Origin of the sequence: Microvirga pakistanensis (genome assembly GCF_004458765.1) — a bacterium.
Lineage (GTDB): Bacteria > Pseudomonadota > Alphaproteobacteria > Rhizobiales > Beijerinckiaceae > Microvirga > Microvirga pakistanensis.
In genome coordinates, this window is sequence record NZ_SPJX01000288.1 from 54915 (window position 1) to 103064 (window position 48150).

The 48150-nt window shown below is 66.3% G+C and carries 40 protein-coding genes and 1 pseudogene (1 of these 41 cut by a window edge); 20 read left to right on the forward strand and 21 right to left on the reverse strand.

All coding sequences use genetic code 11. The annotated features are described in order from the left end of the window. The 13 genes from gcvA to E4K09_RS15815 all read left to right on the forward strand — a co-directional run. Nucleotides 1-825, forward strand: partial view of a transcriptional regulator GcvA gene (gcvA, locus tag E4K09_RS15755; RefSeq protein ID WP_134498585.1) — the 3' portion only. It extends 102 nt beyond the left edge of the window; only the last 825 of its 927 coding nucleotides appear in the window; its start codon lies off the left edge, out of view; the stop codon is at nt 823-825. Nucleotides 826-1130: 305 nt separating this feature from the next. Continuing rightward, nucleotides 1131-2828: a 30S ribosomal protein S1 gene (gene rpsA, locus E4K09_RS15760; RefSeq protein WP_134498587.1), complete on the forward strand. Its 1698-nt coding sequence runs from the start codon at nt 1131-1133 to the stop codon at nt 2826-2828. A gap of 449 nt (nt 2829-3277) precedes the next feature. Then, entirely contained in the window at nt 3278-4243 is a 966-nt protein-coding gene (sppA, locus tag E4K09_RS15765) for a signal peptide peptidase SppA (RefSeq protein WP_134498589.1), read from the forward strand. Between the two features lie 26 nt (nt 4244-4269). After that, nucleotides 4270-4584 carry an integration host factor subunit beta gene (ihfB, locus tag E4K09_RS15770; protein ID WP_134498592.1) on the forward strand — a complete coding sequence of 105 codons (315 nt, stop codon included), beginning with the start codon at nt 4270-4272 and terminating at the stop codon, nt 4582-4584. A gap of 16 nt (nt 4585-4600) precedes the next feature. Beyond that, entirely contained in the window at nt 4601-4951 is a 351-nt protein-coding gene (locus E4K09_RS15775) for a lipopolysaccharide assembly protein LapA domain-containing protein (protein ID WP_134498594.1), read from the forward strand. Between the two features lie 24 nt (nt 4952-4975). Next, the gene (gene lhpI / locus E4K09_RS15780; RefSeq protein ID WP_134498596.1) at nt 4976-5947 is read left to right on the forward strand and encodes a bifunctional Delta(1)-pyrroline-2-carboxylate/Delta(1)-piperideine-2-carboxylate reductase; all 972 of its coding nucleotides are present in this window, start codon (nt 4976-4978) and stop codon (nt 5945-5947) included. Between the two features lie 9 nt (nt 5948-5956). Beyond that, on the forward strand, nt 5957-6616 hold the full coding sequence (locus tag E4K09_RS15785; protein WP_134498598.1) for a phosphoribosylanthranilate isomerase: 660 nt from the start codon (nt 5957-5959) through the stop codon (nt 6614-6616). A gap of 73 nt (nt 6617-6689) precedes the next feature. Beyond that, nucleotides 6690-7910, forward strand: coding sequence for a tryptophan synthase subunit beta (trpB, locus tag E4K09_RS15790; RefSeq protein WP_244610520.1), 1221 nt, complete (start codon nt 6690-6692; stop codon nt 7908-7910). Nucleotides 7911-8079: 169 nt separating this feature from the next. Further along, on the forward strand, nt 8080-8919 hold the full coding sequence (trpA, locus tag E4K09_RS15795) for a tryptophan synthase subunit alpha (RefSeq protein ID WP_134498602.1): 840 nt from the start codon (nt 8080-8082) through the stop codon (nt 8917-8919). A 109-nt stretch (nt 8920-9028) separates the two neighbouring features. Beyond that, nucleotides 9029-9934 (forward strand): acetyl-CoA carboxylase, carboxyltransferase subunit beta, encoded by a 906-nt coding sequence (accD, locus tag E4K09_RS15800; protein WP_134498604.1) that lies wholly within the window; start codon nt 9029-9031, stop codon nt 9932-9934. A 14-nt stretch (nt 9935-9948) separates the two neighbouring features. After that, a complete protein-coding gene (locus E4K09_RS15805; protein WP_134498606.1) occupies nt 9949-11274 on the forward strand; it encodes a bifunctional folylpolyglutamate synthase/dihydrofolate synthase in 1326 nt (441 codons plus the stop codon). 11 nt (nt 11275-11285) lie between these two features. Continuing rightward, a complete protein-coding gene (locus tag E4K09_RS15810; protein WP_134498608.1) occupies nt 11286-11687 on the forward strand; it encodes a VOC family protein in 402 nt (133 codons plus the stop codon). A gap of 128 nt (nt 11688-11815) precedes the next feature. Next, on the forward strand, nt 11816-12088 hold the full coding sequence (locus tag E4K09_RS15815; RefSeq protein WP_134498610.1) for a DUF4242 domain-containing protein: 273 nt from the start codon (nt 11816-11818) through the stop codon (nt 12086-12088). Nucleotides 12089-12155: 67 nt separating this feature from the next. On the opposite strand, the gene trxA is transcribed toward E4K09_RS15815, so the two are convergent. The 13 genes from trxA to E4K09_RS15880 all read right to left on the reverse strand — a co-directional run bounded on the left by trxA (nt 12156) and on the right by E4K09_RS15880 (nt 30419). Further along, nucleotides 12156-12476, reverse strand: coding sequence for a thioredoxin (trxA, locus tag E4K09_RS15820; RefSeq protein ID WP_134498612.1), 321 nt, complete (start codon nt 12474-12476; stop codon nt 12156-12158). A 106-nt stretch (nt 12477-12582) separates the two neighbouring features. Further along, entirely contained in the window at nt 12583-16020 is a 3438-nt protein-coding gene (gene addA / locus E4K09_RS15825) for a double-strand break repair helicase AddA (RefSeq protein ID WP_134498614.1), read from the reverse strand. Beyond that, the gene (gene addB / locus E4K09_RS15830) at nt 16017-19169 is read right to left on the reverse strand and encodes a double-strand break repair protein AddB (protein WP_134498616.1); all 3153 of its coding nucleotides are present in this window, start codon (nt 19167-19169) and stop codon (nt 16017-16019) included. Before addB ends, addA begins: the two co-directional genes overlap by 4 nt. Before the next feature lie 18 nt (nt 19170-19187). Next, on the reverse strand, nt 19188-19922 hold the full coding sequence (locus E4K09_RS15835) for a nucleotidyltransferase family protein (RefSeq protein WP_280177469.1): 735 nt from the start codon (nt 19920-19922) through the stop codon (nt 19188-19190). Nucleotides 19923-19931: 9 nt separating this feature from the next. After that, on the reverse strand, nt 19932-21512 hold the full coding sequence (tsaE, locus tag E4K09_RS15840; protein WP_134498618.1) for a tRNA (adenosine(37)-N6)-threonylcarbamoyltransferase complex ATPase subunit type 1 TsaE: 1581 nt from the start codon (nt 21510-21512) through the stop codon (nt 19932-19934). Between the two features lie 8 nt (nt 21513-21520). Next, nucleotides 21521-24088: a PAS domain-containing sensor histidine kinase gene (locus E4K09_RS15845; protein ID WP_244610521.1), complete on the reverse strand. Its 2568-nt coding sequence runs from the start codon at nt 24086-24088 to the stop codon at nt 21521-21523. Between the two features lie 370 nt (nt 24089-24458). Then, a complete protein-coding gene (gene ahcY / locus E4K09_RS15850) occupies nt 24459-25859 on the reverse strand; it encodes an adenosylhomocysteinase (protein WP_134498620.1) in 1401 nt (466 codons plus the stop codon). Nucleotides 25860-25977: 118 nt separating this feature from the next. Beyond that, on the reverse strand, nt 25978-26298 hold the full coding sequence (locus E4K09_RS15855) for an HPr family phosphocarrier protein (protein ID WP_134498622.1): 321 nt from the start codon (nt 26296-26298) through the stop codon (nt 25978-25980). A 5-nt stretch (nt 26299-26303) separates the two neighbouring features. Continuing rightward, the gene (locus E4K09_RS15860; RefSeq protein ID WP_134498624.1) at nt 26304-26705 is read right to left on the reverse strand and encodes a PTS sugar transporter subunit IIA; all 402 of its coding nucleotides are present in this window, start codon (nt 26703-26705) and stop codon (nt 26304-26306) included. An 88-nt stretch (nt 26706-26793) separates the two neighbouring features. After that, nucleotides 26794-27243: an HPr kinase/phosphorylase gene (locus E4K09_RS15865; RefSeq protein WP_244610527.1), complete on the reverse strand. Its 450-nt coding sequence runs from the start codon at nt 27241-27243 to the stop codon at nt 26794-26796. A 2-nt stretch (nt 27244-27245) separates the two neighbouring features. Next, entirely contained in the window at nt 27246-29111 is a 1866-nt protein-coding gene (locus tag E4K09_RS15870) for a sensor histidine kinase (protein ID WP_134498628.1), read from the reverse strand. Between the two features lie 150 nt (nt 29112-29261). Further along, nucleotides 29262-29960: a response regulator transcription factor gene (locus E4K09_RS15875; RefSeq protein ID WP_134498630.1), complete on the reverse strand. Its 699-nt coding sequence runs from the start codon at nt 29958-29960 to the stop codon at nt 29262-29264. A 225-nt stretch (nt 29961-30185) separates the two neighbouring features. Beyond that, the gene (locus E4K09_RS15880) at nt 30186-30419 is read right to left on the reverse strand and encodes a hypothetical protein (RefSeq protein WP_134498632.1); all 234 of its coding nucleotides are present in this window, start codon (nt 30417-30419) and stop codon (nt 30186-30188) included. 53 nt (nt 30420-30472) lie between these two features. On the opposite strand from E4K09_RS15880, the gene E4K09_RS15885 reads away from it, so the two are divergent. Further along, the gene (locus E4K09_RS15885; RefSeq protein ID WP_134498634.1) at nt 30473-32083 is read left to right on the forward strand and encodes a phosphoenolpyruvate carboxykinase; all 1611 of its coding nucleotides are present in this window, start codon (nt 30473-30475) and stop codon (nt 32081-32083) included. Between the two features lie 65 nt (nt 32084-32148). After that, on the forward strand, nt 32149-33243 hold the full coding sequence (locus E4K09_RS15890) for an NAD(P)/FAD-dependent oxidoreductase (protein ID WP_134498636.1): 1095 nt from the start codon (nt 32149-32151) through the stop codon (nt 33241-33243). Between the two features lie 159 nt (nt 33244-33402). Here the strand turns inward: E4K09_RS15890 and E4K09_RS15895 are convergent, their stop codons facing one another. After that, entirely contained in the window at nt 33403-34809 is a 1407-nt protein-coding gene (locus E4K09_RS15895) for a sodium:proton antiporter (protein WP_134498638.1), read from the reverse strand. A 171-nt stretch (nt 34810-34980) separates the two neighbouring features. On the opposite strand from E4K09_RS15895, the gene E4K09_RS15900 reads away from it, so the two are divergent. Next, nucleotides 34981-35772 carry a class II glutamine amidotransferase gene (locus E4K09_RS15900; protein ID WP_134498640.1) on the forward strand — a complete coding sequence of 264 codons (792 nt, stop codon included), beginning with the start codon at nt 34981-34983 and terminating at the stop codon, nt 35770-35772. A gap of 71 nt (nt 35773-35843) precedes the next feature. Here E4K09_RS15900 and E4K09_RS15905 read toward each other — a convergent pair whose 3' ends face one another. The 4 genes from E4K09_RS15905 to E4K09_RS15920 form a co-directional block, all read right to left on the reverse strand. Beyond that, complete coding sequence (locus E4K09_RS15905; RefSeq protein WP_134498642.1) at nt 35844-36125, reverse strand: hypothetical protein; 282 nt, start codon at nt 36123-36125, stop codon at nt 35844-35846. A gap of 178 nt (nt 36126-36303) precedes the next feature. Next, entirely contained in the window at nt 36304-37014 is a 711-nt protein-coding gene (locus tag E4K09_RS15910; RefSeq protein ID WP_134498644.1) for a glutathione S-transferase, read from the reverse strand. 170 nt (nt 37015-37184) lie between these two features. Beyond that, nucleotides 37185-40232 (reverse strand): DNA polymerase I, encoded by a 3048-nt coding sequence (polA, locus tag E4K09_RS15915; RefSeq protein ID WP_134498646.1) that lies wholly within the window; start codon nt 40230-40232, stop codon nt 37185-37187. A 76-nt stretch (nt 40233-40308) separates the two neighbouring features. Beyond that, nucleotides 40309-41526 (reverse strand): ROK family protein, encoded by a 1218-nt coding sequence (locus E4K09_RS15920; protein WP_134498648.1) that lies wholly within the window; start codon nt 41524-41526, stop codon nt 40309-40311. Nucleotides 41527-41740: 214 nt separating this feature from the next. On the opposite strand from E4K09_RS15920, the gene xylF reads away from it, so the two are divergent. From xylF to E4K09_RS15935, 3 genes are all read left to right on the forward strand, one after another. Continuing rightward, a complete protein-coding gene (gene xylF, locus E4K09_RS15925) occupies nt 41741-42787 on the forward strand; it encodes a D-xylose ABC transporter substrate-binding protein (protein ID WP_134498651.1) in 1047 nt (348 codons plus the stop codon). An 87-nt stretch (nt 42788-42874) separates the two neighbouring features. Continuing rightward, nucleotides 42875-44173, forward strand: coding sequence for a sugar ABC transporter permease (locus E4K09_RS15930; RefSeq protein ID WP_134498653.1), 1299 nt, complete (start codon nt 42875-42877; stop codon nt 44171-44173). 12 nt (nt 44174-44185) lie between these two features. Next, on the forward strand, nt 44186-44965 hold the full coding sequence (locus E4K09_RS15935) for an ATP-binding cassette domain-containing protein (RefSeq protein ID WP_134498655.1): 780 nt from the start codon (nt 44186-44188) through the stop codon (nt 44963-44965). Between the two features lie 119 nt (nt 44966-45084). On the opposite strand, the gene E4K09_RS15940 is transcribed toward E4K09_RS15935, so the two are convergent. Further along, a complete protein-coding gene (locus tag E4K09_RS15940; protein ID WP_244610523.1) occupies nt 45085-46413 on the reverse strand; it encodes an AmpG family muropeptide MFS transporter in 1329 nt (442 codons plus the stop codon). A 69-nt stretch (nt 46414-46482) separates the two neighbouring features. Then, nucleotides 46483-47307, reverse strand: coding sequence for an SIR2 family NAD-dependent protein deacylase (locus tag E4K09_RS15945; protein ID WP_134498657.1), 825 nt, complete (start codon nt 47305-47307; stop codon nt 46483-46485). 135 nt (nt 47308-47442) lie between these two features. Between E4K09_RS15945 and E4K09_RS15950 the strand changes: the two genes are divergently transcribed. Then, nucleotides 47443-48018, forward strand: a complete 576-nt coding sequence (locus E4K09_RS15950) for an NUDIX domain-containing protein (RefSeq protein ID WP_244610524.1) — start codon at nt 47443-47445, stop codon at nt 48016-48018. Here the strand turns inward: E4K09_RS15950 and E4K09_RS30270 are convergent. Continuing rightward, nucleotides 48015-48150 (reverse strand): annotated as a pseudogene (locus tag E4K09_RS30270) (S-formylglutathione hydrolase); the annotation flags it as partial. The gene E4K09_RS15950 and the pseudogene E4K09_RS30270 sit on opposite strands and share 4 nt — an antisense overlap.

Consider the following 48150-nt stretch of genomic DNA (forward strand, 5'->3'; position numbering starts at 1 on the left):
GCGAGCGCGGTGGGGCAGCAGATCAAGGCGCTCGAAGCCTGGCTGGGACGCCCGCTGTTCACGCGCCTGCCCAGCAAGGGCGTTGCGCTGACGGCCCTGGGGGAGCGCTACGCGGCCTCCGTCACCGAGGCCCTGGACATCCTGCACGAGGCCACCGCCCGGGCCCTCAAGCCCGACGCGTCCCAGGTGCTGACGGTGAGCACCATCCCGAGCTTCGCGTCCGCCTGGCTGATCCCCCGCCTCGGCTCTCTCAGGCGACGCCACCCCGGCCTGGAGATCCGGGTGTCCGTCTCCATGACCAGCACCGACTTCGCCCGGGAGGACGTGGACGTGGCGATCCGTTTCGGAAAGGGCGTCTATCCCGGCCTTCGGACCGACCTTCTGATGGAGGAAACCTTCTTTCCGGTCTGCAGCGCGGATCTGCTCAACGATCCGGAGCACCCCCTGCGGGAGCCCGCGGATCTCCTGCACCACACCCTGCTGCACGAGATCGCCGAAATTCCCGATTACGTGACCTGGTCGCACTGGCTGGCCGCCGTCGGCATCAAGGGGGGAGACGCCACCCATGGGCCGAGCTTCTCGCACACCTTCCTGGCGCTCCAGGCCGCCGCGGCCGGGCAGGGCGTGGCCCTGGCCACCAACGTGCTGATCGGCGACTACCTGGAGGCGGGGCGGCTCGTGCGGCCCTTCCCGCAGGAGGTGAGGGGGATTAACCAATATTACGTGGTCTGCCCGGAGGCGACGGCCGACCGGCCCGAGATCGCGGCCTTCCGGGCGTGGCTGCTGGACGAGGCCGCTCAGCAGTTCGCCAAGGCCGGCCCTTGAGCGGGTCAAATCCTCGAAAGCCTTGTGATCCAAGGCTATTTGGGATAAAGGAACGCCCATCCGACAGACATGAACGGTGGGCCGAGGCCGGGGACGCGTGATGCGCGCCCCCTCGGGCGATCCGCTAAAGTCTTGACGATGAATGCGTTTCTGTTCGTCGGCGATACGCCGGCCCGCTTCTCGAAGAGAGCGGCATGCCCGGAACATGGCCCTGGAGGGGCGTTCCTGGCAGCGACGGAGGGAAGCGTTCTGTTAACACCAGCCGCCGGCGTTGCCCCTTAAACGAGGGCCATTCAGGAGAACATATGTCTGCAGCTTTCCAACAGCCGAGCCGTGAAGACTTCGCTGCTCTGCTCGAAGAATCCTTCCGCACGTCCGAGATCAGCGAAGGCTCGGTGGTGAAGGGCAAGGTGGTCGCCATCGAGAAGGACGTGGCGGTCATCGATATCGGCGCGAAGACCGAGGGTCGCGTCGCTCTGAAGGAATTCACCGGCCCGAACCGCGACCGTGAGATCAAGGTCGGCGACGAGGTCGAAGTTTATGTCGAGCGCATCGAGAATGCGCTGGGCGAGGCCGTCATCTCCCGTGACAAGGCCCGCCGCGAAGAATCGTGGGTGAAGCTCGAGAAGGCCTTCGAGGCCGGCGAGCGCGTCAACGGCACCATCTTCAACCAGGTCAAGGGCGGCTACACGGTGGACCTCGACGGAGCCGTGGCGTTCCTGCCCCGCTCCCAGGTGGACATCCGTCCCGTTCGCGACGTCACCCCGCTCATGGGCGTGGCGCAGCCGTTCCAGATCCTCAAGATGGATCGCCGCCGCGGCAACATCGTCGTGTCGCGCCGCACGGTCCTCGAGGAGAGCCGCGCCGAGCAGCGTTCCGAGCTCGTGGCCAACCTCGAAGAGGGTCAGGTCATCGACGGCGTGGTCAAGAACATCACCGAGTACGGTGCGTTCGTTGATCTGGGCGGCATCGACGGCCTCCTGCACGTCACCGACATGGCATGGCGCCGCGTGAACCACCCGTCCGAGGTCGTAACGATCGGCCAGACGGTGAAGGTGAAGATCATCAAGATCAACCACGACACGCACCGCATCTCGCTCGGCATCAAGCAGCTGCTGGCCGATCCGTGGGAGGGCATCGCCGCCCGCTATCCGGTCGGCGCCAAGCTGAAGGGCCGCGTCACGAACATCACCGATTACGGTGCGTTCGTCGAGCTCGAGCCCGGCATCGAAGGCCTGATCCACGTCTCCGAGATGTCCTGGACGAAGAAGAACGTCCACCCCGGCAAGATCATCTCCACCTCGCAGGAAGTCGAGGTCGTGATCCTCGAGGTCGACCAGGTGAAGCGCCGCATCTCGCTGGGTCTGAAGCAGACGCTGCAGAACCCGTGGGAGGCCTTCGCCGAGAAGCACCCTGTCGGCTCCGTCGTCGAGGGCGAGGTGAAGAACAAGACCGAGTTCGGTCTGTTCATCGGCCTCGAGAACGACGTCGACGGCATGGTCCACCTCTCGGACCTCGACTGGAACCGTCCGGGCGAGCAGGTCATCGACGACTTCAAGAAGGGCGACATGGTCCGCGCTCAGGTTCTCGACGTGGACGTCGAGAAGGAGCGCATCTCGCTCGGCATCAAGCAGCTGGCGGGCGATCCCTTCGCCGATGCCGGCGAGCTGAAGAAGGGCCAGATCGTCACCTGCGAGGTTCTCGAGGTGAAGGACGGCGGCCTGGAGGTGAAGATCGTCGACACCGACCTCGCCACCTTCATCAAGCGTTCGGAGCTTGCTCGCGACCGCGCCGATCAGCGTCCGGAGCGCTTCGCTGCCGGTGAGAAGATCGACGCCCGCGTCACGCAGTTCGACCGCAAGGCGCGCCGCGTCACCGTCTCCATCAAGGCCCTCGAGGTCGCTGAGGAGAAGGAGGCCATGGCTCAGTACGGCTCCGCCGATTCGGGCGCTTCGCTCGGCGACATTCTGGGCGCTGCCCTGAACAAGGCTGGCAAGAAGTAATCGGGTTTCCGATCATCGGAGCCTGATGGATCCCCGGGCCACAAGCCCGGGGATTTTTGTTTGAGGCAATGTCTACAGAGCGAATGATGAATCGAAGGCGCCGGCACCGGCGCCTGTCGTCCGGGATCAATCCGATGCTTTTAAAGCAAAGAGCATCATGCGGACCGCCGGGGACGACGAGGAAGGCAAGGAAGAGTGCGCAAAGACTTGGATGCCCGGCTTAAAGCGCCGAGCATGACGGTGGATGACCGCGATTTCTTGTTGGCTCCCACTCTTGCTGCCCTATCTGCCTTCGGCGCATCGTTAGAAAAGGGGTCCCGGCTTTGCGCTCAACACGATGCGTTTGAAGATATCGAGCATCGGATTGAACCCAAAAGTGGATTTCCCTTTCAGGTGCGAGGCTCTAGGGTGCTGCCTCCACATCCGTGAAGCGAGTGAGTGACGAACAGATGTCCATCGATTCCGAAGCTATCGCCGACCGCCGCCGACTGCGCCGCAAGCTTTCCTTCTGGCGAATCGCCGGTTTCGCAGGATTGATCGCCGCCGTTGCCGCCATCGGCTATGCCGCCGCGGACCGGATGGGCTACGGCGCCGTTCAGCAGCAGATCGCCCGCATTTCCATCGGAGGCGTGATCACCGGCAACCAGCGCCTGTCGGAACTGATGGAGCGGGTGGCGGATTCGAGCCTCGTCTCCGGCGTCGTGATCTCCATCAACAGTCCGGGCGGCACAACGACCGGATCCGAGGAGCTTTTCCGGAACATCCGGCGTCTTGCCGAGAAGAAGCCGGTGGTGACCTTCGTCGACGGCACCGCGGCTTCCGGCGGCTACATCACGGCGATCGCCTCGGATTACATCGTCGCCCGCGAGACCTCCCTCGTCGGTTCCATCGGCGTCCTGTTCCAGTATCCCGATCTGTCGGGCCTTCTCGGCAATGTCGGCGTGAAGGTGGAGACGGTCAAATCCGCACCTCTCAAGGCGGAGCCGAATCCCTTCACACCCACCTCGCCGGAGGCGCGCGCCGCCACTCAGCTGGTGGTCAACGATACCTATGACTGGTTCAAGGCCCTCGTGCGCGAGCGCCGCCGCCTGAACGAGGGCGAACTTGCCGCGGTCTCCACCGGCCAGGTCTTCAGCGGCCGCCAGGGCGTGCCTATGAAGCTCGTCGACAAGCTCGGCGGCGAGCGCGACGCGGTCGCCTGGCTCGAGACCGAGAAGGGCGTCGCCAAGAACCTTCCCGTCCGGGATTGGAAGCCACGCTCCGACCGCGACTTCTCTCTCATCGCCATGTCGGCGGCGACGGTGGATCTTCTCGGCTTCGAGAAGGCGGCGGAAGCCTTGCGCCGCGCGGATGCTCATGTCGAGACTGCACAGCTTGACGGGCTGCTGGCCGTCTGGCACCCTTTCGAAAAATAAAGCAGTGTCAAAGATATAGCCTTTCCATGATCAAGTCAGAACTGGTGCTCAAGATCGCTGAGCAGAACCCGCATTTGTACCAACGCGACGTGGAGAAGATCGTGAGCGCGATTCTCGACACCATCGCGGATGCGCTGGCCCGGGGGGATCGGGTCGAGCTGCGCGGCTTCGGGGCTTTTTCCGTCAAGAAGCGGGACGCCCGCACGGGTCGCAACCCGCGCACGGGCGAATCCGTTTCCATTTCCCAAAAGGTCGTTCCCGTCTTCAAGACGGGCAAGGAAATGCGTCAGCGGCTCAATGCTCCGGCATCCAAGGTGCTCAAGGCGGCCGCTGCCCAATAACGCTTGAGAGGTGCTCGTGATTCGCTTTCTGAAGGCGCTCATTCTCCTGCCGGTCGCGATCCTGGTGGTGCTGCTCGCGGTCGCCAATCGCGCGCCGGTGACCCTGTCGCTGGATCCTTTCTCGCAGGAAGCGCCTGAGTTCTCCGCACAAGTGCCGCTCTTCGCCGTGATCTTCGCCGCCGTCATGGTTGGCGTCGTCATCGGCGGCATGGCGAGCTGGCTCGCCCAGGGCAAGAACCGCAAGGCCCGCCGCCGCTATCGCCGCGAGGCCCACCAGCTGCGTTACGAGACCGAGCGCCTGCGCAGCCAGAACGCGCCGGAAGCCCTGCCGGCGACGCTGCCGGCCGCGCGCTCGCAAGGCATCTAGCTCCCTCCGGAACGATCCCCCTCCATGCGCGTCATCGCCTCCGCCGAGATCGACCAGGCTCTTGCCTTCCCGGCCCTGATCGATGCCCTGAGCGACGCCTTTCGCGGCGATATGGTCACGCCCGTGCGGCACCATCACGACATCGAGCGGGCGGGGTCCCACGGCACGTTGCTGCTGATGCCCGCATGGACGGGCCCCGCCGCGCGGGATGGATTGCAGGACGGATTGCAGGACGGATTCCTGGGCGTGAAGGTGGTCTCCGTGTTTCCGAACAACGGCGCGAAGGGCCTGCCCAGCGTGATGGGCTCCTATCTCCTGATGGACGGCGGGACGGGGGAGCCCGTGGCCGTTCTCGACGGGACGCGGCTGACCGTCTGGCGCACCGCCGCCGCCTCGGCGCTCGCCGCGCGCCATCTCGCGCGTCCCGATGCCAGCCGCATGGTGATGGTGGGATCGGGGGCGCTGGCGCCCTTCCTCATCCGGGCCCACCTGAGCCAGCGGCCGATCCGGGAGGTGTGCCTGTGGAATCACCGGCCCGAGAAGGCGCACGCCCTAGCGGCCGCGCTTCGCCGGGACGGATGGCCGGTCACGGCCGTCACGGATCTGGAAGCGGCCGTGCGGGAGGCCGATCTCATCTCCTGCGCGACGCTTTCCACCGCGCCCATCGTGAAGGGCGCATGGCTCAAGGACGGCGCGCATCTCGACCTGGTGGGCGCCTTCAATCTGAACATGCGCGAGGCCGACGACGAGGCCCTGCGCCGGGCCGAGGTTTATGTCGATACCGACGCCGCAAAGTCCGAAGGCGGGGATGTGGCCGTCTCGATCCGGACGGGCGCGATCCCGGAAGGGCATGTGCGCGGCACCCTGTTCGATCTCTGCCGCAACCCGCCGCAGTGGAACGAGAGGGCCGTCACCGTGTTCAAGTCCGTGGGCACGGCCCTGGAGGATCTGGCTGCGGCAATGCTGGTATGGCGTTCGCTGGCCAATCCGTCGTAAAATGAAACAATGAACACTCTGATCAAGATCTGTGGGCTATCGACCCCCGAAACCCTGGCTGTCGCGCTGGATGCCGGCGCGGACATGGTGGGGTTCGTGCGCTTTCCGAAGAGCCCCCGCCACGTGACCCTCGATCTCGGCCACCGCCTGTCCCTCCAGGCGCGGGGCCGCGCCCAGCGGGTCGTGCTGCTGGTCAATCCCGACGACGAGGAGCTCGCGCAGGCGGTCGAGGCCATCAACCCTGACCTGATCCAGCTGCATGGAAGCGAGACCCCCGAGCGCGTCGCGGAACTCCGCTCGATGGTCCGCCGCCCGGTCATGAAGGCTCTCGGCGTCGCGGAAGAACGCGATCTGGAGGCTCTCGCCTCCTACGCCAAGGCTTCCGAGCATATCCTGCTCGACGCCAAGCCGCCCCGCACGGCGGACGCTCTGCCCGGCGGCAACGGCGTCGCCTTCGACTGGAAGCTCCTGAAGGGGCTTGACCCGGCTCTGCCCGTCATGTTGTCAGGGGGCCTGAACCCCGACAACGTGGCGGAGGCCATCAGGCTCACGAAGCCGAAAGCCGTCGACGTCTCGTCCGGGGTGGAAAGCGGACCGGGCCTCAAGGACCCGGCCAGGATCGAAGCCTTCGTCAGGGCAGCCCGGACAGCATTCGCTGCTCAGCACTAGAGGAAGTACGCATGTCCGTCCGAGAAGCCGACAGCGGCTTTTCCGGGACATGCTCAAACAGGCAGGACAGGCCGTGTCAGCTCAAGCTCAACCCAATTCCTTCCGCACCGGTCCCGACGAGGGCGGGCATTTCGGTCAGTTCGGCGGCCGCTTCGTCGCCGAGACCCTGATGCCGAACATCCTGGAGCTGGAAAAAGCCTACGACGAGGCCAAGAACGACCCGTCCTTCCACGCCGACATGGAGCATTTCTCCAAGCACTATATCGGCCGTCCGAGCCCGCTCTATTTCGCGGAGCGCATGACCGAGCATCTCGGCGGCGCGAAGATCTATTTCAAGCGCGAAGAGCTGAACCATACCGGCGCGCACAAGGTGAACAACGTGCTGGGCCAGATCCTTCTCGCCCGCCGCATGGGCAAGAAGCGCATCATCGCCGAAACCGGGGCGGGCCAGCACGGTGTCGCCACGGCCACGCTCTGCGCGCGCTTCGGGCTCGAGTGCATCGTCTACATGGGTGCCGTCGACGTGGAGCGGCAGAAGCCCAACGTGTTCCGCATGAACATGCTGGGCGCGAAGGTGGTGCCCGTGCAATCCGGCACGAGGACGCTGAAGGACGCCATGAACGAGGCCCTGCGCGACTGGGTCACGAACGTCGCCGACACCTTCTACTGCATCGGCACGGTGGCGGGCCCGCATCCCTATCCCGCCATGGTGCGCGATTTCCAGTGCGTCATCGGCAACGAAACCCGCACGCAGATGCTCGAGGCGGAGGGCCGCCTGCCGGATTCGCTCGTCGCCTGCATCGGCGGCGGCTCCAACGCCATCGGGCTGTTCCATCCCTTCCTCGACGACAAGGCTGTCGAGATCTACGGCGTCGAGGCGGCGGGCCACGGCCTCGACAAGCTCCATGCCGCCTCGCTCACCGGCGGGCGCCCGGGCGTGCTCCACGGCAACCGCACCTACCTGCTCATGGACTATGACGGCCAGATCAGCGACGCCCATTCGATCTCGGCCGGTCTCGATTATCCCGGCATCGGCCCGGAGCATGCGTGGTTGCACGACATGGGCCGCGTGACCTACATCTCGGCCACCGACGACGAGGCGCTGGAGGCGTTCCAGCTCTGCTCGCAGCTCGAGGGCATCCTGCCCGCCCTGGAGCCGAGCCACGCCCTCGCCAAGGTCATCGAGCTCGCGCCGCAGAAGCCGAAGGATCACCTGATGGTGGTCAATATCAGCGGCCGCGGCGACAAGGACCTGTTCCAGATCGCCGAGCATCTGGGGAACACGATCGCCTGAAGCTCTTCCGTCATGGCCGTCCCCGGACTTGATCCGGGGATCAGTCCCGGCCATCCACGTCTTGGGAGCCGGGAGGCCGGAAGACGTGGACAACCCGCGACAAGCGCGGGCATGACGGCCGTGTTGAACGGGTTTCAACCCAACTCCCTCCCGTGCTAAAGACCCGTCCATGACCCAGCGCATCGAAGCCCGTTTTGAACAATGCCGCGCGGAAGGCCGCGCCGCCCTCGTCACCTACATCATGGCGGGGGACCCGGATCCCGAGACCTCCCTCGCCATCCTGAAGAGCCTGCCGAAGGCGGGGGCCGACATCGTCGAGTTCGGCCTGCCCTTCACCGATCCCATGGCCGACGGCCCGGCGATCCAGGCGGCGGGCCTGCGGGCCCTGAAGGTCGGGCAGGATACGGCGAAGACCCTCGACCTCATCCGCCGCTTCCGGGCCGAGGATCAGGACACGCCCGTGATCCTGATGGGCTATTTCAACCCCATTTTCGTCTATGGCGTCGACCGTTTCCTGAGCGACGCGAAGGAAGCGGGCGTCGATGGCCTGATCGTCGTCGATCTTCCGCCGGAGGAGGACGACGAGCTCTGCCTTCCGGCCCTGAAGGCAGGCCTCGCCTTCATTCGCCTGGCCACCCCGACCACGGACGACAAGCGCCTTCCGGCGGTGCTCGCCAACACGGCGGGGTTCGTCTATTACGTTTCGATCACCGGCATCACGGGCGCGGCGACCCCGGATTTCGGCAAGGTCGCCTCGGCGGTGGAGCGCATCAAGCATCACACGCCCCTGCCGGTCGTGGTGGGCTTCGGGGTGAAGAGCGGCGCCCATGCGGCGGCGGTGGCACAGGGCGCCGACGGCGTGGTGGTGGGCTCGGCGCTCATCGACGCGCTGAAGGGCACCCTCGACGAACAGGGTCGCGCCACCTCGCGCTCGGTCGAGGCCGTCACCACCTTGGTGAAGGAGTTGAGCGACGGCGTGCGCTCGGTGGTCAAGCGCGCCGCCGCTTGAAAGTCACTGCACGTCATGCCCGCACGTGTTGCGGGCATCCACGCCGTCAAACGCGTGGAAAGACGTGGATGGCCGGGACAAGCCCGGCCATGACGAGAGGATTGGTACAATGAACTGGATTTCCGAAGTCGTCCGTCCGAAGATCAAGACGCTCTTCAAGCGCGAGACGCCGGACAATCTCTGGATCAAGTGTCCGGATACGGGGCAGGTGGTCTTCCACAAGGACGTGGAGGCGAACCAATGGGTGATCCCCGGCTCCAACCACCACATGCGCCTTTCGGCCACGCAGCGCCTGCAGCTCATGTTCGACGGCGGCACCTGGCTCGACGTGGCGCTGCCGGAGGTGCCCGTCGACCCGCTGAAGTTCCGCGACGAGAAGCGCTACGTCGACCGCCTGAAGGACGCCCGCACCAAGACCGGCCAGCAGGATGCCTTCAAGGTGGGCTTCGGCCGGGTCGAAGGCCTGCCGATGACCGTCGCCGTGCAGGATTTCGGCTTCATGGGCGGCTCGCTCGGCATGGCGGCCGGCGAGGCCTTCGTGAAGGGCGCCGAGACCGCGCTCGACAAGAAGACCCCCTACGTGCTCTTCGCCGGTTCGGGGGGCGCGCGCATGCAGGAGGGCATTCTCTCGCTCATGCAGATGCCGCGCACCACGGTGGCCATCCGCCGCCTGCGGGACGCGCGCCTTCCCTATATCGTGGTGCTCACGAACCCCACGACCGGCGGCGTCACAGCGTCCTACGCGATGCTGGGCGACGTGCATCTCGCCGAGCCCGGCGCCCTCATCGGCTTCGCCGGCCCGCGCGTGATCGAGCAGACCATCCGCGAGAAGCTGCCCGACGGATTCCAGCGTTCCGAATACCTCAAGGAGCACGGCATGGTGGACATGGTGGTTCATCGCCATGACCTGAAGGCCACGATCGCCCGCCTGTCGCGCCTGTTCACCAAGGCCCCGGCGGCCGCTCCGACCGACAGCGCGGCCGCCACGACGGCCATTGCGGCTGCGGCCGAGTAAGCGAGGGCGGGGCGTTGGACTCTTCCGATGCGCTGATCGCGCGTTTTCTCGCCCTGCACCCGAAGACCATCGACCTGTCGCTCGGGCGCATTCAGCGGCTGCTGGCGCAGCTCGGGCATCCCGAGCGCCGCCTGCCGCCCGTCATCCATGTGGCCGGCACCAACGGCAAGGGCTCCACCATCGCGTTCATGCGGGCGATCCTGGAAAGCGCAGGCCTCGCCGTTCACGTCTACACCTCGCCGCATCTCGTTCGCTTCCACGAGCGCATCCGTCTCGGCCGGCTCAGCGGCGGTCAGTACGTGAGCGAGAATCGCCTCGTCGAGGCCTTCCGCCGCTGCGAGGCGGTGAACGCGGGTGAGCCGATCACCGTGTTCGAGATCACCACCGCCGCGGCGCTTCTCATCTTCGCGGAGGAGCCTGCCGACGTGCTGCTGCTGGAAGTGGGGTTGGGCGGGCGCCTCGATGCGACGAACGTCATCGACAAGCCCGCCGCCGCCGTGGTCACGCCCATCGGGCACGATCACGCGGAGTATCTCGGCACGACGCTCGAAGCGATCGCGAAGGAGAAGGCGGGCGTCTTCAAGCGCGGCTGCCCGGCGGTCATCGCGCCGCAGGATTATCTGGAGGCCGATCGGACCCTGCGCGACGAGGCGGAGCGCATCGGCGCTTCTCCGCTTCTCGTCGGCCAGCAGGATTTCTCCGTGCACGAGGAGGGAGGCCGCCTCGTCTATCAGGATGAGAGGGGCTTGCTCGACCTGCCGCGTCCGAAGCTCGTCGGGCGCCACCAGTTCATCAACGCGGGCACCGCCATCGCGGCCCTGCGCGCCGCAGGCTTCGAGCAGTTCGAGACCTCCGCCTTCGAGGCGGGCCTCACCCGGGCCGAATGGCCCGGACGGCTGCAGCGGCTCTCCAAGGGCCGCCTGCCCGAGATCGCGCCGCAAGGCTGCGAGCTGTGGCTCGACGGCGGGCACAACATGGATGGCGGACGCGTTCTGGCGGCGGCGATGGCCGACCAGAGCGAGCGCAGCGACGCGCCGCTCGTGCTGATCACCGGCATGCTCGGCACCAAGGACTCCCAGGCCTTCTTCAAGAACTTCTCCGGGCTCGCGCGGGAGGTGATCGCGGTGCCGATCGGGGGGCAGATCGCCGCGCGTCCGGCCGAGGAAGTCGCCACCATCGCGGCAAGCGTCGGGATTACCACTTCGGTCGCGCCGAGCGTCGAATCCGCGCTGGCCTCGCTGCACAACTACGTTTGGGACCGCCCGCCCCGTGTCCTGATCTGCGGCTCGCTCTATCTGGCAGGTGAGGTGCTGGCAGCCAACGGAACGCTGCCCGAATAAGGAAGGCGGCCATGGCCACCAAAATCTACGTCAACTTGCCGGTGAAGGACCTGCAGCGGGCGGTGCGCTTCTTTCAGGCCATTGGCTTCCGGTATGATCCGCAACTCAGCGACGAGAGCGCCGCCTGCCTGGCGATCTCGGAGGACATCTTCGCCATGCTGCTCACCGAGGCGAAGTTCCGGGAAGTCGCCCGCAGGCCCGTCGCCGACACCGCGCGGATGACCGAGGTGCTCACCTGCCTGTCGGTGGAGAGCAGGAGGCGGGTGAACCAGCTGGTCGACAGGGCCCTGACGCAGGGCGGCCGGGAAGTGCGGGAGCCGGAGGATCACGGCTTCATGTTCGGCCGCAGCTTCAGCGACCTCGACGGGCATATCTGGGAGATCATCTACATGGCTCCCGACGCGGTCGCCTGAGACCTTTGCCGTTTGCAACCCCTTACCCCGTTTGACCATTTGCGAACCCGGCCGGTGAGGCGGAACCTTCGTGGCGCCCGGAACGATCCGGCGATCAGGGAGGCGCCGGCCTGTCCGGCGATAAGCACATGCCTCAATTCGTAATCGAGCGAAACATGCCTGGCGTAGGCAGTTCGTCCACCGACGATCTCAAGGGAGCATCTCAGACCTCGTGCAATGTCCTGCGGGATCTGGGGCCCGAGATCCAATGGGTTCACAGCTACGTCACGGACGACAAGATCTACTGCGTCTACCGGGCGCCGAACGAGGACATCATCCGTGAGCATGCCCAGCGCGGCGGCTTCCCCGCGGATCGCATCTCGCGGGTCCGCACCATGATCGATCCCACGACGGCGGAATGAGGTCGAGCAGGCCAAACAGCAAAAGGGGCCATGAGGCCCCTTTCGTGTTCCTGCAAGTGTGCAGCGATCAGGCGGACGCCTGGATCCACTTGGTGAGGTCGCCCTTGGGGGCCGCGCCGATCTTCTGAGCCACCACCTGGCCGCCCTTGAACATCATCAGGGCCGGGATCGAGCGGATGCCGAGCTGCGAGGCGATCTGCGGGTTCTCGTCCACGTTCACCTTCGCGATCTTCACGCGGCCTTCCATCTCGTTGGAGATCTCTTCCAGAGCCGGGCCGATCATGCGGCAGGGGCCGCACCATTCCGCCCAGAAATCGACCACCACGGGCTCGGAGGATTGCAGGACGTCCTGCTGGAAGCTCGCATCGGTCACCTTAACGGTCGCCATCACATCACCTTTGAACATTTGATACAGCGACTCGAGGCGAGCCGCTCGACGATAGAGCCAAGGTAAGAACGGCGGGTCCGGGAATCAAGCAAGGGCCGTCTTTCCCTCACGCGGCTTTGATGAGGGTAAGAGCCGATTCCAGCTCCGGTTCCATCAGCTCGTGGATCACGGGCCCGGCGGTCCAGACCAGGAAGGTGCGGATCCGCTTGTCCGGATAGATCTCGGACAAGAGCGTCCGATAGAGCGCAAGCTGGGCCACATAGGATCGCGGCGGCACCTGGCCGGGCCGGGGCGGCCGGGCCGTGGTCTTGAAGTCGGCCACCAGAACCTCGCGGTCCAGCACGGCGAGGCGGTCGATCTGGCCGGAGACCATCAGTTCCCCCTGGTCCGTCAGCACCCTGCCGGCAATCGGAGCCTCGGCCCGCGAGCCGGGACCGAACAGGGCCCGCAAACCCTCATGGTCCAGAACCGCGAGAGCATTGGCGATGACCGATTCGCGAACCTCCGCGGCAAGCCGGGGAGCGCGCGCCCGCACATAGGCGCGGGCCATGGTCACACGATGCTCCGCGGCGAGCGCCGGAAGCCGTTCCAGCAGCGCATGGACCAGGGTTCCGCGAAGCCGCGCCTCGGGCGCATAGGGGCCGTCGCCCGGCCGCGTCATGCGCTCGGCCGCCCCCAGGGCGCTCGAGGGGCGAATCGGGGGCAAGGGTTCGGGCTCGGGCGTGGCGGGAAGCGTCAGCCAGTCCGGCATCTCGAACGACTCGAGCGGCGCGACATCGGATTCCGCCGCCAGCGTACGGGCGAGCGGCGAGCCTTCGCGCCAGAGGTCGATGGGGCCATAGGGCGCTTCGCTGCGCTCCAGGCCACCCGCCTTCTGCACGAGCCCGTGGCGGATCATCTCGCACCAGGCATCGTGCGGATTCTCCTTGCCGCTGGTGCGGTAGGGCGCAATCACGAGCCGGTCCTTCGCGCGGGTCATGGCGACATAGAGGAGGCGATTGTGCTCCTCGTAGCCCTTGGCATGCAGGCCCTCGCGCGCTTCTTCCATCACGCCGCAATCGGCGTTCTTGCCCGGAGCCCAGACGGGGATCGTGCGGCCCGTCTTCGTCTGCAATTGCAGCAGCGGCGGATCGCGGCCCAGCACCTCGCAGCCGTCGATGAGAACCACGATGGGCGCCTCCAGGCCCTTGGCCCCGTGCACCGTCATCACGCGCACTTCGCTGTTCACCGAGTCGAGATCGCGCTTGATGGTGTGCGAGGCGGATTCGAAGCGGTTGAGGAAGATCGTGAGCGATGGCGTTTCGGTCATCTCCGCCTGATGCGCGAAGCACAGAAACGCGTCGATGGCGTCGCCCGCTTCACTGCCCAGCCGCGCCACGAGCTGCGAGCGCCCTCCGCGCGGGCCGAGCAGGGTGGCGAAAAAGCCGAAGGGGCCGTTCTGCGCGGCAAGCTCGCGCCACGCCTGCAACGCCTCGCAGCCGCGCGCCGCCTTCGCGTCGCCGGCCTCGGCGTGGCGCCGCAGCGCGGCATGCAGCGACTCGTCGTCCCCACGACCGGCCGCGATGCGGATGAGATCGTCGTCGTCGAGGCCCACGAGGGGCGATTTCAGCGCGATGGCGAGCGTCAGGTCGTCGTCCGGCAGAAGCGCCGCGCGTCCCGCCGCCACGAGATCGAGCACGGCGATATGCTCGCCGATATTCAGCCGGTCCGCGCCCGCCACGGGCACGCCCGCTTCCTTGAGCGCGCGGATCACCGCCTCGAAGGCCGCGCCGCGCTTGCGCACGAGAACCAGCACGTCACCCGCCGTCCAGACGCGCCCGTTCTCGTCGCCCTTGGTGGTCCAGCACTTCACGGCCTGCGCGATGCGCCGCGCCACGACGACCGGCGGCGCGTGCTGCTCGGGCTCGTCGACGGGAAGCACCCAGGCTTCGGGCTCCTCCTCCTCGGCGGGCGTTTCCGTCGGCCACAATTCCACGAGGCCGGGCGCGTGCGGACGCGCGCTCTCGTGCACGGTGCCGATCGCCTTGTCCTCGAAGGACAGGCCCTTGAAGTTCTTCTCGACCGCGAAGGTGGCGTCCACGGCGGAGAGAACCGCTTTCGTGGATCGGAACGACATGGTGAGCGACACGTCCTCGAAGTGAAGCTCCGCGTCCCGCGCCTCCTTCATCCAGCTCTTGCGCGTCAGCTCGAATTCCAGGGGAACGGCGCCCTGGAAGCCGTAGATCGACTGCTTGGGGTCGCCCACCGCGAAGCGCGTGCGGATGCGGCTGCCCGCGGCGCCTTCGCCTGCGGTGAAATCCTCCGTGATCTTGCGCAGGATCTCCCATTGCTGCGGGTTCGTGTCCTGCGCCTCGTCGATCAGCACGTGGTCGATGCCGCGATCGAGCTTGTAGAGCACCCACGCCGTGTCGCCGCGCGAGAGCAGCGTCAGCGTCCTGTCGATGAGATCCTGGAAGTCGAGCGCGCCGAGCCGCATCTTCATCTGCTCGACGCGGTCGTGAATTTCGGCCGCGAGCAGAAAGAGCGCCTGCGTGCGCTCCACGGCGCGGGCGGCCTTCTGCTTGTCGATGAGAGTCCAGATGCGGCTCTGCTCGTCGAGCAGGCGCTCCTTCAGGGCAGGATCCACCGATTTGGTGACGAGGCGGGATTCCGCGCGCGGCTTGCCGTCTGATTCCTTCAGGAACACGGCGAGATAGTGCTTGAGCTTCTCGGCGAGGTCGCTCGCCTGGGCGGCGGCGATGAACGATTCCGCCCGTTCCTGATCGGTGGCCTTTCCGGTCATGAGATCCTGCGCGACGGCAGGCCAGCTCTCCGGCGCGATTCCGCCCTCCAGCATCGCCCGCTCGATGCTCGCGAGCGTCTCGTCGTCCGTCAGGCCGAGCTCCCGCCGCAGCCGCGCGATGCCGGTGGGATCGTGCAGGAAGTCCTTGCAGCGCAAAGCGGCATTCAAGGCGGATGTCAGCGCATCGCCCACCGCATCCACGCTGATGACGTCGAGCGCATCCTTCAGGTGCGGAAAGTTGCCGTTCGACGCATCCGCCAGCACGTTCTTCACGGCCTGCGCCAGCATCTCGTCGGTCTGGCTTTCGTCCAGCACGGCGAAGCGCGCGGGCACGTTGGCCTCGAAAGGCACGAGATGCAGCAGGCGCTCGCAGAACGCGTGGATGGTGTCGATCTTCAGGCCGCCCGGCGTTTCCACCGCGCGGGCAAACAGGGTGCGGGCGAGCTTCAGCTGCTGGCGCGTGGGCTTGACGCCCTCGAGCTCCGTGAGCTCGGCCACGAGGCTTTCCTCGTCCATGGTCACCCACCGTCCCAGCCGCTCGAACACGCGGATCGCCATGTTGGCCGCCGCGGCCTTGGTGAAGGTGAGGCAGAGAATGCGTCCGGGCAGGGAACCGCTCAGCAGCAGGCGCACCACGCGGTCGGTCAGAACCTTCGTCTTGCCCGCGCCCGCATTGGCGGAGACCCAGGCCGAGGCGCGCGGATTCGCGGCGCGGCGCTGCGCCTCCTTGGTGTAGTCGGGGATGACGAGATCGTGGCTCATTCGCCGCCCTCGGCCCCGCCGGCGCTCGCCAGCGACCATTCCTTCACGCGCGCCAGATGATCGTAGTCGGAGAAGCGCCGCGCATATTTCGGGAAGGGCCGCGAGACGTAGGCCGCCTCGCCCTTCACGAAGCGCGCGATCATGCCTTCGAAGCGGCGGCGATGCTCTTCCACGATCTCGGGCACGGAGCGCTCCTCGTCCCGTCCCGGCTTGATCTCGCGCGGCTTGATCGGCTCGCGCCCGCCGGTGGTGTGGATGTAGACGAGGTCGGGCGTCTCCTTTGCCATGGGCAGCCCCTTGAAGGCGCCCTTCATCAGCATCACGGCTTCCAGCGTCAGCTGCGGCGAGAACCCCGCATAGACCTCGCGCACGCCCGGCGGCTGGCCCGTCTTGAAATCGATGATGGCGAAGCCCCCGTCGCGGCGCTGCTCGATCCGGTCCGCCCGGGCGCGCAAGGAGAAGATCGAGCCGTCCGGCAGCGGGATCGAGAGCCTGCCCGACCGCTCCGCATGGACCTGCGCGAGACCGGGACGCCGCTGCTGCTCCCAGTCGAGGAACGCGACCGCGAGCCGTTCGAAGCGAGGCCACCATTCGGCGTAGAGTTCGGGATAGGCCTCCGCGATCCTGGCGAAGGCCACCTCGCCGAGACCCAGCAGGATCTCCTGTGCGTGCGCGGGCAGATCCTTCGGATAGCGCTCGGCGAACGCGCCGATCACCTCGTGGATGATCGTGCCGCGTTCGGCCGCGCTCGGCGCGACCGCGATCGCCTCCAGCGCATCGAGCCCCAGGACATGGCGTGCGAAGATCGAATAGGGATCGCGCACCAGCGTCTCGACTTCCGTGACGCTCAAGGAGCGCGGGAAGAGCGCAGGGTCGGGCTTCGGGCGCGGGCGTGGAAGAGCGGGCGCGGGTTTCGGCGTGTCGAGGGTGCGGGCAAGCCGGCGGTAATACTCTCCCGACTTCAGCATGGCGTTCCACGCCTCCCGGCCGGTGAAAGCCTTGAGGCGCTGCAGGAAGCGCGAGGGCACCATGGGCGAGCCGTCGCGCTTGTGCGCGCGGGTGATCACCACATCGTGGGTGCCGAGCGCCTGCACGAAATCGTGCGCCGTCTGGCCGATGCGCCGCTCCGGCGGCATCAGGCCCACGCGGGCGCGCATGGGGCGGTTGAGGAACGCGTCCGTCACCGTGCGCGGCGGCCAGGTGCCCTCGTCCAACCCGCCGAGCACGACCCGGTCGACGGTGAGAAGGCGCGCTTCCAGCAGCCCCAGGATCTTCAGGCGGCGGTGCGTGGAGCGGGGCGAGGGGCTCAAATTGCGCTGCTTGGCGAGCGCGGTGAAGAAGGCCGGATAATCCACGAAACGGCCGGCCAGCGGATGGCCCTCCTCTTCGCGGATGTCCGAGTTCTCGAGATCGTCGAAGAGCGCGGCCAGCGGCTCGAGGGACGGTTCGCTCTCGCCCTCGTCATCCTCGGGCGGCGCGCAGAGGAGGTGGAACGCGCGCCGGTGGTGCTCCACGAGCGCCATGAGGTCGAGCCGATCCTCGCCGTAGGCGGCGGGCGTGAAGGTCTGGAAGGCGAGGCCGAGGCGCTGCAGCAGCGTGTCGGCGAGGTCCCAATCCGCATCGGTGAGGCGTGCGCGGGGGCGGGGCGTGCGATGGTCCTTATCGCTTCGGCGCGTGGCCAGCGCGGCGCGCATGCCCTCGATGCCGGGCGCCGGCGCGGGGCCGCGCAGCACGCCGATTTCGAGAACGCCCGCCGCGTGTTCGACGGTGGCGCGCGGGAGGCCCAGACGCACGAGCGGATGCGCGAGGAGCGAGAGCAGGCGCACGGGGCTCAGGTCGTCGGCCGCGGCTTCCGCCGTCAACCGCGCGAGCCGTCCGGCGGGCGTGTCGGAGAGTGGAATGCCCGCCGAATCCTCCACGCTCAATCCCCAGCGGGCGAGTTCCGCCGTCACCCGTGCCGCGAGGGCACGGTCGGGCGTGACCAGCGCCGCCGTCTTGTGCGGGTGGACGAGGGTCTCGCGCAGGGCGATGGCGATGGCGAACGCCTCCTCACGCTCGTCCGCGGCCTCGATGATGGTCAGCCCCTCGCAGCCGCCGCGGCTCATGGCCAGCCGCTCGTCCGGCGGGATGAGCGCCCAGCGGTCCGTGGTGTCGGCCGGGCGCAGCGCCTCCGAAAGCAGGTGGTTGCGGGCGCGTGCCGGCTCAGGCAGCTCGCCCAGGATCGTCACCTCGGAGCGTGGGATGCGCAGGTGCCTGTCCAGGAGGCGGCGCAGGGACGCCTGCGGATGGCCGTGCACCGGGTCGGTCTCGTCGTCGCCCGTGCCGCCGATGGTGGACCAGCTCTCCTCGTCGAGATCCGTATCCAGGCCGGGGAGCACGACGGCGCCGCGCGGCAGGCGCGCAATGGTGGCCATCAGGTGGGCGGTGGCCGGCACGGAGCCGGTGGAGCCGGCCACGATGATCGGGGTGTCGGGCCGCTCGCGGGCGAGCCTGCGCGCCTCCGCCTCGATGAGGGCCGTGCGCCGCTGCGCCGGGTCGCTCGCCTGGCGCTCGGCGAGGATCATGGGCCAGTTCTCGCTCGCGATCTGCACGAAGTGGCGGGTGATCTCGAAATATTTCGAGTAATCCGAGTCGACGGCGAGTTCGAGCGCGTGCCAGTCGATGCCCTCGGTCGTGAAGGCGTCCATCAGCGTTTCGAGATCGCCCGCGAGATTGACCGCGTCCGCTGGGGAAGCCGGCACCATGAAGGGCACTTCGGGCCCGAGCTGCAGCAGGGCGCGATCAACTTCAGCCGACCAGCGCTGCACCAGGCGGGTGAGGATGAGGCGGCGTTCCAGCGGCGGAATCGGCGGCTTCAGGCTGGCGGCTTCCGCCAGCGGCGTGCCCTCCAGGCCCGTGAGCTCGAATTCGGCCTCGTCCGTCTCGCCCAGGGGCACGATGCGCGGCAGGAGCTGCGCGCGGCCTGCGCCACGCTCCGCCAGGAGCGCGATCAGCGCGCGGGTGGCGCGGCGGGTCGGAACGAAGATGGTGACGTCGGCGAGAGCGGCGGGATCATCGGACAGGGGGCCGACGAGGCGACCGTCGAGCAGCGCGTCCACCAGGGCCGGCAGAAAGGCGCAGCCCGGAGGAACCGAGAAAACACGCGGCATGCTCGACACAACACCACCTCATCGCTTGCGGGCGGCAAGGCACTTTTCCGCCTCAGCAATCGTATGAGGCTCCCCAACATGCAGCCATTGGCCCTCCAGAGGCAAGCCGTAGAGGCGGCCCTGCGCGATGGCGCGGTCGTAGAAGGCGTTGGCCGAGAAGGCGCCGTCGGGCGTTCCCTCCACGAGTTCCGGCTTCACGACGGCCACGCCCGCATAGACGAAATCGGCCCTGTCGTCGCTTCCGCGGCGGCGCAGGCGGCCATCGGCGTCCCGGTGAAAATCGCCGCGCCCCTCATAGCCAACACTTGTGGATAACGGGGCGACGAGCATCAGGACATCCATGCGCCGGGGCTCCCAGGCGGCCACGAGGCGCTTGAGATTCGGCTCCTCGCCCTCGATCCACATGGAATCGGAATTGAAGGTGACGAAGGGGTCATCCCCCAAGAGAGGCAGCGCCTTCTTCACGCCGCCGCCGGTTTCGAGCAGCTCGCCGCGCTCGTCGGAAATCACGATCCGCGGGACCGTGCGGGCGCGCAGATGCGCCTCCAGCATGTCGGCGAAGTGATGCACGTTGACCACCACCGTGCCGATGCCGGCTTCGTGCAGCCGGTCGAGCGCGAAATCGATGAGGCTCTGGCCCGCGACCTTCACGAGCGGTTTCGGCATGGTCGCCGTGATCGGCAGCATGCGCTTGCCGAGACCCGCTGCGAGCACGATGGCGGTATGGGGCGGACGCTGAGGGAGATGGGACACTGAAGGGGCTCAAGAGGAGGGAGGCGTCCCATCCTCGGGCGGGATGAGACGCGGGAGGTAGCTCTCATACCAGACCTTGAGCTTCGCCAAGGCGGGATGCGCCAGATTGCGGGTGAGATAGGCTTCGATCCGCGGCAGATGCCTCAGGTAATGAGGTTTGCCGTCGCGCCGGTCGAGCCGCGCGAAGATGCCGAGGATCTTGGTGGCGCGCTGCGCCGCCATGATCGCATAGGCGCGGGCGAAGGCCGACACGTCGAAGGCGGGATCGGCGCTCTTGCGCTCGCGGGCATAGAGGCCGATGAGCTTCAGCTCCAGGTCGGCAGGCACGGTCACGCGCGCATCCTGCAGCAGGGAGGCGACGTCATAGGCGGGCGATCCGAGAACCGCGTCCTGGAAGTCGATGAGGCCCACGCGCTGCAGGCCCTCGCGGTTGGACAGCCAGATCAGGTTGGGCGAGTGATAATCGCGTAGGGTCCATGTGGTGGGACCGGTGAGAATTTCGCCGAGCGCCTCCGTCCACAGGTTCAGGAACTCCGCGCGCGCGGAGCCCGAGAGCTGCGAGCCGATGATGTGCGGCACATACCAGTCGGCCAGGAGCTCCACCTCGATCAGGAGCGCTTCGAGATCGTAGGACGGAATCTCGTGCTCGATCCCGTCCGCGACCGGCAGCGCCTGCGGCAGCTCCGTGGTGTGGAGCTTGACCAGAACGCGCGTGGCCTCCGCATAGCGCTCCGGGATCGGGCCGTTCCCGTCGGTGAAGGGATCCGCGCCGAGATCCTCGATCAGCAGGAGGCCCGCATCGAGATCCTCCCCGTAGATGAAGGGCGCGCTCAGGCCCAAGGTGCGCAGGCCCTTGTCCATGGCCACGAAGGCATGAACCGTCTCCGCGAGCTTCGCGATGGTGGTATAGGGCTTGCCGCGCCGCACGGGCGGGCCGACGGGCCGGGGCGGCGAGATCATGAGCAGCGCGGTTTCGCCGTTCATCTTCATCAGCCGCTCGTAGGACCGGATCACGGAGGCGTCGCTCGGCATGGGCAGGCGGACCGCATCGGACCAGCCGCAGCGTTCCACCAGGTCGCGGAAGGCCTTGATGCGCTGGAGACGCGACGCGAAGGTGCCGGTGCCGGTGAGCATGGCGATGCGCCCAGTGCCGCCAGGCTCGAAGTCGAGACGGATATCGAGATGATCGGGGTTCAGGGCGCCCTCGGCGCGCTCCGGCCATTCCACGAGCGCGATGGCGTTCTCCGTGGTTTCCTCCCAGCCGAGCTCCACCAGCTCGTAGCCGCCGGAGAGCCGGTAGAAATCCGCGTGGACGATGGGGCAGAGCGGTCCGTCATAGACCTGCATCAGGGTGAAGGTGGGACTCGGGACCTCGAGCTCCGGCTCGCCGGCGAGCATGCGCACCAGGGCGCGGGCGAAGGTCGTCTTGCCCGCTCCAAGGCCGCCGGAGAGGGTCACGAGATCGCCGGGCTTCAACTCCTCCGCGAGCTTGCGCGCGAAATCCTCCGTGGCCTCGTGATCGGGAAGCGTCACGATCCATGCGGCCTGGGAAATATCCTGCTCGGACATGAGAGCCAATCCATTCACCATCGCTGATCCTACTCGGCAGCCATAGGAGTTAGCGCAGACGAGGCGGATCGGCCATCGGAAGGCGATTCCTGCTGCTCATTGGGGAAGATGCAGGTCACCGTCGTGCCCTGGCCGGGCGCCGACGCGAGCTCGATGCGCCCGCCATGCAGCTCCACGAAGGAGCGGACGATGGACAGCCCCAGGCCCACGCCCCGGTGACGGGTGCCGAGCGTATGGCTCTCGAACCGTTCGAAGATGCGCGCCTTGATCTCCGGCGGGATGCCGCGGCCATGGTCCTTCACGTCGAAGATCACTTCGCCGCCGCGCTTGCGGGCCGCGATCGTGATGGTCTGCCCCGGCGAGGAGAAGCCGACCGCATTGGAGAGCAGGTTGAACAGAATCTGCCGCACGCGCTTGCCGTCCGCCACGAAGGTGCCGATGTCGTCCGGCGTGTCGATGACGAGATGGAGGGAGGATTCCGCCAGCCGATCCTCCAGCCCGCGCATGGCGGCCTCGATGGTGGAGCGGATATCCACGATCTCGGGCGTGAGTTCCAGCGACCCGGTATCGATGGAGGCAAGATCGAGAATGTCGTTGAGAATGGCCAGCAGCGCCGCCGATGAGCGCATGATGTGATCCGCGTAATCGCGCTGGCGCGGATTGAGCGCGCCCACGGTCTCGTCGCCGAGCAGCTGCGTGAAGCCGATGATGTTGGTGAGCGGCGAGCGCAGCTCGTAGGACACGTGATGCACGAACTCGTCGCGCAGGCGCGAGGCGCGCTCCAGCGCTTCGTTGCGCTCGGTGAGCGCGCGTTCCACGTTCACGCTCGCGGTCACGTCGGTGAAGCTCAGGAGAGTCGCGCCGTCGGGCAGGGGCTGCGCCGTGCAATCGAGCGCCGTGCCGTCGTGCCGTTCGAAGCGGCAGGAATGGCCCGTGCGCATGTCCGCCAGGCCCACCACCGCGCCGCGGATGTCGATCCACGGTTCTTCCTGAGGGGCGAGCTGGCGGCAGATCTTGATGATGGCGTCGATGTGCGGATTCTGCGCCGGCATGTCGGGCGGCAGGTTCCACATGTCCGCGAAGGCGCGGTTGTGCAGCTTGAGGCGTCCGTCGGAGCCGAACACCGCCACACCCTCTTTCAGCGTGTTCAGCGTTTCGCCCTGGACCTGGGTCAGCGAGTTGACCTGCGAGGCGAGCTCGAACCGCTCGCTCACGTCGTCGAACAGATAGGTCACGCCGCCTTGCGGATTGGGATTGGTGACGACGCGCAGGGTGCGGCGGTCGGGCAGGTGCCACCAGGTTTCCTGCTGCTCGACCGAGCGATAGCCGGCGAGGAAATCCGACTTCCAGGCGCGAAAGTCCGCCTGTTCCGGCAATTTGCGCGCGGCGCGCAGACGATCGAGCACTTCGCTGTCCGTCGGGCGCGAGGCGAGGAACGCCGGATCGAGCCCCCAGAGCTGCTGGTAGGCGGCGTTGCTGAAGATCAGATTCTGCGCGGCATCGAAGATCGCGACCGCGGTGGGCAGCTGGTCGAGCGTGCGCACATGCGCGTCCATCTGCCGCTGCAGATCGTTGCGCACGGCCTCCAGCTCGGACACGTCCACCGCGATGCCGGCGCTGCCGCCGGATGTGGGGCGCTCGATCACGTCGAGAACGGCGCGCTGGCCGGCCACGACCGCCGTCACGCGCGCGGCATAGGTCGCGCCGTTCTTGCGCTGGCGCCGCGCGTCGTCGCGCGCCCGCTCGCTCAGGAGCTCCACGGAGCGGGACATCGCGTCGTCCAGATCCGGCGCTTCGACGGCGCGCAGGTAAGCCTGGTTCGCCCAGAGCAATCTGTCGTCCGCATCGCGGATCCAGAGCGGATAGGCCACGTCGTCGAGCAGCATGGTCATCGAGCGCAGATCGCTGCGTGCGCCGGCAAGCTCCGCCCGGGCCCTCAGCAGATCCGAGCGGTCACCCGTCACGTCACGCAGCCGCAGGATCGCGCGGCCGCCGATGGTGCGGCCTTCCACGTCGATGAACCGGTCGAACTGCGTGCGCGCCACCTGCCGGAAGGCTTCCCCGCGCTGCTTCAGCTGCTCGAGGGAGGCTTCCACGGCCGCGGCATCGCTCGGCTGCATCCAGGCGCCGAAGGCCAGCGCCCGCCGGGCGGGAGCCCCCTCGCCGATGATGGACGGATCGCCCTGGAAACGCGGCTCGCTGTCCCGGCCTTGCCAGCTCACCAGCATTTGCCGCTCGGAGCCCATGAGCAACGCTGCCAGATCGTCCGAGCCGCGCAGGGCCGCAAGCTCCCGCCGCAGCGCCCGCTCCACCCGTGCGGAGCGGCGGCGTTCCACCATCAGCAGCAGGGACGTGATGGTGGTGAGCGACACGAGCCCCATGAAGAGGCCGAAAGCGGCCGCGCTGTGAAGGTTCAGACCGTAGAAATAATCGAGAAGATCGGAAGCCGTGTCCAGGAGCGGGAACGGCGCCTCGGCGGCGAGCGCCGCTTCGGAGGTTCCGGAGAGCAGCATGAGGCTCAAGGGGACCCGGGCGAAACCTGCGAGGGTGCCGTCCTCGTTCCGGCTGCCGATGTTACGCTCCCCTTGCCCGGCCATGCCGCGCGGTCCTCCCGATGTCCTAGGGCCCTGACGAAAGGCCAAGTGAGTTCACGCCTCCGGAGCATCGTGACTGCCCCAGAGGAGATACCGCCTACGCATGAACGGAACTTCCGGCATGGCTTTTCATAAGAACCGCGGTACCGCCGGTCGAATCGCATTCACTCTAGACCACGCCCGACTCCGCCAGGAAGAGGGTTAACGTTGCCTTAATCTTCCTTTGGAGAAGCTGTGAGCAATTGGCGGAGGCGTATTGCAATCACGACACACTCATGCCGCTGCGTAGCATCATCGATTCGGCGGCGAAGGTCATGAAAAAACCCGGCGTGAAGCCGGGTTTACAAGCAGAATTCCGCAACGGAAGGCGCCATCAATAGCGATAATGATCCGGTTTAAACGGGCCGGTCTCCGACACGCCGATATAGGAGGCCTGATCGGGACGCAGCTTGGTGAGCTTCACGCCGATCTTCTCCAGGTGGAGCGAGGCCACCTTCTCGTCCAGGTGCTTGGGCAGCGTGTAGACCTTACGCTCGTACTTGCCCTGGTTCGTGAAGAGCTCGATCTGGGCGAGCGTCTGGTTCGTGAAGGAGGCCGACATCACGAAGGACGGATGGCCCATGGCGTTGCCGAGGTTCACGAGACGGCCTTCCGAGAGCAGGATGATGCGGTGCCCGTCCGGGAACTCGATCTCGTCCACCTGCGGCTTCACGTTGTTCCACTTGAGGTTCTTGAGCGCCGCGACCTGGATCTCGTTGTCGAAGTGGCCGATGTTGCAGACGATGGCCCGGTCCTTCATCGCGCGCATGTGCTCGATGGTGATCACGTCCTTGTTGCCGGTGGCGGTGACGAAGATGTCGGCGCGCGGGGCGGCGTCCTCCATGGTCGTGACCTCGTAGCCTTCCATGGCGGCCTGGAGCGCGCAGATGGGATCGACTTCCGACACCAGCACGCGGCAGCCGGCCTGACGGAGCGAAGCGGCGGAGCCTTTGCCCACGTCGCCGAAGCCGGCGACCATGGCGACCTTGCCGGCCATCATCACGTCCGTGCCACGGCGGATGCCGTCGACCAGCGACTCGCGGCAGCCGTAGAGATTGTCGAATTTCGACTTGGTCACCGAGTCGTTCACGTTGATCGCCGGGAAGAGGAGCTTGCCCTCCTTCTCCATGATGTAGAGGCGGTGGACGCCGGTGGTGGTCTCTTCCGAGACGCCCTTGATCGAGGCGGCGAGCTCGGCGAACCAGCCCTTCGGCTTTTCCGAGAGCAGGCGCTTGATGAGGGCGAAGAAGACCTCCTCCTCCTCGGAACCGGGCTTGTCGAGGAAGGCGGTGTCGCCCTGCTCGGCCCGCAGGCCCATATGGACCAGCATGGTGGCGTCGCCGCCGTCGTCGAGGATCATGTTCGGCATGCCGCCGCCGTGCCAGTCGAAGAGCTTGGCGGTGTAGTCCCAGTATTCCTTCAGGGTCTCGCCCTTATAGGCGAAGACCGGGATGCCGGCGGCCGCGATGGCGGCGGCGGCGTGGTCCTGGGTGGAATAGATGTTGCAGGACACCCAGCGGATGTCGGCACCAAGAGCCTTCAGGGTCTCGATCAGCACCGCGGTCTGAATGGTCATGTGGAGCGAGCCGGCGATGCGGGCGCCCTTCAGGGGCTGCTTCGGGCCGTATTCCTCGCGAACGGCCATGAGGCCCGGCATCTCGGTCTCGGCGATCGAGATCTCCTTGCGACCGAAATCGGCCAAGCCGATGTCCTTGACGATGTAGTCCTGAGCCATGATGGCCTCCTGCGCCCGTGGGATTTTCGCTGGCGCAGTCTCTAGCAGAGAGCCGGCCCGGAGGCAATCAAGATATAAAGATGTCTTTATATGTCCGGGCGGCGGTCCGGGGCGAGGCTTATTCCTCCTCGCCGAACCTGTTGGCGAGAAGGTCGTCGATGGCCTGGAGGCAGGCCTGCGCGTCGCGTCCCTTGGCGGTGACGGTAATGCTCGTGCCCTGGGCCGCGGCCAGGGTCAGGAGCCCCATGATGGAGCGCCCGCCCACCGTCTCGCCGCAGCGGGTGACGGTGACATCCGAATCGAAGCGTTCGACGGTCTGCACGAACTTGGCCGAGGCCCGGGCGTGAAGACCTCGGCGGTTGATGATGGAAAGCTCCCGGACTTCCGCTCCCTCGGGCACAGGAGCGGGGGGACAGTCCTGATCGAGGGGCTGATCCATGGTTCCTATTTTCCCGACAGAACGCGCGAGGCTATGTTGATATACTTGCGCCCGGCCTCCTGAGCATGCGAGACGGCATCGCCCAAGGGCTCCTCGTCGCGGACGGAAGCCAGCTTGATGAGCATGGGCAGGTTGATGCCGGCCACTACCTCGACGGAGCCGCCGTTCATGCAGGACAAGGCGAGATTCGAGGGCGTACCCCCGAACATATCGGTTAAAACCACGACTCCGTGGCCCGAATTGACCCGGCACACGGCGGCCATGATGTCCCTGCGCCGTGTTTCCATGTCGTCGTCGGGGCCGATCGTGATCGTCTCAAGCTGCTCTTGAGGGCCCACCACATGCTCAAGCGCGGCCTTGAATTCCGTCGCGAGCTGCCCGTGGGTGACGAGCACCATTCCAATCATAATGTTCCAGGTCCGAACGCTCCGAGAGCGGAGCCGCTATTTTGTGCACCGCGAAGCCAAGCGCAAGAGCATTGAGAGGAAAAGTTCATCACAGTGTCACGACCGTGTCGCAAACACCACTCAAACGCCCCAGAGCGATGCTCGCGAAACTTGCCCCGGCCCGCATCCGGATGCGAGGGACCATGACGCCGCACAGAACAATATTGCCGTCCTCGATCTCGGGGAAGCGTGGCGGGTCCTCGCTCAGGTCGATCACGAGACGGATCACGGCCGCGGGCTCATAGGGCTGGCGCGTGATGCCAAGGCCATGGATTTCCAGATGGCCGGCAAGAGGCTCGACGGGGCGTCCCAGAAGGCGACCATGCTCGGCCCGCAGCCTGGTCCTGTCGTCGCTGACCAGACAGCCGAACCGGCCGGCCTGGAGCGCGTGAAGCACCATCTCGCGCGCCAGCGTCGACTTGCCGGAGCCCGAGCGTCCCCGGATCAGAACGCCCGCCTCGCCGATGACGACGCAGGAGGCATGGACGGTCTCAGGCACGCTCAAGAGGCTGTTTCTCCTTGCGCCTTCCTGGCCTGTTCCCGCTTGCCGGCCTCCTTCCGCCCCTGATCCTTCCTGCCCTTCGGAGCCTCGGCGCTGGGCAGGCGGATGACGAAGCGGGCGCCGAGACGTCTCGGCTCGCCGGTCTCGTCGGGCGATCCGAGCCGGTTCTCGGCCCGGATCGTGCCGCGGTGGGCCTCGATGATCTGGCGTGAGATGGACAGTCCCAGGCCCGAATTCTGGCCGAAGCCCTGTTCCGGGCGGTCCGTGTAGAAGCGCTCGAAGATCCGGTCGAGGGCATCCGGCTCGATGCCCGGGCCGCTGTCCTCCACCAGGGTCTCGACCTCGTTCCTGCGCCGCCGCAGCGTCACGCGCACGGGGGTGTCGGGGGGCGAGAAGGAGCGGGCATTGTCGATGAGGTTGTTGAATACCTGTCCGAGGCGGCTGTCATGGCCCAGCACCAGGAAGGCATCGCGACCGCGCGCATGGCTCTCGATGGACAGCTGGATCAGCGGATCGTGCTCCTGCCGACGCTCGTTGGCCACCGAGACCACCGCTTCGAGCAGGCGCGCCATGTCGACCGGTTCCGCATCGGCACGGGCCAATTCCGCATCGAGACGGGAGGCGTCGGAAATGTCGCTGATGAGCCGGTCGAGGCGCCGAACGTCATGCTGAATGATCGACATGAGCCGCTCGCGGGATTCGTCGCTGCGGGCGAGCGGCAGGGTTTCCACGGCGCTGCGCAGCGAGGTGAGGGGGTTCTTCAGCTCATGCGCCACGTCCGCCGCGAAGCTCTCGATGGCGTCGATGCGGTTGTAGAGCGCCTTGGTCATGTCGCGCAGCGCGCCGGAGAGGTGGCCGATCTCGTCGGAGCGGTTGGTGAAGTCCGGGATCTCCTGGCGCGATTTGGTGCCCCAGCGGACACGCTCCGCCGCCTCGGCGAGGCGGCGGACGGGACCCGCGATCGCACCTGCCAGGAAAAGCGACAGGACGATCATGACCAACGCCGCCACCAGGAAGACCTGAAGCAGGGCGAAGCGCTCGGAGGCGATGATGGCATCGATGTCGCCCTCCTGGGTGGAGAGCAGAAGCACGCCCTGGACCGTGCGGAAGCGCTGGATCGGGACCGCCACGGACACGATGGTTTCACCGCGCGTATTCACGCGCACCACGCTCGATTGCTGGCCCGTGAAGGCCTGCTGCACCTCCGGCAGGGTCTTGCCGTTGACGGGGCCGGCCTCCTCCTGCACGGGTCGCTTGGTGCGCCGGAACATCTTGCGGACGCTGTTCCAGGTGCGCTCGATGAGGCTCGCGGTGTCTTCCACATTCCCCACCGGCGGCAGTTCCATGCGCAGGATATCGCCGCGGGAGTAGAAATTGCGGGAATCGAGCAGAAGCAGGCCGTCCCGGTCGAAGATGCGGGCACGGGTCTGCGTGGGCGTCACCAGACGCCGCAGCAGGGGAGCCACCCGCTCCGGGTTGATGGAGAACTCGAGCGAGGAGAGGCCCTCGTCGTGCAGGCGCTCCGTCTCACCGGCCTGCATTTGCAGAAGCTGATCGGGGTCGAGGGTGATGGTGTTGGTTTCGACCGTCGCCGAGCTGGCGATGGCGCCGGCGATGATCTCGCCCTGGGTGAGCAGGCTTTGCACCCGGGCCTCGATGAGGCCCTCGCGGAACTGGTTGAGGTACAGGAATCCGACGAGCAGGGCCACCAGGCCGGCGAGATTGAGCACGACGATGCGCCGTGTCAGGCTCGAGGAGGCGCGCTGGGAGAGCATCCGGCCGAAATGGTTCAGCCGTGCCAGGATGCCGCGAGGAGCAGGCGGATCGTCTGTCGCCGCCTCGGCCTGGATGGGATCAGCCTTCATGCCGCTCACTCAGGCGCGATCCCGGAGGACAGTTCCGGATCATGCCCGTCTTTCCTGGTTGTCCTTTCCCGCCAGAGCGGCGGGCGTCTCAGCACCCCGAATGGGTGCCGGAAACGGCGGCTCCCGCCGTCCGCATCCGATGCTCCCGCATCAGGCTTCCTTGAACCGGTAGCCGACACCGTAAAGGGTCTCGATCATTTCGAAACTCGGGTCAACCGCTTTGAACTTCTTGCGCAGGCGCTTGATGTGGCTGTCGATCGTGCGGTCGTCCACATAGACCTGGTCGTCATAGGCCGCATCCATGAGGGCATTGCGGCTTTTCACCACCCCGGGACGGGTGGCGAGAGCCTGCAGGATCAGGAATTCCGTCACCGTGAGCGTGACCGGCTCGCCCTTCCAGGTGCAGGCATGGCGCTCGGGGTCCATCTTCAGCTGGCCGCGCTCCAGGGCCTTTGGGTCCATCTCCTTGGGCGTGGTCTGGTCCTTGGGCGCGAAGCGGCGCAGCACCGCCTTCACGCGCTCCACCAGAAGGCGCTGGGAGAAGGGTTTCCGGATGAAGTCGTCCGCCCCCATCTTCAGGCCGAACAGCTCGTCGATCTCCTCGTCCTTGGAGGTCAGGAAGATCACCGGCAGATCGGACTTCTGACGCAGGCGGCGCAGGAGCTCCATGCCGTCCATGCGCGGCATCTTGATGTCGAAGATGGCAAGATCCGGGGGCGCATGCTTCAGGCCGTCGAGGGCCGAGGCCCCGTCGGTATAGGTCTGAATGCGGTAGCCTTCGGCCTCGAGGGCAATCGAAACGGAGGTCAGGATGTTGCGATCGTCATCGACAAGGGCGATCGTGGGCATGAACTCTTCCTTGGCTTACACGGACGCTGGCCGCGTGACATATCGTTCGATAACGCAGTTGGCCTTAAATCGTGCCCAACTGCGCCATACTGATGGCATAAATATGGTTGCCCACAGCCCCCAACCAGGGAGGGGCGACCCGATAGTGGGGTTTGGGAAGCGGCGGTTCAACGGGGGCGACCCGGCAGGGTCGGCTCGGCCCGGTCAGCCGGTCTTTCGAAGCGCTCACCCGTAGCCTGGAAGCATTGCACGATATGCCCCCCATTCGTCAATTCCTCCAAAGAATTGCGGCAAATGCGAAAAATCCGCCTGCACCGAACGCACATGCCCTAGCCGTCCGAAAAATAGAATGTCATGGAATGCCTTGGTTGACGGCTCGGCTGTCTGACCTAAACATCCTTTGTTCAGGCGGCTCCGCGTGACATCGGCGCCGCCCAAATGAAACAATACAACAGCCATCGGAAAGCGGCACCTCCGACCGCGGGCCGAGCGGCGACCAGGAGAAGTCTTCCGTGGATAACATCGGCGTCTTCAACAGCGCTCAAGGCGCGGAGGCCATCGGCTTCCGCAATCTCAAGAAAGTCTACTGGAACTTAGAGGCTCCCGCTCTCTATGAGCATTCCCTGGTCAGGGGCGAAACCAAGCTCGTGAAGGGAGGCGCTCTCCTGGCGGAAACCGGCGTGCATACGGGCCGTTCGCCCAAGGACAAGTTCGTGGTCCGCGACGAGGCCACCGAGAGCACCGTCTGGTGGGACAACAACGGTTCCATCACGCCCGGCCATTTCGACACCCTGCTGCAGGATTTTCTCGCCCATGCTGAGGGCAAGGAGCTGTTCGCCCAGGATCTCTACGGCGGGGCCGATCCGGCCTACCGGATCAAAGCGCGGGTCTTCACGGAATTCGCCTGGCACTCCCTGTTCATCCGCAACCTGCTGATCCGCCCCGAGGCGGGAGAGATCAGGGACTATGTGCCGGGCCTCACCATCATCGACCTGCCGTCCTTCAGGGCGGACCCGGCCCGTCACGGCTGCCGCTCCGAGACGGTCATCGCCTGCGACTTCACCCGCAAGATCGTGCTCATCGGCGGCACGTCCTATGCGGGCGAGATGAAGAAGTCCGTCTTCACCTACCTCAACTACGTCCTGCCGGCCTCGAGCGTCATGCCCATGCATTGCTCCGCCAATGTGGGCCGTGACGGCGACGTCGCCGTGTTCTTCGGCCTCTCGGGCACCGGCAAGACCACGCTCTCGGCCGATCCGAACCGCATCCTGCTGGGCGACGACGAGCATGGCTGGGGCCCGAGTGGCGTGTTCAACTTCGAGGGCGGCTGCTACGCCAAGACCATCCGCCTCTCCCGCGAGGCGGAGCCGGAGATCTTCGCCACCACCGAGCGCTTCGGCACGGTGCTCGAGAACGTGATCGTCGATCCCATCACCCGCGTTCCCGATTTCGACAATGCGTCGCGGACGGAGAACACGCGCTGCGCCTATCCGCTCGACTTCATCCCGAATGCGAGCTCCACCGGCCGCGCGGGCATTCCGAAGAACATCGTGATGCTCACCTGCGACGCGTTCGGCGTGCTGCCGCCCATCGCCAAGCTCACGCCGGCGGAGGCCATGTATCACTTCCTGTCCGGCTACACCGCCAAGGTGGCCGGCACGGAGAAGGGCGTGAAGGATCCGGAGGCGACGTTCTCCACCTGCTTCGGCGCCCCCTTCATGCCCCGCCACCCCTCCGAGTACGGCAACCTGCTGCGCGATCTCATCGGCAAACACTCGGTGGATTGCTGGCTCGTCAATACCGGCTGGACCGGCGGCAAGTACGGGGTCGGCCGGCGCATGCCGATCCGGGTCACGCGCCGCCTGCTGACGGCGGCCCTCGACGGGTCGCTCTCCCGCGCCGATTTCCGCCGCGATCCCTATTTCGGGTTCGCGGTGCCGACCTCGGTGCCGGGCGTCGAGCCGCACATCCTGTATCCGGTCAAGACCTGGCAGGACAAGGCGGAGTTCGCCGAGACGGCCAAGCGCCTGATCGCCATGTTCAACGAGAACTTCAAGCGCTTCGAGAGCCATGTCGATTCCGACGTGCGCCGCGCCGCGCCGCAGATGTCGATCGCGGCCTGACGGCTTGCAATCGCAACAACAGGAGCGGCGGCTTTCGAGCCGCCGTTTTGCATTGAGGGGGGCGGATGGACATCCTCGTCATCGGAGCAGGGGTCGTAGGCCTCGCCATTGCGCGCGCATTGGCCCTGCGCGGCCATGGCGTCATCGTGGCGGAAAAGACCGGCGGCATCGGCAACGGCGTCTCCTCGCGCAACAGCGAGGTGATCCATGCGGGCATGTATTACCCGTCCGGCTCCCTGCGGGCGCACCACTGCGTGAACGGGCGCCGGATGCTCTACGCCTTCTGCGAGAGCCACGGCGTGCCGCATCGGCGATGCGGAAAGCTCATCGTGGCGACCAACGCTCTCGAGCAGGCGAAGATCGAGGGCATCTACGAGCAGGGCCTCGCCAACGGCGTCGAGGGACTTTCGTTCCTGACGGGCGAGGAGGCGGCGGCGCTGGAGCCGAACCTCGCCTGCACCGGCGCGGTGCTCTCCCGTGAAACCGGGATCGTGGACAGCCATGGGCTGATGCTGGCCCTGCAGGGCGATCTCGAGGCCGCGGGCGGCATGATCGCGTTTCATGCGCCGGTCGAGCGGATCGCGCGAGATGGAACGGGATGGAACGTCCATGTGGGCGGCACGGAGCCCGCGGAGATCTCCGTCTATGCGGTCGTCAACGCGGCGGGTTTGGGCGCGCAGGCTCTGGCGCGATCGACAGAAGGCTATGCGCCGGAGCGCGTGCCGCCGCTCGTGCTCGCCAAGGGCAATTATTTCGGCTGTCTCGGGAAACCCGCCTTCTCGCGCCTGATCTACCCCGCGCCCGTGGACGGGGGCTTGGGGACCCATGTGACCCTGGACCTCGCGGGGCGGATGCGCTTCGGGCCCGATGTGGAATGGATCGAGAACGAGACATACGAGGTCGATCCCGGTCGCGCCGAAGGCTTCTATGCCGCGATCCGCCGCTACTGGCCCGGGCTGCCCGACGGAGCGCTGGTGCCGGACTACGCGGGCATCCGCCCGAAGCTCACTGGTCCCGGCGAGAAGGCCGCGGATTTCATGATCGAGGGACCGGAGGAGCACGGGCTTGCCGGCCTCGTGCATCTCTTCGGCATCGAGAGCCCGGGGCTGACTTCGAGCCTGTCCCTGGCCGAGGACGTGGCGGACCGGCTGGGCATCTAGAGAAAAGGTCCGATCGCCACCCTCGTCATGGCCGGGCTTGTCCCGGCCATCCCCGTTTTCTCCGTTGCGGTCGAAGACGTGGATCGCCGGCACGAGGCCGGTGATGACGAGGAGAGTGACGTTCCGGATCCTGCTGCGTCGGGGGATGCCGCGCTTCGATCAGCCCCTGAAGAACAGGAGCGTCGCGATCAGGAAGGTCGGCACCAGGATTGCGCCCGACCAGAGGAGATAACCGAAGAAGCTCGGCATCTTCACCCCGCCCTCGCGGGCGATCGCATAGACCATGAAGTTGGGCGCGTTGCCGATATAGGAGTTCGCGCCCATGAACACGGCGCCCGCCGAAATGGCCGCGAGGGTCAGCGCGCCGGTGGTCATCAGCGCCCGCGGATCGCCGCCGGCGAGTTCGAAGAACACGAGGTAGGTCGGCGCGTTGTCCAGGAACGAGGACAGGGCGCCCGTGAGCCAGAAATAGGCGGCGTTGTTGGCGCTGCCGTCCGGGTTCGTGACCAGGGCGACGAGGGGCGCGAAGGCGCCGTCCGCTCCCGCCTTCAGCATGGCCAGCACCGGAATGATGGTGATGAAGATGCCGGCGAACAGCTTCGCCACTTCCTGGATCGGTCCCCAGGAAAAGCCGTTCTGCGCGCGGTTCGCCTTCGGGGTGAGCTTCAGGGAGATGATCGTCACGGCGATCATGATCGCATCGCGCAGCGCATTGGCCAGTTCGATCTCGGCGCCCAGGACGGTCACGCGGCCGAGATCCGTGGTGGCGCTCATGAGGATTGCGCTGATGATGATGAAGATCAGCAGGAAGTTGATGCCGCCCGTCACGCGCACCGGATTGTCGGGGGTCGGATCGGGCGCGATATGGCCTTCCTTCTTGTAGATCACGGTGTCGATGGTGAAGAACAGCGCCAGCAGAAGGCCGGCCACGAAGAGTGTCTCGGGAAGGAGATGGGTGGTTGTCCAGAAGAAGTCGACGCCTCGGAGGAAGCCGAGGAAGAGGGGCGGATCGCCGAGCGGCGTGAGCGAGCCGCCCACGTTCGACACCAGGAAGATGAAGAACACAAAGACGTGGACATTGTGCCTGCGGTCGTCGTTGGCGCGCAGCACGGGCCGGATCATCACCATGGATGCGCCGGTGGTGCCGATGAAGCTCGCCAGCACCGTGCCGACGGCGAGAAGCGTTGTGTTCGTGCCGGGAGAGCCGTGCAGGTTGCCCCGGACCAGGATGCCGCCGGCCACCGTGAAGAGGGCGAGCAGCAGCAGGATGAAGGGAACGTATTCCAGGAGCGCCGTGTGGGCGAGGGCATGGAGCGCCGTGGCCGGGCCGAGGAGGGCCGCCGTGGGCACGAGCACCAGCAGACCCCACAGAGCTGAGACCTTGCCCTGGTGATGCTCCCAGAAATGGGGCGCCATCAGCGGGAAGAGGGCGATGGAGAGCAGGATGCCCGCAAAGGGCAGGGCCCAGGCGAGGCCCAAGGTCGCGCCCTCGAGCTCGGCCGCGAAGGCCGCCTGCGGCAGCACGGTCAGGGCGGCTGCCAGTGCCGCGCTTAGCTTGCGGTGCATGATTTGGATTCCCCTCGCCGGTTTCCGGCATATCTGTGGTGTTGGGAACAAGGGTTTAAGGGAACCTGCGCAGGGCTGCAACGGCGCGGCTGTTAACCGGCTGTTCACCATGAGCAGGAGAGACTAAAACACAATTACAATGCCTTTGCCGCGCCAGGGGTTGTGGAGCCGATGTGCCGCTTTCTTGCCTACCGGGGAGAGCCGATCTTCCTCGATGAACTCGTCTGTGCCCCGGCCCGTTCGCTGGTCCACCAGTCGCTGCATGCGGCCGAGGCCAAAACGGAGACCAACGGCGACGGCTTCGGAATCGGCTGGTACGGGGAGCGGAGAGAGCCAGGCATCTATCGCGAGGTGCGCCCCGCCTGGTCGGACGAGAACCTGAGAAGCCTCTGCGCGCAGGTGCGCTCCGGCCTCTTCTTCGCCCATGTGCGGGCCTCCACCGGCACCTCCACCACCCGGGCCAATTGCCATCCCTTCGTCCATGGCCGCTATCTCTTCATGCATAACGGCCAGATCGGGGGGTATTCGCGCATCAAGCGCCGGCTCGAGGGGCTGATCCCGGACGAGCTCTACGAACGCCGCCAGGGGACCACGGATTCGGAGGCGCTCTTCCTCGTGGCCCTGGCCAATGGTCTGGCCCGGGAACCGGTGGCGGCCATGGCGCAGACCTTGAAGCAGGTGCGCAGGCTCATGGACGAGGCGCGCATCGAGGAGGCCCTGCGCTTCACCGCCGCCTTCACCGACGGCGAGAACCTGTGGGCCTATCGCTGGGCTTGCGACGCAAAACCGCCGACGCTCTATTTCCGTGAGGACAAGGGCGACCTGCTCGTGGTCTCGGAGCCCATCGACGACAAGACCAAAGGCTGGCGGGAGGTGCCGAAGGGCTGCTGTGTCGTGGCGCGGGCGGGCCAGCCGGTGGCGATGCATTGCCTCAACGAGGCCATGGCACAGGTCGCGGCTTAGGGCATTTTTCGGCAGGTCCACGAAAAGAGCTGATTCCACTCATGTGAAACAGCTCCAGCCCTCGGTCGCCGTCAGTTCAGGGCGCCGGCGCCCCCCGACAAAAGCGGCAGCAGCGCGCCTCTCAGCGCTTCCATCTGCCTCTGGGTTTCCGTACGGGCGCTGTCCGGATCGGGATCGACGAGCGCGCGCAGGCGGGCGTTCTCAGCCGCGAGACGGTCGTTTTCGGCCATGAGGATCGCGACCTTCTCCTCCGCGATCCGCAGCCGGGTCTGAGCCTCGTTGCGTTCCTGCTCCCGCAGCTGCACCCGGTCGCGCCACATGCGGATCGCAACCGTTTCCGTTTCCTCGACCATGATCGGCTCCTCGCGTGTCGGGGATGAGCCCGCCGGCCCCGCGCCTCCCCCTGTCGTGACAATGACTGAGCGCCTGCCGGAGCCGCTTGCGTGGCCTCGAACGGGGCCTGAGGCGGATGGAGGACGCGTCGGAGTCTAGATTGCGTCCGCTTGTTTAACAGATTCTTGCCGGTGACGGTTAACCATCCAGTTCCGGATAATGCCGGAAGAGCCCCTCCTCGTTGAACGGGATCCGGCGCGGGCTTGCGAGATAGGCCTTGATGCGAGGCCGCTGCGCGACGGCCTCGTGCAGGGCGGCGACCCGCGGCGCGTCCTTGAGTGTGGCTTTCATGGCCTTCGGAAAGGCGTAGGACAGCCCTTCAACCGCCTGGAACAGGGACAGATCGGCATAGGTGAGCCTGTTGCCGACGAGGTGCCGGTCGCCGGAAGGATTGCGGGCGAGGATCGTGTCGAACCAGTCGAGGAATTTCGGGATACGGTTCTGGCGGAAATCGGCGGACCGCCGGAGCGCCTCCGCCTTCTGGTCCTCGTAGTAAAGACTTACCGCGACGGGATGGTGAGTATCGTGAGCCTCCGCGACGAAGTCCGCGATGGTGAGCTGGATCTGGTGCGTCCAAAGCCCGCCCTCCGGGTCCTTCGGCGCGAGGTCGTGCCGTGCGCCGAGGTAGAGCAGGATCGCGGCCGTCTGCCCGATGACGGTGTCGCCGTCCTTCAGGAAGGGCGGCGCGAAGGGCGGATGCCCGGCGTGCTCCATCAGGCGCATCATCACGGCGACCCCTTCCGATTCCCGCGCCGCGTCGATGTAGTCGGCTCCCGCCTCCTCGAGGGCCAGGCGCACGAACTCGCCGCGTCCCTGGATTGTGGGCCAGTAGTAGAGTTCATAAGGCATGGGCGGCTCCGGGGAGTGTGTCACGATCATGCGGGGCCGCCGCGATTCGCGGAAGACGGCTCCCGCTCATCCTGCATGGCGAGAACTGTTTCCACTGGTGTGGAATCATCTCTCTTCTTTGGGTTGTCGCATTTTTGACGGCGAACCGGATCCACTTCGCCGACAATGCTCTAGTGCGCCTCGTCCCAGTTCTGCGCGGCGCGGGCTTCCACGGCGAGCGGAACCTTGAGATTCACGGCCGGGAAGGGCGCTTCCGTCATCACGCGGGAGATCACCGGCAGCGTCGCCTCCACCTCGTCGTCGGGGGCTTCGAACACGAGTTCGTCGTGCACCTGCAGCAGCATGCGCGCAGACAGGCGCTCGGCCTTGAGCGCATCCTCCATGCGGATCATCGCCCGGCGGATGATATCGGCGGCGGTGCCCTGGATGGGTGCGTTGATGGCCTGACGCTCCACGCCCGCGCGCTCGGAAGGATTGCTCGAGCGGATCTGCGGGTAGTGGCACACGCGTCCGAACAGCGTGGTCACATAGCCCTTGTCCTTGCAGGCCCTCTTCGTCTCGTCGATATAGGTGCGGATGCCCGGGAAGCGCTCGAAATACTGCTTGATGAAGGCGGACGCCTCCGCGTTCGGGATGCCGAGGCGCGTGGCGAGCCCGAAGGCCGAGATGCCGTAGATGATGCCGAAATTGATGGTCTTCGCCTGGCGGCGCAGGTCGGGCGTCATCTGGTCGAGCGGCACGCCGAACATGGCGGAGGCCGTCGCCGCGTGAATGTCTACGCCGTTCGCGAAGGCGTCCTGCAGCTGCGGAATGTCGGCGATATGCGCGAGGATCCTCAGCTCGATCTGGCTGTAGTCGGCCGAGATGATCTTGTGACCCGCCGGCGCGATGAAGGCCGTGCGGATCTTGCGGCCCGCCTCCGTGCGGATCGGGATGTTCTGCAGGTTCGGATCGGACGAGGAGAGGCGGCCCGTCGTGGTGGCCGCGAGCGAGAATGAGGTATGCACCCGCTTGGTCTCCGGATGCATGTGCTCCTGGAGCGTATCCGTGTAGGTGGATTTCAGCTTGGAGAGCTGCCGCCATTCGAGGATTTTCGCAGGCAGTTCGTGACCGGCCTGAGCCAGCTCATCGAGGAGGGTCGCAGGCGTCGCCCATTGACCCGACGGCGTCTTCTTCGCGCCCGGCAAACCCATCTTGCCGAAAAGGATGTCGCCGATCTGCTTCGGGCTGCCGAGGGCGAATTTCTCGCCCGCCATCTCGTGGATCTCGTCCTCGAGGCGCGCGAGTATCTGCGAGAAGTCGCCGGAGAGGCGGCTCAGGATCTGGCGGTCCACGAGGATGCCGCGCATCTCCATGCGGGCGATCACGTCGACGAGCGGACGCTCGAGCGTTTCATAGACCGTGGCGCGATGCTCGGCGACGAGACGGGGCTTGAGGATCTGCCAGAGGCGTAAGGTCACGTCCGCGTCTTCGGCGGCGTAGGCGGTGGCCTTCGAGATCTCGACCTTGTCGAAGGTCACCTTGTTCCGGCCCGTGCCGGCCACGTCCGAGAAGCTGATCGGCGCGTGGCCGAGATGCCGGCGGGACAACTCGTCCATGCCGTGCGAGCCTTTTCCCGCATCCAGCACGTAGGAAATCAGCATCGTGTCGTCGATGGGTCGCACATCGATGTTGTGGCGCTTGAACACGATCCAGTCGTATTTCAGGTTCTGGCCGATCTTGAGGACGGACGGATCCTCGAGCATGGGCCGGACGGCGTCGAGCGCATCGGTCACCGGAAGCTGACCCTTGACCAGCCCGCCGCCGAAGAGATCGGATTCGTCCCGGTGCTGGAGGGGCACATAGCAGGCCCGGCCCGGCTCCAACGCCAGCGAGAAGCCCACGATGTCGGCGCGGTTGGCATCGAGGTCGCTCGTCTCGGTGTCGACGGCGACATAGCCCTGCTCGCGCGCCCGGGCGACCCATTCCTTCAGGCGCTCGAGGCTCGTGACGGTTTCGTAGGACGACACGTCGAACGGCAAGGAGGAGGCTTGCGTCGCGCGCTTTCCAGCCACTTGCGAAGGCGTGCCGACACCCTCCAGGGGCTTGCGGGCCGCCCCAGTCTCGGGGAGGTCGAGCCCGGCGAAGGGATCGATATCGCCCGAGGCCGCTTCACCCTTTTCGAAGAGCGGCGGATCGTCATTCACCGTCACGGGGCCGCCATCGCGCTCCCACCTGATCGCCTCGCCGCCCGGCATCAGGCGCGGTTCGGGTTCGATCGCGGCAGGATCGGCGTCGTAGAGTTCCGCCACGCGGCGCGTGAGCGTGCTGAACTCCATCGCCTTGAGGAAGCCGATGAGGGTCTTCGGGTCGGGCTCCGGCACGCGCAGGTCGTCGAGGGGAACCGGCACCGGCGCGTCGCAATCGAGCGTCACGAGTTTCTTGGACAGCCGCGCGGCTTCCGCGTTGCTGATCAGCGTTTCCCGGCGCTTGGGCTGCTTGATCTCGTTCGCGCGGGCCAGCAGCGTCTCGAGATCGCCGTACTCCTTGATGAGCTGCGCCGCGGTCTTGAGGCCGATGCCGGGGACGCCCGGCACGTTGTCCGAGGTGTCGCCCATGAGGGCGAGAACGTCGCCGATTTTCTCAGGTGGGATGCCCTCCCACTTCTCGGTCACGGCGGCCTCGTCAAGGTTGCGCTCGGGCCGGTAGCCGGGCTTGCCCTTGGAGCCGGACTCGAAATCGTAGAAGCACACCTTGGGTCCGACGAGCTGCATCAGGTCCTTGTCGGAGGAGATGATGAGCACGTCCGCGCCGCGGGCCTTCGCCTGCTGGGTGTAGGTGGCGATCAGGTCGTCCGCCTCGTAGCGCTGCAACTCCACGGGCTCCAGGCCGAAGGCGCGGATCGCCTCTCGCATGAGCGGCATCTGGACCTTCAGGTCCTCCGGCGCGTCCGGGCGATGGCCCTTGTAGTCCTCGTAGAGCTCCTTGCGGAACGAGCCCTCGGATTTGTCGAGCACGATGGCGAGATGCGTCGGCTTCAGGCCCGCCGCGCCGTCGCGCATGAACTGCAGGAGCTTGGACACGAACAGGCGCACCGCTCCCGTCGGCATGCCGTCCGAGCTGCGGGAATTGTACTTCTGGTCCTGGTTCATGGACTGGAAGTAGGCCCGGAAGATGAAGGAGGAGCCGTCGACGAGGAAGATGTGGTCGCCGGCTTGGACGGGACGGGAGGAAGCCATGGGTCTCGTTCGTGGAGAAAAAACAGCCTGCAAGAGATAGTGTTTTTGGAGGCCGATGGCTATCCCGGCGGGCCGCCTAAGCGGCCCTGAGGCGTGCGAGGTCGAGGTCGAGCTCGCGCAGCGCCTGCATCACCACGCCTTCGGTGAGAAGGTCGAGGGAGGATTCCACCACGTGGATGGCGGCAAGCGCCCTCAATTCGGGAATGGTCTGCGATTCGAGGGCCGCCTCGAAGGACGGACGGAGCAGGTCCATGGCCCGCGTGCCGGGGCCGCAGAGCACGATATGGTCCGGTTCCAGGGTCTGGATCAGGATGCCGACCGCGTCCCCCAGAACCTCGCCCGCCTCGTGGAACAGCTTGAGGAGGGCAGGATCGCCCGATCGGGCCTGGTCCACCACCGCGTTCATGGCTTCCTCGCCCGGCAGCAGCAGGGTGGGGGCCGGGCGGTGGTCGATGAGCTGGGCATCCCGGTGCAGGGCGTAATCGGCAAGATACGCCTCGATGCAGCCCCGCCCGCCGCAGCGGCATTGCGGACCGCTCCGCCGGAGCCGCACATGGCCGAACTCGCTGCCGCCGAACCGGGCGCCGCGGTAGAGCTCGCCCTGGATCAGGAAGCCCATGCCGACGCCGTCACCAACCATCAGGCAGGCGGTTCGGCCTGAGCGGAAATCCGGGTTGCGCTGCGCGATGGCGAAGGCCATGGCGCTGGCATCGTTCTCGATCAGCACGGGCCTGCCCAGCCGCTCGCTCAAACCCGCCGCGAGGGGCAGGTCGCGGGTGCCGAGCACCGGGCTCCAGGCCACGACGCCGTCCCGGGTGTCCACATAGCCCTGGCAGGCCAAGCCGATGGCCTTCAGGTCGGCTGCGCCGGTTTCGCTGACGAAGGTGGTGATGGTGTCGGCCAGAACATCCATCAGCTCCTCGGCCCCGAGATTCCTCAACGGCCGCTCGATGTGACGGCTCGCCCGGTTCCGTCCCGCGCTGTCCACCAGCCGAAGCTCGATGCGGTTGAACCCGGTCCAGACGCCGATCACGGACCCCAGCGACTCGGCGAAGAACAGGCGCACCTTGGGACGACCCCGGATCAGGCCCGGCCCCTGATCCGCCGCCTCTTCGGTCACGAGAATGCCCTCGTCGAGGAGGCTGGCGGCCAGCTCCGAGACGCTCGCCGGGCTCATGCCGAGATGCTGGCCGATTTCCACCCGTGCCATGGGTCCCTCCCGGCGCAAGGCGTCCAGAAGACGACGCCGGGCTGTTTCGCGGGGGGAAAGGGGGAGCATGGACATAGCAGTCATTTATTCACTTAACGAATAAATCATCTCTGGGTCAAAAGGATATCCGACCAAGTAATGAGAGCTTTGCCGCTTGAAGGCCTGATGGAGAGGGATAATTATTTCCCCGCTCGAAAATAAAGCATGGCAGCGTGAGCCACCTCTGTCGATCCGATCAGGAGAGACAGCCTGCCATGAGCACCGGGCCTAGAGGGAAGAACGGCCCAGGAGGAAGCCAATGGTATCGAAGAAGCATGCTCTCATCAGTCTTGTCGCCTTGACCCTTTCGGCAGGCGCGGCTCTCGCCCAGGGCAAGGGCCCAGTCGTCGGCGTCAGCTGGTCGAACTTCCAGGAAGAGCGCTGGAAGACCGACGAGGCCGCCATCAAGGCGGCGATCGAAAAGGCGGGCGGCACCTATGTATCGGCGGATGCCCAATCATCGCCCGCCAAGCAGCTCACCGACATCGAGAGCCTGATCGCCCGGGGCGCCAAGGCGCTGATCGTGCTGGCGCAGGATGCGGATGCGGTGCGGCCCGCCGTCGAGAAGGCGGTGGCCGAGGGCATCCCGATCGTGGGCTATGACCGCCTCATCGAGATTCCGCAGGCCTTCTATCTCACCTTCGACAATGTCGAGGTCGGCCGCCTGCAGGCGCGCGAAGTGTTCAAGCTGAAGCCCGAGGGCAACTACGCCTTCATCAAGGGCTCTGGCTCCGATCCGAACGCCAACTTCCTGTTCCAGGGCGCGATGGAAGTGCTCAAGCCCGCCATCGACGCGGGCAAGATCAAGAACGTGGGCGAGGCCTACACGGATGGCTGGCTCCCCGCCAATGCCCAGCGGAACATGGAGCAGTTCCTGACCAAGAACAACAACAAGATCGATGCGGTCGTCGCCGCCAACGATGGCACCGCCGGCGGCGCCATCGCGGCGCTTGCCGCCCAGGGGCTTGCGGGCTCCGTGCCGGTGTCCGGCCAGGACGCCGACAAGGCCGCCCTCAACCGCGTCGCCCTCGGCACGCAGACCGTGACCGTGTTCAAGGATGCCCGCGAACTCGGCCGGAACGCCGCCGAAATCGCGCTGCAGCTCGCCGGCGGCAAGAAGCTCACCGAGATCCAGGGGGCGAAGTCCTGGAATCTCGGCCCGAAGAAGCAGAACATGACGGCTCTATTCCTCACGCCCGTCGCGGTCACCAAGGACAACCTCGACGTGGTCATCAATGCGGGCTGGGCCTCGAAGGAAGTGGTCTGCCAGGGCGTGAAGCCCGGCACGGTGAAGGCCTGCAACTGAGACGGGCTTCATCCTGGATCCGCCCCTCCCGGGAGCCGCGGCTCCCGGGAGGGTCTTTGTCATTGAACCTTTTCCTCGTATGACGCCATGAACGCACCTGTTGCCACAACCGCCCCGCCGCCGAGCACCGCTTCCGGCTCGCTTCTGTCGAAGCTCGAGATCGACGTGCGCATGCTCGGCATGCTCGCGGCTCTCGCCGTGATCTGGGTCGGGTTCGATCTCCTGTCGGGCGGCGTCTTCCTCACGCCGCGCAACCTTTGGAACCTGTCCGTTCAGACCGCCTCCGTGGCGATCATGGCGACCGGCATGGTGCTCGTGATCGTCACGCGCAACATCGACCTGTCGGTGGGGGCGATCCTCGGCGTCGTCGGCATGATCGTCGGCGTCGCCCAGGTGCAGTGGCTGCCGGCCTATCTCGGCCTGGAGCATCCGCTCACGGCTCCCCTCGTGGTGCTGCTCGCGATCACGGTCGGCGGGCTCATCGGCCTTTTCCAGGGCTGGCTCATCGCCTATCTCGGCATTCCTTCCTTCATCGTCACCCTCGGCGGCCTCCTGGTCTGGCGCGGCGCCGCCTGGTGGGTGACGGCCGGTCAGACCGTCGCGCCCATGGACAGCCGCTTCAAGGCCTTCGGCGGCGGGGTCGAAGGCGCGCTCGGGGCAACGGCTACCTGGATCATCGCGGCGGTGGCCTGCGGGCTCATCATCGTGGCGCTTGGCCTGGCCCGACGGCGCCGCCTGAGCTTCGGCTTCCCGGTGCGTCCCGGCTGGGCCGACATGGTGATCGCCACCGTCGCGTGCGGCGCGGTGCTGGCGGCCGCCGCTGTCGCCAATGCCTATCCCCTGCCCGCGGGCACCGCCCGCAACTGGGCGGAGGCCAACGGCATTCCATGGCCCGAGGGCGGCTTGTTCATTCCGCATGGCGTGGCGCTGCCGGTGCTGATCGCCGTGATGGTGGGTCTCGTGATGACCTTCATCGCCACGCGCCGCCGTTTCGGCCGCTATGTGTTCGCCATCGGCGGCAATCCGGAAGCGGCGGAACTGTCGGGCATCAACACCCGCTGGACGCTGATGAAGGTGTTCGGCCTCATGGGCCTGCTCTGCGGCATCTCGGCCTGCATCTCCACGGCCCGTCTCAACGCCGCCACCAACGCGGCGGGCACCCTCGACGAGCTTTATGTGATCGCCTCCGCGGTGATCGGCGGCACCTCGCTTGCGGGCGGCATCGGCACCATCGCGGGCGCGATGCTGGGCGCCCTCGTCATGCAGTCGCTGCAATCGGGCATGGTGCTGCTCGGCGTCGACACGCCCCTGCAGAACATCGTCGTCGGCGCGGTGCTCGTGCTGGCGGTGTGGGTCGATGGCCTCTATCGCCGCCGCATCAAGTAAGGGGAGCGCATCATGCAACAGAATGGAACGACGCCTCTCGTCGAGATGCGCAACATCTCCATCGCCTTCGGGGGCATCAAGGCGGTGGATGACGTGTCCGTCGATCTGCGTCCCGGCGAGGTGGTGGGACTGCTCGGCCATAACGGCGCAGGCAAGTCGACGCTGATCAAGATCCTCTCCGGCGCCTACAAGCCGGACGCGGGCGAGATCTATGTGAACGGCGAGCACGCCGATATTTCAACCCCGCGCGACGCCAAGCGCTACGGCATCGAGACGATCTACCAGACGCTGGCTCTCGCCGACAACATCGATGCGGCGGGCAACATCTTCCTCGGCCGCGAGGTGCTGACTCCCTACGGCACGCTCGACGATGCCGCGATGGAAGCCGAGACCCGCAAGGTCATGGCGCGCCTCAACCCGCATTTCCGCCGCTTCAAGGAGCCCGTGAAGGCGCTGTCCGGCGGCCAGCGGCAATCGGTGGCCATTGCGCGCGCGATCTATTTCAACGCGCGCGTGCTGATCATGGACGAGCCCACGGCGGCGCTCGGCCCCGCCGAGACACAGCAGGTCGCCGACCTCGTGCTGCAGCTGAAGAAGGAGGGTATCGGAATCTTCCTCATCAGCCACGACATCCACGACGTGTTCGGCCTCGCCGACCGGGTGAGCGTGATGAAGAACGGCAAGCTCGTGGGCTCCGCCAACGTGCAGGATGTCACGCAGGACGAGGTGCTCGGCATGATCATCCTGGGCAAGTGCCCGCCCGGCGCAACGCCGGGACCGGGAGCGAGCTGAGGCGATTGTCCCGGCCAAACATTTCTCCGTCATGGCCGGGCTTGCCCCGGCCATCCCATTTGAAGGACATGCTTTTCCAGGTCGCGTTGACCGGCACAAGGCCGGTGATGACAATGAGGCTAAGCTCGTGACCCGACGGCCATGGACGCGGAAGCCTCCCGCGCCTCCGCCTCTTCCTTCTGCCGCACCGTTTCCATCGTATCCCGCCGCACGACGAGGCAGAGGATGGCGAGGGGGATGCCGAGCGCCGCCGTTCCGGTGAAGAGCAGCGGGTAGCCGTAAGCATCCACGATCGCCCCGGATGCACCGCCGATGAGCTTTCCGGGAAGCGCATAGAGCGAGCTGAGCAGCGCGTATTGGGTCGCCGCGAAGCCCGGTGAGGTGAGGCCCGACATATAGGCGATCAGCGCCGCGCCCGCGAAACCTTGAGCGAAATTGTCGATGCTGATGGTGAGCGTCAGGCCCGTGATGGTGGCGTGACCGGCGGCGAGCCAGGAGAACATCACATTCGATCCGGCAGCAAGGCTGGCGCCGATGAGCAGGGTCCACCAGAGGCCGAGACGCGTCAGCGCAAGGCCGCCCCCGAAGGCCCCGACGATGCCGATCCACACGCCATAGAGCTTCGAAATGCTGGCGATGTCGGCCTTCGAGAAGCCCAGGTCGATGTAGAGCGGGTTCGCCATGATGCCCGCCATGAAGTCCGGCAGACGGTAGCAGGCCACGAGCGCCAGGATCGGGATCAGCATCATCCGCTTGCGCTGGAAGAGATCGGCCACGGGCTCGACGATGGCCTGGGAGAAGGGAGGGTTATCGCGAACCCGAACCTCGTCGATGCGCGGGGCGAGCAGGGTGCCCACGAGGCCCACGCCCATGAGGGCTGCCATGGACAGATAGGCGGCGGGCCAGTTCACGAGGTCGGCGATGTAGAGCGCGCCTGCGCCCGCGCAGAGAAGGGCCAAGCGATAGCCGAGCTGGAGGCTCGCCGCCATCATGCCCTGGCGCTCCGTGGGCGCCGCATCGATACGCCAGCCGTCGATCACCACATCCTGCGTGGCGGAGAAGAAGGCGATCATCACCGCCGACACGATGGTGAGGGGCAGGCTGACCGTCGGTCCGGTGACCGCCATGCCGAGGAGAGCCGCCATCACGCCGAGCTGCGCCAGGGCCATCCACCCGCGACGGCGGCCGAGCAGACGGGCGAGAACCGGCACGTCGTAGCGGTCGACGATGGGCGCCCACAGGAACTTGAAGGAATAGGCCAAGCCCACCCAACTCATCAGGCCGATGATCGTGAGCGAAATGCCGGCCTCCCGCAGCCAGGTCGAGAGGGTGCTGAAGACGAGCAGGAAGGGCAGCCCCGAGGAGAACCCCAGGGGCAGCATGAGCGCGATGCGCCCGTCGGTGAGAACGTCCTTGAGCGAAAGGCGGCGTTTGGTCGTGGTGGCCATGAAGCGAAAGGTAAAATCACATGCGTTCGAAGTGGGGCCACATTGGCACAAGGGGGCAGGGATGCAAAATCAGGCGTCTTCCTCCTGGCGCCCGACGGAGGTGCAGAGCTTCGTCAGGAAGAGCTCGAGTGCCTTGTCGGGCGGGCAGCTCTTTTCCGTGAGAACCCGCAGGCCCCACTGTTCCAGAACTGCCTGTTCCACCGGGTTCGACCGGAGCATGAAAACGTAGGATTGCGGCCGGTCGCGCTCGTAGCCCGATCCGCTCCAGGTTTTCCAGAGCCGGTGCATGAGAAAGCGGATGTTGAGATCCGTCATGCTGTAGCCGATGAACAGGATGGTCTTGCCAAGAGCATCCGAGCGGAACTTGATATCAAGCGGGGATTCGAACGACAGGCGGTCGAGATAATCGGTCTCGGCGATCACGATGGAATCGTCGTCGTCGAAATCGCCATGGTATTTGACGATCTGCGGCACGCCCTCGCGGACGCGGGCGATGTCCTTGGCGTTGACGATCTTCACGTAGTCCTTTCCATGGAGATCGAAGGCGGTTTCCAGGTTCCGGTCGAAGTTCGTCGTGTAGATGATGGGGAAGTCGAGCTTGCAGATGAGGTCGTGAACCTTCGAGGCTCGGAGCTTGTCCTCGGGAATCGTCCAGTTCCGGTCCATCCAGCTGCGGAGAGGGCCGATGCTGCCCTGCTTGATCCGGTAATACTCGGCGAGTGTGAGGTAGTTCAGGTCGCCATTCTTGAAACTGGACGTATCGAGTTCGAGTTCGCGGGACACATGCTCGATCAGGGTGCTCCAGGAGGGCAGCCCCACGGTCATCGATACGCCGGCCCCGGCGAACAGGATGGCCTGTCGTTTCCGGATGGCCCTGACCAGATCTTCCAGCACGCGAGACGCTCCTCGTGAACATACTCCTGTCCATAACGCCCGAGGTGGGCTCTCGGGCTCAATGAAGATGGATAACGTGGGCGTTTCAGGTGTTGTCCTGGGGAAACCAGGATCTCAGGCAGAAGGAAGCCCGACGTGACAGCCTATCGGATCAAGCAGATCGACACCGTCTACGAGGGGTGGCGCAAGCTCCTGAAACTCACGGTTCAGATGCCGGACGGGCGGACCATGATCCGCGAGATCCTCAACAGCGGGGATGCGGCCGCCGTGCTGCCCTACGACCTGGACAGGCGAAAGGTCATTCTCATCCGGCAGTTTCGCGCACCCGTCATGCATCGCGAAGGGCACCCGGATTTTCTCGAGGCGATCGCGGGCCTTCTCGACGAAGACGAGCCCGAGGACTGCGCCCGTCGCGAGAGCATGGAGGAAGCAGGCCTGCGGGTGGAGCGCCTGGAGCCCCTGGGCCGGTTCTGGTCGGCCCCCGGAGCCACCACGGAGCGTCTGCACCTCTTCCTCGCTCCCTATGGGGAAGCGGATCGGGTCGCCGAAGGCGGCGGCCTGGCCGATGAGCACGAGGAGATCGAGGTGCTGGAGGTCGGCTTCGACGACCTCGCGGGTTTCGTCACCGACACCACAATCGCCGACATGAAGACCCTGGCGTTGGTGCAGGCGCTGCGATTGCGGCACCCGCAGGCCTTTGGGCAAAGCTAGCCGAGGCGCTCCGCGTGCCAGTTGAGGTGGAGGTCGATGAAGGATGCGATGAAGAAGTAGGAATGGTCGTAGCCGTGCTGCCGGCGCAGGGTGAGCGGCTGGCCGGCCTTGGCGCAGGCCTCCTCGAGCAGG

What these genes read in the sequence shown, in the direction of transcription:
- rpsA (WP_134498587.1), top strand. Translation starts at nt 1,131, where the DNA reads ATGTCTGCAGCTTTCCAACAGCCGAGCCGTGAAGACTTCGCTGCTCTG.
- sppA (WP_134498589.1), top strand. Translation starts at nt 3,278, where the DNA reads ATGTCCATCGATTCCGAAGCTATCGCCGACCGCCGCCGACTGCGCCGC.
- ihfB (WP_134498592.1), top strand. Translation starts at nt 4,270, where the DNA reads ATGATCAAGTCAGAACTGGTGCTCAAGATCGCTGAGCAGAACCCGCAT.
- lhpI (WP_134498596.1), top strand. Translation starts at nt 4,976, where the DNA reads ATGCGCGTCATCGCCTCCGCCGAGATCGACCAGGCTCTTGCCTTCCCG.
- E4K09_RS15785 (WP_134498598.1), top strand. Translation starts at nt 5,957, where the DNA reads ATGAACACTCTGATCAAGATCTGTGGGCTATCGACCCCCGAAACCCTG.
- trpA (WP_134498602.1), top strand. Translation starts at nt 8,080, where the DNA reads ATGACCCAGCGCATCGAAGCCCGTTTTGAACAATGCCGCGCGGAAGGC.
- accD (WP_134498604.1), top strand. Translation starts at nt 9,029, where the DNA reads ATGAACTGGATTTCCGAAGTCGTCCGTCCGAAGATCAAGACGCTCTTC.
- E4K09_RS15810 (WP_134498608.1), top strand. Translation starts at nt 11,286, where the DNA reads ATGGCCACCAAAATCTACGTCAACTTGCCGGTGAAGGACCTGCAGCGG.
- E4K09_RS15815 (WP_134498610.1), top strand. Translation starts at nt 11,816, where the DNA reads ATGCCTCAATTCGTAATCGAGCGAAACATGCCTGGCGTAGGCAGTTCG.
- trxA (WP_134498612.1), bottom strand. Translation starts at nt 12,476, where the DNA reads ATGGCGACCGTTAAGGTGACCGATGCGAGCTTCCAGCAGGACGTCCTG.
- addA (WP_134498614.1), bottom strand. Translation starts at nt 16,020, where the DNA reads ATGAGCCACGATCTCGTCATCCCCGACTACACCAAGGAGGCGCAGCGC.
- addB (WP_134498616.1), bottom strand. Translation starts at nt 19,169, where the DNA reads ATGCCGCGTGTTTTCTCGGTTCCTCCGGGCTGCGCCTTTCTGCCGGCC.
- tsaE (WP_134498618.1), bottom strand. Translation starts at nt 21,512, where the DNA reads ATGGTGAATGGATTGGCTCTCATGTCCGAGCAGGATATTTCCCAGGCC.
- E4K09_RS15845 (WP_244610521.1), bottom strand. Translation starts at nt 24,088, where the DNA reads ATGGCCGGGCAAGGGGAGCGTAACATCGGCAGCCGGAACGAGGACGGC.
- ahcY (WP_134498620.1), bottom strand. Translation starts at nt 25,859, where the DNA reads ATGGCTCAGGACTACATCGTCAAGGACATCGGCTTGGCCGATTTCGGT.
- E4K09_RS15855 (WP_134498622.1), bottom strand. Translation starts at nt 26,298, where the DNA reads ATGGATCAGCCCCTCGATCAGGACTGTCCCCCCGCTCCTGTGCCCGAG.
- E4K09_RS15860 (WP_134498624.1), bottom strand. Translation starts at nt 26,705, where the DNA reads ATGATTGGAATGGTGCTCGTCACCCACGGGCAGCTCGCGACGGAATTC.
- E4K09_RS15870 (WP_134498628.1), bottom strand. Translation starts at nt 29,111, where the DNA reads ATGAAGGCTGATCCCATCCAGGCCGAGGCGGCGACAGACGATCCGCCT.
- E4K09_RS15875 (WP_134498630.1), bottom strand. Translation starts at nt 29,960, where the DNA reads ATGCCCACGATCGCCCTTGTCGATGACGATCGCAACATCCTGACCTCC.
- E4K09_RS15880 (WP_134498632.1), bottom strand. Translation starts at nt 30,419, where the DNA reads ATGGCTGTTGTATTGTTTCATTTGGGCGGCGCCGATGTCACGCGGAGC.
- E4K09_RS15890 (WP_134498636.1), top strand. Translation starts at nt 32,149, where the DNA reads ATGGACATCCTCGTCATCGGAGCAGGGGTCGTAGGCCTCGCCATTGCG.
- E4K09_RS15895 (WP_134498638.1), bottom strand. Translation starts at nt 34,809, where the DNA reads ATGCACCGCAAGCTAAGCGCGGCACTGGCAGCCGCCCTGACCGTGCTG.
- E4K09_RS15900 (WP_134498640.1), top strand. Translation starts at nt 34,981, where the DNA reads ATGTGCCGCTTTCTTGCCTACCGGGGAGAGCCGATCTTCCTCGATGAA.
- E4K09_RS15905 (WP_134498642.1), bottom strand. Translation starts at nt 36,125, where the DNA reads ATGGTCGAGGAAACGGAAACGGTTGCGATCCGCATGTGGCGCGACCGG.
- E4K09_RS15910 (WP_134498644.1), bottom strand. Translation starts at nt 37,014, where the DNA reads ATGCCTTATGAACTCTACTACTGGCCCACAATCCAGGGACGCGGCGAG.
- polA (WP_134498646.1), bottom strand. Translation starts at nt 40,232, where the DNA reads ATGGCTTCCTCCCGTCCCGTCCAAGCCGGCGACCACATCTTCCTCGTC.
- E4K09_RS15920 (WP_134498648.1), bottom strand. Translation starts at nt 41,526, where the DNA reads ATGACTGCTATGTCCATGCTCCCCCTTTCCCCCCGCGAAACAGCCCGG.
- xylF (WP_134498651.1), top strand. Translation starts at nt 41,741, where the DNA reads ATGGTATCGAAGAAGCATGCTCTCATCAGTCTTGTCGCCTTGACCCTT.
- E4K09_RS15930 (WP_134498653.1), top strand. Translation starts at nt 42,875, where the DNA reads ATGAACGCACCTGTTGCCACAACCGCCCCGCCGCCGAGCACCGCTTCC.
- E4K09_RS15935 (WP_134498655.1), top strand. Translation starts at nt 44,186, where the DNA reads ATGCAACAGAATGGAACGACGCCTCTCGTCGAGATGCGCAACATCTCC.
- E4K09_RS15940 (WP_244610523.1), bottom strand. Translation starts at nt 46,413, where the DNA reads ATGGCCACCACGACCAAACGCCGCCTTTCGCTCAAGGACGTTCTCACC.